This is a genomic window from Paenibacillus sp. FSL R5-0486 (assembly GCF_037975155.1).
Taxonomy (GTDB): Bacteria; Bacillota; Bacilli; order Paenibacillales; family Paenibacillaceae; genus Paenibacillus; species Paenibacillus amylolyticus.
Window position 1 is genome coordinate 7,151,254 of record NZ_CP150237.1, and the last position, 57,671, is coordinate 7,208,924.

The following is a 57,671-nucleotide window of genomic DNA, read 5'->3' on the forward strand; positions in this document are numbered from 1 at the left end:
AGCGCCAAAATCATATACAAGAATGGCGATACGCTGTTATCTCCAGTTTTCGGAGCATCGTCCAACTCGTTGCTATCGTTCTTAAGCTGATCGTTACCATTGCCTGGTTCAGGCGTTACGGTACCTGGTTCAGGCGTTACGGTGCCTGGTTCAGGCGTTACAGTGCCTGGTTCAGGTGTTACGGTGCCTGGTTCAGGCGTTACCGTGCCTGGTTCAGGCGTTACCGTGCCTGGTTCAGGCGTTACCGTGCCTGGTTCAGGCGTTACAGTGCCCGGTTCAGGCGTTACGGTCCCTGGACCAGGCGTTACGGTGCCCGGATCTGGCGTTACGGTGCCTGGACCAGGCGTTACGGTGCCCGAATCTGGCGTTACCGTGCCTGGATCTGGCGTTACCGTGCCCGGATCTGGCGTTACGGTGCCTGGACCAGGCGTTACGGTGCCGCCTCCATTGTTACCATTGCCGCCACCAGAACTAATTGGCTTCATTGGCACATCGTACCTGACAATGTCAAAATCGACTGAAATAGTACCACTTGTGTGCGTTTCGTATCCGTCCTTCGTTACGATCAGATAGTAATCCGCTTCAGGAAACACCATGTACGCATAGAAGCCATCTGCATCACTACTCTGCTCCGGGCTCTCGTTGTCGTACGGCGGGAAATTTGGAACCTTTGGAAGCGTTACTTTCGTACCCGGAATGCGGCCGTTATCTCTATTCCGCTGCGTATCCGCATAATACAGTGTAACTTTGGCTCCATCAATTTTCTTGCCAGTGACGGCATCTCCTGTCGTTTCATCATAGACGGTACCGTAAGGGTCGACTAACTCCTCTGAAATATTCAGCTCTCCGTTAGCTTTAACGTCAAGTTGCGCTACTTTGAGGAGCAATTCCTCACCTGTCTCAGCTTGATAGCGAACTTCCATTGTGTACTTCTGCTCGCTTAGCCCTTCCACAGAGAAAGTTCCATTCGACGCCATAGGAAATGCTTTAGGTTGGCCGTTTTCCTTAACATAGATGCCATCCTTGTCTTTCAAATAGATATGCATCTGGCTAGTCAACAAATCGTTGAATAGCACTGTTGTTCCATCCAATTGTTTGAACAGAATGATCCCCACGGCCGTAATGTCCGCTGGAACAGTCTCGTCCGTTACACTGCTGTTCACATTTGCTTTCTGCGTAAACTCAACAGGTACATCCTTACCGCCTACCCGATACATCTTCGTATATCTGATCGTATAGTCGGTATCCGCTACGGCTGGGATTGAATATTCACCCTTCTCATTCGTCTGCGTCTGAATCTCTTCGCCTGTCTTCAGATCGGTTACCGTAATCGGTGCATTCGGAATGACTTCTCCTGTTTTATTGTTACGCAACACGCCTTCCAGATACGGTCGGGTATTGGCAAAATGTGCTTCAGATAATTTTTTCTCTGGAATAGTGCCCATGTGAATGAGACTTTCTGGATCAGTCACATAGCCATCTTGCGTATAATCATCTTGGGTCACTTTGTACTGAAGATTGGTTGGAAGCCCTTGGACAATGAGCGTCTGGCCATCTGTAAGCTCAAAGCTCTCACCGCTCTTGATCATACCCTTGCTGCCGTCTGATTTCTCATAGACGTAGGATTCGTCCGATCCCTCGCCGGTGAAGGCAACCGTGTACTTAAACAGCTTCTTCTTGTCTTCATCTTTGCCTTTAACTGTGTTGCTGATTAATAGGCCGCCCTTCAAGACTCGCACGTTCGTGAATGGGGCATCTTCATCAATGCCTTTCATGACTCCGGTATAGTACCGTTCCTCAGGAGTAGTCATGTATTCATCGGTTGTATAATCTTGTTGGGTAACTGTGTATTTCAGATTCTTAGGCAGACCCAAAATATCCAGTGCCTCTCCATCCTTAAGGCGGAATTTACCGCCGGACTTGATCGAACCTGTGCTGCCGTCCGTCTTCAAGTAAGAGTAACTTTCCTCTTTGCCTGTATCCTCAAAGTTGACGGTGTACTCGAACTCCTTCGTTTTATCGCCGCCGTTGCCCATGACCGTATTGCTGATGGTCAGCTTGTTAACGATCCGTTCATTGATGAAGTCCGCTTTGTGATCACCTTTATTCACGATTGAGCCAGACAGCTCTCTCGTACCCGGTATCGTCGTATAACCGTCAACGGATGTATAATCAGCCTCGTTTACGGTATAGACCAGATCCGCAGGCAAGGCTGGGAACGTCACAGATTCCCCGTGCTTAAGGGTAATCTTGCCTCCGCTCTTGATCGTGCCAAACGTATCATCCGACTTCTTATAGGTATACTCTCTGTCCTTACCTTCGCCGGTGATGGTCACGGTGTACTCGAACTCTTTGTCCGGATCACTGCCGTTGCCTTCCACCTTATTGGTAATAGTCAGCTTGCCTTGTGCCGGTGTAGGCACGATCAGCGGATTATCAGAGGTTAATTTCACCCCGTCTACCCAGATGGGCTTCCCTGGCGTATTCCCTACATATACTTGGTATACTCTTGTAGTTGGCAGCCAAGTATTGGTGTCAATATAGGTTTCTTTCAGCTCATAATACCCTGGATCAGGGAATAGCAGATTAAGTTTCCCTCCGCTATCGGTTTTTCCTTTGGTGATTATAGTTCCGCCGTCTTTCTTATAGAGTGTGAACTCTACGTCTTTTAGCGGATTGCCATTGGGATCTACCTTTTTCAGAGGTAACAGAGCATTGGAACTTGAACTGCCGGCCACGTCCGAACTGTCCAGCGTGCTTTCGCTTCTGGCACTGACAGATTTCAGATTGTCATCGCCCTCCAGTTTTACCTCGTTGCCCATTGTGTCTCCAGCTTTCGCTGTAGATGGATCAACTTCTGTTTGGTACACAAACTGGTAAAGCTGATTAGGGTCGTCCATTTTAAATGTTAGAACCGTAGTGCCACCTGCGCCTGGTACAGCTTCTACTTGAACTTCAGCATTCGGGTCGCTGAGGTCCAGTGCTGCGCCCTCTCGTTCAAGAGTCCCGCTTGCGGTCAATTTAGCAGGATAGACTGCCATACTAGGTGATGTCAGCACAAGCTTTCCGTTTTCTTCATAACGCAAATTCATGCCTGCACCCAGGGTATCCTGCAAATAAACACCCTGCTTCATGTTAAATGGCGGGCTATAGTTCACCGTCCATTCCAGCACTCCTGGAACTGGCTTAGTTACCGACTTTCCAAGGGTCTGAATAGGTACAATAACTTTGCGCTGTTCGGTGACAACCTTCTCCACTCCACCCCATGTCATATGAAGGTCGGCTTTGTTATACAGCACCTGTTTGTCCGTGCCGTTGATGGTGTATTCCTCTAAATACTTCTGTAGAGCATCGTTGGAAGGTCTTGCTTTCACCAGAATGATATAAGGACTTTCCAACTTGGAGAAGGTGAAAGTACCCTCGTTTCCAATGTGTGAAAAATGGACTACATGAGAACTAGTACCTGGTTCAATTAGAGTTCTAGCATCGTTTCTAACACCATATTCTGTTCCTGCACCATTGTCCGAAAATCCTTTCCAAAGCTCAAAATCCTTAGTTTCAGAGAAAGGAACGAATTCCCAGCCTTCGGGAAGTGTATCCACTAGCTTAATATTACTAATGACTCGATTACCGCCATCCTTAGCCATTTCTTCTGTGTTATATCCAGGCATATTAACCCCTAAACGGAATGTGACCGTCTTGGTTGTCCTGTCATAGCCAGAAATTGTCCATGCTTCATTGTTATCATTTCTAATGTAACTGCTAACGTTATTCGGCGTCACATTGTCAAAAGTACCATCTACTTTTAATGGCCTCGAAGCAAAGAGCATATCCTTGTTCAACATATGCATGTGTAGGTTGGCGCTGTTATCTGCTTTTTTTACGGTTTCGCCATCAATGAGCAAAGCCCGATTCGAAACAGTTTTCCCTGCGTTAATATCCTGTCTGAAGAGAATGTTCGGGTTGGTCTCAAGTGCACGGAAGCTGAAGGATGCCGCTTCTTCGGTGTATCCGGTCACCTTGATCAAATCCGCCACCACTTTACCGTCCACGGTTAATGGAATAGCTTTCATCGTCAATCCGGTTGCATTCGACTTCAGAGTTCCCGCTTTGTACTGCTTCCAAAGCTGCGCAGAAGTGATATTTGCTTTAATTTTCGCAATTGTCTCCGCACTCACCTCGCTGGTTTCATCTACAGCGTTGTCCAAGACGTTCAAGTCACCGCCATGCACAAGGACATCGTATACTACCGCGTTAGGTAAGGCATACTGTGGTGCTAGATTAACGGTCCACGTGATACTGCCCAGGTTATAATCCTCGGTTGATACTGCGCCTGTTTTTGTAAACGTGTGTGCGCCAATGCTGACGACTGCCTCATCTGTCACCGCAATAGGTCTTTTACCCGTCATTACATCGTTGTTCTGTATAACACCTGGTGTATCCAAATTCCAGTTGGCACGAGGGTCAATTTGGAAGCTGGAACCACTTATTGCCTTGCTTTTAATCAACAATTCGACTTTTCCGTTAATATCCCCGAAGGAATACACGCCGTTTGAATCTGGTGTAATTGGCGTTTCTTCAGATACAGCGCCATCTACCCATGTCTGCCATGCAGCCGATTTAAATTCCAGCCCAGCCGGTAATACATTTGTAATGGTAAAGTCCTTTAACCCTTTTTTATTATATTGGTTAACCGCGATCTTCCATGTAATGGTTTCATTCGCATGGTCATACGAAGCGCTGGCTTGAATCCAGTCGGGAGCAAAGGAAATCTCCAAACCTGAATGGACCAATAGATCATTGTCTTTTCTCAGTTCCACTCTGCCATTCATAACCCGGTGGCTGCGACCGAGATTAGCTGGCGGATTCCGATACTCGTAATAATAAGCTTCCTTTGAAATCCATGTTTTATATTCAACCTTTGGATCTAGACCTGTTCCCTGTGGAAAAATGTAAGTCAGCGATCCGTCTGGACCAACGACTGGAGTTACATTTTGGTCATTTACTTTAAATGATTCCTCCATATAGGTGCCGCGGGCATTTCCAGAGCTGGTATTATACCAAAATGTCTTTCCGTCTAGTGGCAATTTGATTGTTTTATCAAACTGATCAAACGCAGATACGGTTGACTGCCAGGTAACAGCTCCCTCAACAAATTGTGCTGGTTGAATTCCGCGATAGCTATACTGATCCCATTTGATCATTCCAGGCGAGCTTAAAGTAATATTATACTCTGCTGTAACATCTGGGTTCTCTAGCTGATATGCACCACCAAAGATGTTGATCGGCTTTTTATCGCCATACGCTAGTCCCGTTATATCTGCATTGGCAGTAGATTCAAAGCTGAAGGCGATACCTCGTCCAACACCATTGAAAAAATTATCTTCACCGTTAAATACAATCTTGATGCTATTTGGAGTGAAATAGGCGGTACCCAGCTGTTTTGTACCTGATTCCGTCTGTGCATTCAAGGTTTTAGTAGCTGTTGGCAGCACCACTTCCTTGAAGTAATCTTCTCTTTTCAGCTCGATCCAGTCACCCTTTTGGATGTATTTCTCAGGATCTGCATTAGTTGGATTTGGGTCATCACCATTCACTGGTACCTTGAGACCTTCCGATTTGAGCGTAAAGGGCTGTCTACCCTGAATAATACCGTTCGGATTAATAACAGCATTCCCCTGTGTCACTTCCAGCGGAAAAGTTGAATTAGATTCCATAAATACCGCTGTTTTGTCCGTTGGGACTGCCGCCATCGCTACGAAATTATTCGGTTTGTCGTTCACTGCCTCTGGTACCGAAAGCGGTTCCTCTTGCACTGCCTCAGGTTCCGAAAGCGGTTCGTCGTTCACTGCCTCAGGTACCGAAAGTGGTTCGTCGGCACTCGGTGAGTCAGATTCAATGACCGCTTCCATTCCGGAATCGGTTGGCACACTCTCCGCATATGCGGCGGTGGAGTATATCACTGTCTGCAAGACGAGCAACATTGCCAGAAATAAAGACAATAACGGTTTACCTATATTGCGTTTTTGTTTCAAACGAAAATCTCCTCCACTTCTAAAATTTTTGCAGCAACCAGAAACTTTTTCCCTTTCCTTTGGCCATTCCATCCTTACAACAGAAACTGATAAAATTCATCAAGTTCATATGGCTTGCCTTACCATTTTACTTTAGAGCCCTTACCAAATTCTGAACACTAAACGGTAACCAAACCATAGAGCCAATTCAGACATAGATTTCTCCATAGAATCGTGGATTTTAAGCATAAAAAAACATCCTAAATTGGGATATGGCATTCTCCTGGATAAACCCTTTTCACCAATTAAAGAACTACTTGATGAGAGGGTTTATCCGTAGAGGAATGCTCATTCGCCCGATAGGATGTGTTTCTCTGTTTTAATATAAAGTTTGAATAAGTTCTACATTATGAAGCTTTTGCTGCAACAACCTTTTCAATCAATGCTTTTGCATCGTTAGTTGTAAGACCATGTTTAGGTTGAAGTGATTTTTGATCAGTTCCAGCAAAAATACCTTTGTCAATCAGTTTTGCCATAGGTTTAATTGCATAGGCTGACACGGATTTACCATCTTCGAAACTAGCAATAATCGTAGCAGCGTCTTTATCAGTCGCTTGATCTTTTACCAATTTAGCAAGAATGGTAGCAGCTTCTTCACGTGTGATATCCCGATCAGGATAGAAGTTTCCACCATAACCTTGAATGAATCCAGCATGCATAGCTTCAGCAATCGCATCTGCATATGCAGCATTAGCCGCAACATCCTTGAATGCAGGTGCTGTAGCTACTTCGTTAAGTTTCAACATGTCAACCAGAGCACTTACAAATTCAGCACGAGAAATGACTTCTGTTGTTACAGGTGTTTCTGTTGGCTCGGTAGATGCAGCCAGGTTTGTGATACGTCCTTCATTTTTAGCTTCGATGCTACCGCCTTTATACGTGTCTACGATGTATTGGTAGAATACATCCAGATCGATAGGACCTGCCAGGGATGATTTAGCATCCAGCAGCACTTTATAGTTATCTCCACCTGCAGCCATAAAGTTGTTAACTACAGCCGTATATGTTTTTGCAGGATCAATCGTTGTTCCATCTTCCAGACTGAGACCTGTAACGCGTTCTGCGACCGGCTTATCGAAATCTGCAGTGTATTTCAAACCAGAGATTTGGAGTGTTTTGGTATTAGGTGTACCGTCAGCATTGGTACCCCATTGCTGCTGCAACAAGGTTTTAACCTGTTCGCCAGTCAGCTCAAGTTTTACTAGAGTATTACCAAACGGTTGGATTTTGGCAAGATCAGCAAAGGTCACATCGCCTTGTGGCAGATCCGCACGAATACCGCCTGGATTCATAAATGCAAAGTCAGCAGCACTGGCCTTATCCCCAAAGTCTGCTTCACGCATTGAATCTGCAATGAGGTTGCCTAGAGGGGCTTCGTTATTATAAGCATCTGTACGGGTAACAGAACCGTCCGTTGTACCTACTGGCTTCGTCAGCTCAGGATGCTTGTCTAATGATTTTTTAATAATAGCTAAAGATTCAGGGTCTTCTTTTATTCCCTCTTGGAAAGTCGTTGTAACAGTCGCTGATTTTTCAGTTACATCCCCGGTGGCAGGGTCAATCATCAGCTTGATATCTTCAAACGCCGTACCATAGGAATAAGCTTGAACGATCAACTTTCCATTCACTTCACCGTTAGCCAAAGCATGATTGTCACCTGCAACGATAACGTCAACAGGGGAGTCCGCTGGTAAAGCTTTTGCCAGATCAGCTGCTTCTCCAGTGGTTACGCCTTCTTTGGTTGTTGCTGGATCATGTGCCAAAACAATGATCGTTTCTACACCTTGGTCTTGCAATTCTTTAGCATATTTATTAACGGCTTCCACTTCTTCTTCTGCGCTTAAGAAACGTACGCCAGCTGTCCCAGATGGAGATACTTTGGCAGGTGTTGATTTCGTCACTAGTCCGATAAATCCAATTTTGACTCCGCCCACTTCTTTAATCACATACGGCTTAATCAATGTTTTTCCTGTGGCAGTTTCAATCACGTTTGCATTGACGTAATCAAATTTTGCACCGGCATGCGTTACCTTACCTTCTTTTGGATCAAGGCCACCAAAGATCTGTGCCTTTAAAGCAGCGACACCTTGGTCGAATTCGTGATTCCCTAAGGACCCTACATCGAAGCCCATCATATTCATCCATTCCATGGTAGGCTCGTCACGATCCAAAGATGAGGCTGGAGCAGATGCACCAACAGAGTCTCCATTATGGAAGAGTAGGGAGTGTTCATATTTGGCTTGAGCTTCTTTGAGATAGGTTGCTAGAATTGGAGCCGTTCCTGCCTTCTTATCACCCACGATTGATGTGGTATCTAACTGACCGTGGAAATCATTGATTCCAATCAAGTGTACTTCTACATCGTTACCTGCGGCAGAGACAGAACCTGCTGCGCCCAATAGTTGCGTGAGTAATAGTGCAGCGGTAGCTACACGCAGTGTGCTTTTACCCAAAACTTTTTTCCAAAACATGAATGAAAAAACCCCTCTCCAATTTTAGATCCTGAGATATTTTACCATAGTTCAATTCATAAAAATCATTAAATATATAAAATGGGTGTAAAAAGTTGAGAGATTGATAGAGGAGATGAATACCTATATCTCGATCTGCACCAAAATTAGTGTTTAGCTTCAATTTATTCAAGCGAATAATAGGTTTTTTTCTAGCTCAGGAGACGAGAAGTTATAACGCATTGGTTGTAAGTAATAGATTCAAAATTTCATATAGAAAAATATGGCTTTTATATTTTTTGTTGCTATAATGGAAAATAAAGTATGTATTTTTACTTGATGATATAACTCCTCTACTAAAAAACACTTAGCTTCCATCTCCTAAAACACACACATCCCATTACATAATATGTATCAAAGATTTTCACACTTCTATTAAAGGAGGTGACCGTTGGGAGCATTTTAGATCTTAGTTCCCGTTTTACACCAGATGGGGACGTGTTACCTCACCGCTCCTGACTGAATACAACGCAGAAACATGCAATAGCTGTAAGGATTTGTTGTTCTATGCATTTAACTTTAACCATTATAAGAAAAATAGGAGCGTGTCCAATGAACAAACGACTTTTTCCCAGATCTTTTCGAGTTCTTATGGCTTGCTTGTTGATTCTTGCATTTGCCGTACCAGCAACAGCTTCTGCTGGCTATCTTGGAGATAAACTCACGATCGGCCAAAGCATGGCAAAGGGTGACTATCTCACCTCCCAAGATGGCAGGTTCTCAGCCATCTGGCAAAATGACGGGAACTTTGTTATCTATCAAAACGGTTCTTCTCTCTGGAGTAGCGGAACTAGTAACAGTGGGGCTCTTTCGTTCAATTTTGAATCACAGTACGGGAAACCTGTCATGTATAAATATGGCATGAAATATCAAGACGTTTACCAATATGGTTATCGATATGGTTTCAACCCGGCTACAGGTAAATTCGAATATTACACCGGTTGGGGATGGGATAAAGTTTTGATGATTGATACTTCTGTACAGGTAGCTGCCTGGTCTCCCAATACCACCTCATGGATTCCAGGTCATCACGGGAGCAGCTTACCTGCTAACACAACAGGTGATACACTGGTCATGCAAAGTGATGGGAATTTAGTTCTCTATAACACAACCCTGACCAATAGCAATTATCCGAACAGTTGGATTCCTGTCTGGGCTTCCAATACGGGCGGGCGTTAAAATCAGATAGAGAGCTGCATGATGCGCGGCTCTTTTTTTGTTTATCAGAAGGATATCATTGATATTGTTCATATTGCTGTTGAATAGACAGCGAAGGCTGTAATCCAAGTTCATGAAGCAGTAATTGCGTATATTGCTCATAGTGTTTATGTAGTGATTTTCGATCTCCCATGGCTCCCAATATACTTAACAACAGCAATGTTGACTCTTCCTCAAACTCATTGCGGGATACAATTCTTCTGGCAATGCGTGCTGCTTCATTATATTGATTCCGTTCCAGCAACCAGCTTGCAAGACGCTTGGCATAGGAAACGTACACAATTAACAATCTCTCACGTTCCCCTGTCGCCCAATCAAAAGATTTACCCTCAAACAACTCGCCTACGAACTGTTTCTCTAACGCTATGGCCGCTTTTTCATTAGTTATATTGAATTCGAATAACTCCAACATGGTCTGTTCGAATCGAATAAAATCAACATCCGCTTGATCTAAATCTACCCGATATTGTTCTTGTGCTGATAGGATCATCTCCTTGAACCCATGCTCGGATAACACCTTTCTAAGCTGATAGACAATCGTATTCAAGTACACTTCCGCCTGCTTGAGAGGCCTCCCTGGGAAGAGATCCTCCAGGATTCGGGATTTGGCTACACTTCGACCCTGATGAACAAGCAGATAGGCAAATAGCTCCATGCTTTTTTTGGATTTCCATTTTACTGCACCCGCTTGCTTGCTGCTAGCCTCGAAGCAACTCAGTCCATGAACCGTCAGCCGATTAGGCGCAATGTCGTCAGCAAGATTAGAAGAAGATCTCCGTCTGCTGGCCGCCCTAGTGAGCGTCTGAGCCAGTCGCATTCTGGAAATCGGCTTAACCATGTAGTCCAACGGATAAACATCGTAAGCGTGAATCGCATATTCTGCATGCGAAGTGGTAAACACAATGTCAAGATCATTACAAACTGAGATCAAGCTGCGTGCAAGCTCTAATCCATTGTCCGTAGCGATCTGGATGTCCAGGAATGCGAGATCCACTTCCCAGTTCTTAACGAAATCGAGTGCCTCTGCCGCATTCTGAAAGCTTCCGACAATCTCCACATCTTGTATATTCGACAGCATTCGCTTCATTGCCAACAGCATGGCAGGCTCATCATCAACGATGAGAACTTTCATCTCTCTGTTCCGCCTCTCAAGGTGAAGTGAAATACGCTTCCTTGTCGCACCGTGCTTTCTGCCCACATATCTCCACCACTTAGTTGTACGAACTGTCGACTTACGAGCAGTCCAAGCCCTGCCCCTTTTTCACCTAATGTACCCGCCATGGAGTTGAGTTGCTTCTCGTTAAATAGCTGACGTACTCGCTCCTCTTCCATACCTACTCCGTTATCACGAACGGACACGATCACCATGTCTCCCGACAACTGAGCGTACACTTCGATTAAACCACCCAATTCGGAAAATTTGATGGCGTTGGTTAATAAGTTACGAATAATTAAACCAACTGTTTCCCGGTCTGCATATACATGGGTGCCTATAGCAATCTTATTCATCACGCTGATATGTTTACTCTCACTTTTAATGTGTAACATATGACAACAGTCCTCAACAACCTCCGAAAGCTCCAGTAACTCTGGACGAAGTGTCATGTCTTCAACCTGACTGCGAAACCACTCCAACAAGTTATTAGCCATTCCAAGTGTATTACGAATCTGGTCACCAAGCTGCTCAATGATCTCCTGATGATCCGCAGCGAAGGATTGCCTGTCCGCCTCCAGTAACTCCACGAGTTGAAACTGTAGCGCTAGCGGACTGCGAATATCATGAGATATAATTGTAACCAGTTGATCCTTCAACTGGTTCAACTGTGCCATCTGCTCCAGATGCCGTTGTTTCTCTGTAATATCAAAAATAAGAGAAATATTACCCTGTGCCTTACCCAGTGTATATAATGGATATACGTTTACACTATATATTTTTCTTTCTCCATCCAGCCACTTATCAATCTCTACACTGCCCGGTTGCATAGACTTGCTCAGCTTATACCATTCTGGCCAGGACGCTAGGATTTCCGATATATTCCGACCCGAAATATTGGTATAGCCCAACTCTGAGAACCATTGTGAAGCTCGATTATTGCTATCGATGACCTTTCCCGAACCATTCACAATCACAATACTCTCCTGCAACGTATCAAGCACAATATTCCTGGCAATCGGAACGGTAGAGAAGAACTTAATCCTCAGAATAATCACCAGCATAATTGTCCCTGTAGATCCGCAGTAAACTGTTAATGGAAGTAACCATGATGACCACTCAGGCTTCACAAATTTGATAATCTCCAGGACAAACGGTAATGTAGCCAGAAGGAGAACCCACATTCCCGGCTTACGATAATCACTCCTAATATTCCTTACATACTGAAATAAATAGTAGAGGCATATAACCACTGCACTATAGCAAATGAGGCTGAATGCTCTGGAATAGAGGGTTTTTGTTGTGACTAGGTGGCCATTATAAAGCTCAATCGTCAGATATATAATATGAAGGTTTGGGTCAAGCCACATAAGCAACGACCACGATACAAATACGGCAAACAATAGGATCTTCCATTGGGTCTTCAGCGGCTTGTCTCGACCGACTAAGTGATAAACGAATAAGATCAAGAAAGGGACCATTACATTTTGGGTCGTATTCTGAATATTGCGAAAAATGAATTTAGTCATTACTACATCGCTATGTCTCTCCAGAATGATACTGCTTGAGTACATCATTCGGCATACGATCAAACCTACGAGGTAGATTACTCCGCGCTCTCGTCTAAACCCGTACACAGTGAGTAAGATGATACCCGTCATGATCAATGAAACAATCATCAGGATAAGTTCTACAGTGGAATTCATACATCAGGTCCCTTTATATTTAAATTAAGAAAATAGACACCTTATTCCTTTTCTATCCATAATAGTAGAGAGAATTATGGATTACAAGCATATCTCCTATCAGGCTTCAACAAAAACTGACCCCTGTTGTCATCTAATGACATCAGGGGTCAGTCCTTTATTGCTTAATGTATAGATTTCCAAAGTCGCAAGAGTACAACCGCTGCTTCGGCTCTTGTTGTTCGTCCCTCCGGAACAAATCGATTACCCGCTTGCCCTTTCAGAAGTCCGTGCTCCTGAGCAGCTTCGACATATGCCTTGGCCCATGTTGGAATGCTTGTATTATCAGAGAAATAAGAGCTAGCCGTACGATCAGCATTCCACTTCATGGCCTTGGAGACCATCGTAGCCATCTCTGCACGGCTTACCGTTTGCTTCGGCCGTAATGTTCCATCGGGATATCCTTGCAGAATTCCCTTGGCTACAGCTGTCTGGATCGTCAGGTGTGCCCATGCCGGGATGCTCTCTGCATCGTTGAAAGACACCTCACTTGATTCGTTACGTATCGGGATCTGAAGTGTCCGCATCAGCATAACGGCGAACTCCGTTCTTGTTACGTTGCCTCTTGGTACAAAGGTGTAGGTATCTATCCCCTCCACAATACCCAATTCTGCTGCCTCGCAAATTTCGGATGTTGCCCAGTGATTCTCGATATCCGTGAACCGACATACCGGAGCTGATGGCGCATTATTCTCATCATGGGTAATACGGGTAACCGTTACGGTATACGTGCTGATCGTTCCATCCTCGGCTTGAACCGTAAGTGTAATTACATTGACACCCATCTCCAGAGGGACGGTCGCCATCTCATTTATACGTTCTCCCTGCAGCTTAACAACCGCCTTGGAATGGACTGAAGTTACTTCCAACTCCACCTGCTCAGCATCTGTCTCTACTGTATAATCCATAGTCCCGGATTTAAAATTAGGAGATAATTCCAATGCCTTTCCGGAATTATAAACATTTATTTTAGCTAAAGCTGCCTGGTTAGATGGAGATGAGGTTACTGCAGGCGGAGCAGACGAATTACCCCCTTGATCTATTGGATTCGGTGCTGGTACCGGCATTGTGTTATCCAGTAGAAAAGGATTGGAAATCGCATCCGTAACATTCCCTACGTTGTCTGTTGCGCGAATGTGTAAGTACCAGTTGCCATTCCCGCTAGTCTGACTCAAGTTATCACTGTTGCTGAAGGGCAACCAGCCACCTGTCGGAACGACGGTACTTTGCGTCCACACATATTGCAGTGAAGCAGTATCTATTCCGCTTTGTATGTCGCTGACCTTCACTTGGCTTGCTGCGGTTTTCGCCGCGGCAACACGACCATTCGTACCGAACTGCACTTCTGGAGACGTTGAATCGATTGCTACAGTAATGGTATACGTTTGACCCGGAAGCAAATAGGGCTTCACGTGAACAGGAATGACCGTATCCGTGGTTGCTCCCGAGATATCTATCGTCTTGGTGTTGCCGTCCGGCAGTAGCTCATTGTTTACGTACATAACTGTCTGGTCCGTGCTTGCCATTGTCGGCGTTACATCTACACTGGACAGCGATTGACCGTCGTAATAATACGTGTAGTCCATGACTGAAGGATCAAAGGATTCCGTGAAATTCCCTTCCTGTAGCTTAAGATCTCTCAGATTGGCATTCCCAGGTACATTCATTTGTCCATCCTGATTATATCCCCAAGTAACTAGGGTACCATCTGACTTTAAGGCAAGCGAATGTAAATGACCTGCAGCGACCGCCACTACTCCTTCTAAGTCGGTTGGTACATCGGTTTCACCACTAATATTTTCCCCCCAGGCGACCACCGTGCCATCTGACTTTAGCGCTAGTGAATGAGCTTCTCCTGCAGCGATCGCCACTACTCCGTCTAAGCCTACGGGCACATTGGTTTGACCACCATTATTACCTCCCCAGGCAACCACCGTGCCATCTGACTTTAGCGCTAGTGAGTGAGATGCTCCTGCAGCAACCGCCACTACTCCGTCTAGGCCTACAGGCACATTAGTTTGACCAACATTATCGCCTCCCAAGGCGACCACCGTGCCATCTGACTTCAGTGCAAGCGAATGGAGGTTACCAGCAGCAATCGCCACTACTCCGTCTACAACCACGGGTACATTCGTTTGACCGTTGGCATTGTTCCCCCAGCCGATCAACGTGTTGTCTGACTTCAGCGCAAGTGAATGGTTGCTTCCTGTGGCGATTGCCACCACATCATTCAAGCCCGCTGGAACGTTTAGTTGACCAACGCTATTGCTCCCCCAGCCAACCACCGTGCCATCTGACTTTAATGCAAGTGTATGGAAATACCCAATATCTATTGCCACAACTTCGCTTAAGCCTAATGGAACGTTTAGTTGACCAAAGTCGTTTCTCCCCCAGGCCACCAACGTCCCATCTGACTTTAACGCCATTGAAGCAAGACCGCCTGCGTCTATTTTCTCTACTTTAACAGGTGAAGCAGGACCTGCAGCATAAGCCGATCGAACATCAAATGGAACGATTGTGCTGAACAACAATACGAAGCATATAACAAGATAATCCATCTTTCTCCAATTAAACGATAACAATATGTATTCTCTCCTTCATCCCTTTGATTCAGGCAACGCCAGAGCATACCTTTTGATCAGATCCGAGAGTCATCACCCTCTATGGATATTAACAGAGCGCTATGAAAGAATAATGAAAGAAATAGAATGGTGTTCTTACTGTTTTTTATATTAGACTAATACTTAACATATAGAGGATGTGATTGTTTGACAGGTATCATAGGTGTTTTAGTCATGATAATAGGATTAATTATGGCAATTTGGCCTTATTTTGCTTGGTATGTACGACTGGGATGGAAGTTTAAAGATGCGGAGCCAAGTGATTTAGCACTAAGTGCCGGACGGATCTCAGGCATTGTCTTGGTGATTGTCGGTTTTATACTGATCGTTTCAAGTTGCTCCACGGGAAGCGGAGCGGACAGCAAATGGGCAGAACAATTCAAAGAGAAACTTGATGCAGGGCAAGTAAAAGAAATCAGTATCGGTATGATTAATCCCACCATATTAAGCGAGGAAGAAAAAAATACGGTTATCCATATGATACAAGATGCAGAACTTAGACCTTTTGATGCAGGTGATGTGTTTGGATCGAACAATGCTGGAAAAATTACATTTACAGACGAAACGAGCCTAGACATCGTTATTTTCGGACCTTCTGGAGGAATCGAATTGCATCCGAAGGCTGCTGAGAAGGAATATGAGATCATGAGTGAAGAGTTAAAAAATTGGTTTCACACCAATTATAGTGATCAGTAGTTTAAGAAAAATTTTGCAATTGCCCTCCAAGCAAAAAGGGTCTGGAAGCTTACTTCCAGACCCTTTTTCCATATTAAGGCTTCCAGTTCTTATTTCGTTTGTTAACTTCAATTGCAATGAACTCTGGCAAATAATTAGGAGTACAACCCTTTGATACCATTTCATCTTTATAAAGACCTGTATTTTCACCAAGTTTAATACAACGCGCACGATACTTTTGATCATAAATGCCTATCCAGCCTGCAATGAAATTCATAGCCCACTGAACTTCCGGCTCTTCCTGCGTAATACTAGCTTCAATTGCAGATAGTAAGTCCTCGGTGTTATCAGGAGGCGTTTGTCCGGTCCATCTCAATCGCGCTTGATAATACCAGAAAGCTCGCCTTTGAAGAGCAGAAGGACTTTTTTCCCATGATTCCATCAATGCAATGGTCTTCTTGTCTTTGGTGAGCTGACTAGCCATTAACCAATCCATTAAGTTATTTCGCTCATCAAAAGTGTGAGTCTGCATATCCTTATCAAACTTATTGAGCAATTCTTGTGAGAGAAGTTTTTTATCCATAATTAAAATAGCTAATAGTCTGGGCAAAAACGCTTCGGTCGACCAAAGTTCCATAGCTAGTTCGTGATCTTTTTTAATATCCTTTGCGATTTTTCGTAATTCGCCTAGCTTAGTTTTACTATTGATCTGTTGTAGAATGTTCCCTGCTTTTGAAGAGTATTTTATTTCTATACTTTTATCCTTATTCATTTGATACCACAGCTCCTTTATGGTGAAAGTCTTTGAAGAGCGAAAGGGCTATTTCCCATGACTCCATCAACCGCAGTAAGATAAGCTTATTTTCATATATTGACAAATAAATGTGTTAGACTACTAAAAGAAGAATTACCGATCTATACTAAAGAATGCTACACACTGGATACAGGCAGTTCTTACGATAAACGTAGTTTGAAAGGAAACCCCATGAATAGTTCCTTGAAGCAACGAATGAAATCATTATTAGCACCAGTGTTTCCCGGTGGAATCATAACCATTCTGATATTTTCCCTTGAATACTTCCAATTCGAACTTGTTGAAAAATTTCTGCTTTTTGCGGCTTTTGTCATTGTACCTCTTGTGATTTTACTTTTGAACCATGATGAAAAGAATAAACATCAACAAATGATTTATGCTGCTATGAAATGGCTTCAATTTCCCGCTGCGCTTCTTACCCTGGCCTCGGTAATGAGTAGTAAGATGTGGGGGTTAGAAAGCACGGTAATACCGGGGATTCTGTCCCTTGGGTGGCTACTGTTCACACTGCTGCTTGGCATCTATGGCTTGACCACGATTGTGATCTCTAAAGGAAAAGCAGCTGAAATAGCGATTGGTGCGGGGCTCGTTTATTTTTTTATCGGGGGCATTTGGTTTACCTTATATCAATATCAATTGAACCTGTTCCAAGCTAATCCTTCAACGCACGCGTTAAGCTCGCTCCACTTTCATTTTTCATCTGCGATCGTTCCGATTTTTATTGGTGCACTGGGACGCATCATGACGAAGAAAAGCTGGTATCCTTGGATCGTTGCCATCGATATCATCGGACCAATCTTGATTGCTATTGGTATGATTTTCTCCAAGCCAATTGAATACGTCGGTGTCACTTTGTTCGCCTGTAATATTGTGGTTTACACCGCTTATCTCCTTACTTACTTGAGGAAAAATGCTTTGGATAATAAGGAAGCCTTCTTTTTAGGCCTTTCTTGTCTAGCCTTTTACACGGTTGTTGTCATTTCCATCTTCTATCCGTTACTGAAAAATATGTACTCCTTAACCATACTCGATTTCATTCCCATATACGGATCTCTGCATGCGTTTGGTTTTGTCTTATGTGGACTGATTGGTTGGGTGTATATGGTGGACTTCATTAAGGAAAAGGCTAACCAATCGGCTTCATAGGAGTAGTTTAGTCAGGTTCGTGCTATAATAGTGATCACATAAATAACATTCATCATTCTGCCGAGATGGCGATGATTAAGGAGATTGAATTTTGACGAACAACCATGATATTGGAGCAGTTAACGAACTACCGGAGAACTTTGAAGAGCTCAAACGAGCGGCTAACCGGACGTCAAGCTGGAGAGAAAGACTGAATGCGGTGAACGAATTGGGGAACTGGAATACAGCCCCTACCATTAAATTGCTGCAGCATGTTTTGAAAAATGATCAAGTGTTTCAAGTGCGCGAAGCCGCATATCACAAGCTCAAGCAGTTGGATGAAGATGTACAAATGCCTGCCAAAAACAAAGGTGAGCTGTTTAAAGGTACTAACAAAATTTTGCTACGGATTAAAAAAAGCCTTCCTGAAGGTCACACATTCGAGCAATTCAAGGAAAAACTGCAAAAGACACGTCTGGATATTTATGATACTTACGAGGGCGACAAAGATGCTGAGTTCGATTCCTGGCTCCATGGAATTTGGGAGACACTAGGTAGAAAATAGCCGACGTTCACCGTATAATAGCTGAGTATCAAGCCACTCCATCAATGGAGTGGCTTCTTTATTTTTTCAGCGTCACCTCCATCAGATGTGGGGGTATTTTCTCTCTAAAAAAGTCACCACTGTCAAACTGATCTGACAAAAAAACGCCCTGTCTACTGATTCTTAAAAATCAGTAAACAAAGCGCAAAGTTAGAGCCTTTTTGAACAACCTCTATACCATTTACTCTGGTATATAAGGAAGATCCAGTGTCTTCGGAACGTTGATGACATGCTTTTCTGTATAAGTGCGGATACCTTCCACGCCGTATTCACGGCCAATACCGGATTGCTTAACCCCACCGAAAGGGAACCGAACGTCGAGCCCCTGCACAGCAGCTGTATTGATCATAGTCGTTCCAGCTTCGAGTTGACGTGCAACGGAGATGGCATCCTCTTCTTTCCCCCACACAGAACTCGTCAATCCATATATACTTTCATTGTGTAGATGAATAACCTGCTCTTCATCGTCAAATGGCAGAATCGGAACCGTAGGACCAAACTGTTCCTCCACTACAATCGGATCATGAACATCGCAACCTAAGACAAGCGTAGGTTGTAGGTAGTAACCTTGTTCAAACAGCTTCTGATCAAGAATTTGACCGAGAGGGATGACCTCAGCCCCACGCTTTTGCGCATCTTCAACCAAACCAAGCACATAATTTTTCTGCTTCAGGTTATTAAGTGGACCTACTGTCGTATTTGAATCAAATGGGTCACCAATTCGAATCCAGCGATTAGCCGCCTCTATATATTTTTCCACAAACTCATCATAAATAGAACGGTGTACATACACACGTTTGGCGATCATACAGATCTGGCCTGCTGTCAAGAAATTAGAAATGACAATCCGGCGCATTGCTCGCTCATCATGAACATCAAAACTTTCCAAGAAGATAGCCGCATCATTACCACCAAGCTCAAGCGTCATATCCTTAATCGTTTCCGAAGCCGCTTTAATAATATGCTTAGCTGTTGCGGTTCCACCTGTAAAGACGATTTTAGTAACAAGAGGATTACTAGTCAGTTCAACGCCCACATCCGCATCACCATGAACGACATTGATTACACCAGCCGGAAACTCACTCGCAATAATCTCTGCCACTTTCGCTGCCGCCAGTGGTGCATATGGACTTGGTTTAAGCACAATGGTGTTACCCGCAAGTAAGGCAGGAGCGATCTTAATCGTAGATAAAGCAATGGGATAGTTCCATGGACTAATCGCTGCCACCACACCAATTGGATCATAGGAAAGAATCGTTTTACCATTCTCATGCTCTTTGATCTCTTCCTGTAGAGCCGATTTGGCTTCATTACAAGCAAACTCCATCCACATTAACGAAACATAAATTTCGCCGTGTGCATCATACAGGGGCTTGCCATGCTCTCTAGACAGCAAATGTACAATTTCATTCTCAGCTGCTCTAATCTTCTCGATCGCCTTGCGCATCATAATAATGCGTTCATCAATGGGGGTCTGCTTCCATGTTTTAAAAGCCCCTGCCGCCGCTTCAATCGCTTCAACCGCTTGTTCTTTCGTAGTGACAGGGAAATAACCTACGATCTCAGTTGGGTTTGTTGGATTCTCTTTTGCTACCTGCGAAAGGGATTTTACATTCTGACCATTAATGAACGCTTCAACTATAATTGTCTCTTGGTCTGCTTGAATTGTCATTTTGAATCCCCTCCGTTATTTAGATGGATTAATTCCAAACTTCTTCTGCAATTTCCTTCACATAACGAAGTTTACGCCATTGTTGTTCTTCCGTTAAAATATTGCCTTCTTCTGTAGAAGAGAAGCCACATTGCGGGCTCAAACAAAGTTGCTCAAGTGGTACATAGGTTGCCGCCTCTGCAATCCGAGCTTTAATTTGTTCTTTATCCTCTAACTCGCCTGTTTTCGATGTGAGTAAACCAAGCACGATTTTCAAATCTTTTCGATTCACATACTTTAATGGCTCGAAACCACCTGAGCGCTCATCATCAAACTCTAAAAATAATCCATCTACGTTTAAGCCTCCAAAGATAACTTCAGAAGCGTAATCATAACCACCCGTTGAGAAATAGTTCGATTTATAGTTACCACGACAAATATGCATCGTCACAACTAAATCTGCTGGTTTATGAGACAAGGATTCATTAATCATGCGCTGCATCGTTTTCAACTCTTCCGCCGGTTCCAGACCTTTAGCACGTAGCTTATCGTGACCAGCGTCTGAGAATAGGTCTGCCCAAGCTGTATCATCTAATTGCAGATATCGACATCCCGCATCATAGAAGGCTTGAATTGCTTTTTGATACGCCGCAATCGTATCCTGAAGGAATTGCTCTCGGTCCGTATAGATATTAGCGTCATTTTCCAATCGATATAGAAGCATGTTAGGACTTGGAATGGTCTGTTTCGCGACAGCGTCACCTGCATGCTTTTTCAAAAACTCAAAATCCTGAACAAAGGGATGACTCGAGAAATCAACTTTACCAACAACACGAATCCCACCCTTGCGAGTTTGCATGTTATGGAATTTCGGTCCGTCTATTTGCTCATACAACTCTACGCCATCCAAGCCGCCCAGAAAATCAAAATGCCACCAGCTTCTACGGAATTCACCATCCGTAACTGCCAATACGCCATTTTCCTTTTGCTTTTCAATAATTCGAATAATCTCTTTATCTTCCACAGCTCTTAATTGCTCATATGTGATGTTGCCTAATTTATATTGTTCACGTGCCTGACTTAAATCTGCAGGACGTAGAAAGCTACCTACATGATCATTACGAAATGGTATCATAACTATTTCTCCTTCTAACTTTTTATTCTAATGAGTATAGCATGGTGGAAAGGAATGCCTGTTATATGAAAAAAGCATGGCTAGTCATAGCTTTTAACAATAGCTAAAAGACTTTAATACGCAAAAATCCACAACTTCATAGGGTAGTGGATGTGATTTTACCTTTTATCAATATCATTTCAGGCTTAACATACACCTTCCTATCTCTGCCATTATAATTATTTTCTAGTATAATAACGGGATACAACAATAATTTTAAAATAGAAGGAGAGTTGTTATGGAATATCATGTATCCATACATGGGAATGATCAAGGAAAAGGAACAGCGGATCAACCCCTTCGTACCATATCACGCGCCGCGGCTCATGCCATGGCCGGTGATACAGTTATTGTTCATGCGGGAGTATACAGAGAATGGGTTAACCCGGCTAATGGAGGAACAGCGGAGCATAGAATCGTATATCGATCCGCAGGAGACGGGGAAGTCGTGATTACAGGAGCTGAACGGATTACCAACTGGAAGTCCGAAGGAAACCATGTCTGGAGCACAGAAGTGCTCAATTCCCTCTTTTCCGTTCGCAATCCCTATGAGGTAGAGCTCAGTGGAGACTGGTTGTTTGACGGGCCCTTCCCAATTCATCTCGGCGATGTCTATTTGGATGGCAAATCATTGTATGAATGCGATAATATTGAAAGCGTTCACAACCCTGAAGTTTGGTCCGAAGCCAAGTATCCCAAGGATTCATTGTTAAAATGGTATGCCGAGGTTGATTCTACAACAACAAAAATCTGGGCCAACTTTGGTGGAAAAGATCCTTGTACGGAAAATGTAGAAATTAATGTACGTCCTTATTGCTTCTGGCCTGTGAAACCGGGAATTAACTACATCACTGTAAGCGGCTTCACTCTGCGTCAAGCCTCCCCCCAATGGGCACCGCCTACAGACTACCAGGAAGGTTTGATTGGACCTCACTGGAGCAAGGGCTGGATTATTGAAAACAATATAATCAGTGAATCCAAATGCGTTGGTATTAGCCTGGGTACCGAAATCGGTACAGGGCACACCAAGTCTTTGGAGAAGCATAGTAAAGGTGGTACTCAACGCGAGCAGGAGGTTATTTTACAAGCATTACGCTCCGGCTGGCATAAAGATAACATCGGCAGTCACACAGTTCGAGGTAATGTGATTCATGATTGTGAACAGGCAGGTATTGTGGGTCATATGGGAGCAGCCTTCAGCCACATTTATCAGAACCGTATTTATAATATTCACCACAAACGACTCAGACATGGTGCCGAAGTAGCGGGAATTAAACTGCATGCTTCCCTGGATACTCAAATTAGCGAAAATATAATGTATAGCTGTTACCGTGCGCTTTGGTTGGACTGGCAGGCACAGGGCACTCGCATCAGCCGTAATGTATTTTTTGACAATCTTTCGGAGGACCTCTTCGTTGAGGTTTGCCATGGTCCATATATGGTCGATCATAACCTATTTCTCTCTCCGATGAATTTCAGGAATATGGCCCAGGGCGGGGCATTTGCTCATAATTTGTTTGCAGGCCGATTTGTAGTTCGTTCCGAAATTACTCGTATTACGCCATATCATTTCCCTCACGAGACGGCCATGGCGGGATACTCCAATATCACTGGGGGCGATGACAGGTACTACAACAATATCTTTATAGGTGACAATGATCCTAATAAGGAGCCTGTGCCCATCACCTTCTTTGAGCATATTCCCCTTAAACCAAGGGATGAAGTTGGAGAGGACGGGAAGACGGTCATGGATGGTATCCCGGACAACTCCAGATGTTATCTGCATGCTGTGGGACTTGGCGGCTACGATCAACATCCGGATGTGAAAGATAAGAAATGGTGGGAATACACCAAAGAGGAGCTTATGGAGCTTGGCGATGCCGCAAAGGATTTCTTTATAGGCAATGCCGTACTTCCGGTAGCTATGGGTGGCAATGTATTTCTTAACGATGCGGTTTCAAGCCGTCACGAATCCCAAGCGAAGATATATACACAAAAGGGTATGAACGTTGAGATTGATCCTGCGCTAGGTAAGGTGCACATTCAGATCAATGAGCCCGAACTTCTTCGGGGAACCTCTGCAATGTTAGTTACCACGGATCTGCTTGGAAAGACTTATCACGCCAACATGAAGTATGAGGAGCCGGACAGTAGTCCATATCATTTTGACTCCGATTTCTTCGGAACAAAGAGACCCGATGCAGATGTAACACCTGGTCCGTTTGAATTAACCGAAACGGGTACTCTTGATTTTGAAATTTAAGTTTATGATTGAGGGTCCAGTCATTTCAGGTGATTGGATCTTTATCATGTGTAAAGCCTCTATTCCGCTAATCGGGATAAAGCCATATTTTCATCAAAAGCCTTTCGCCCTAATTGTGGCAGGGTTCACCTGTTAACTCAAAAAGTCCATATCAATATAAGGTGTGTTATTTAATAAATTTTCATAGTAAAAGCGTCGGGCTTGCTCATACCATTCAGTCCAATCAGGAGCGTTAAAGTCTCTGCTTCTATAGAGCGCAGCTAAAACTCTAGCTTGCCTTAAATTTATAAATAGTGGAACTTTGTTTAACTGGCTTTGGCTTACAGTGTATTCCTTGCAATAGCCATTTAAGAAGTTGCAATAGTAGCGTTTTGCAATCTCCTTCCTCACATCTCCAGACACAACCCAAGGAATTGGGATTTCATAAAATAATGGTGTAGCAATATCAGAAACAAACCAGCTATATTCCACCTCATCATAGTCAATAATAAAGGCTTTATCCCCATCATTAAGATAATTGCCAGGGCTGATATCCCCATGAATAAGACCATATGTATTTTTTTCCTTGGGCAGGGCACTAATTTCATTAATTAAACGATCATAGTTACTGTGTAATTCTAACGGACAATACTTCTTAAAAGATTCTAATAGAGTATTACCACTCCATTCATGGCGTGGGTTTTGGGTCGAGTAATTAAGCGATAACTTATGTATTTTCCCGACCATTTGTCCAATATTTTCATAAAACGTATTGCTCTCCTCAGCGATTACTGCATTTCTGCCTGGTGCTTTCTCAAAAGCTGTCACAATAAAGGACCCGTCAATGATATGAATAAGATCCCCTGATGAAGATTGAATAGGCCTTGCTACTTTCATTCCGCGATCAGCCAGAAACATGATGAAATCTAGTTCCGCTCTTGTTAATAATTCATTTCGATGGGTGACATGCGTAATTCTTAAAATGACTTCTCTATTTTCAACGACGCCGGAATAAACGAAATTTTGAAACCCATTTAATTCGATAATGGAGTTCTCACGTATTCCAAAACATTGTGCGGACTCTTTCAATATATCTTTTGTGAATAGTAGTTTAATCTTTTTATCCATATAATTTCTCCCCTTTACTTCTATGGTAACAAGAGGTACCAAATGAGATATATGCAGAATTTGATTAGAATCAACTTTTACACAAAAAGTCACATCGGAAAACTCGATGTGACTTACAAATGAAGATATGTTTCTTGAGTGTATGATTCTTCAATACTTTCGTAGGAAAGACCTTCGCCCTAATTGTTTGAGAAATACAGTAGCTCCTCTCTCCTAAAGATCTGGGAAACAATAGACCCAGATGTATGTAGTACCAAAAATCCCTTTTAACGATTCTTTCGTTATTTATATTTCCTTATTCTGTAATATTTTTTGCAATGTTGAAATTTTAACCCTTCTTCAGATGAAGCGATCAACATTCCAAGCCTTCTTAATCGTGTTTCTTCTTTCTTGGCGCTCATTACCCACCAGATAGAATCTCTTTTATAGGATGGTGATAAATTAGTGAAGAATAACCAGGCTGTTTGATTTGCCTTGATTTGTTCTTCATATTCTTTGGCAAGTTCCACGTTTCTTTGTTCAGAGGAATAGCCTTGTGCATCGGTTCTGTTGTTAAAGACGTGCATTCCTTCTGGTCTCATCTTTCCAAGCTGTATTAGTGCTTTTACCTTCTTTACGTTCACAGCACTCCATACACTATTTACTTTGCGCGGAGTAAAGCGAATCTTATAGCTTTGTTTATCAATGGTTTTTCGTATACCGTCAATCCACCCAAAACAAAGAGCGGCATCTACTGATGCAGACCAAGTAAGGCTTGCACGCCCTGTACTTATCCCAAAATAGCCCACCCAAATTTCAATAGCTTCAGCATGATGTTCTTCTAACCAATCTTTAAACTCTTCTTGGTTTTTGAAAAAAACTACATCTCCCATTATTCCAGCCATTTTAATATCGCTTGGTTTGTTTCTTCCGGCTTTTCTTCCTGGATCCAATGACCGCAATCCAGATTAACCACTTCCACATTGGGCACGAACTTTGTCAGGTTTTCAGACTTCGCAACCACATCCCGGTCGCCGTAGATCATGAGGGTCGGCTGCTGGATGATTGGGTTCACTTTCGCCAATAAGCGCCAGTTGCGGTCAAGGTTCCTGTACCAATTTATGCTGCCCGTGAACCCTGATGTTTCAAAAGCGGAGACGTAAACGGCCAGCTCGCTTTCGCTCAATACGGGCTCACCGAGCGGTGTTTCTGCTCTGGCGAGATTGATCAACGCCATACCTGGCTCAGGTGCTCTGAGAGGCTCGTTCTTCCGGTACAGGTTGCGAAGGAACCTGTATGTATTGTCTTCGAATACGGCGTCCGCGACGCCTGGCTGTCGATTGAAGTGGACGAAATAGAAATCGCCGCCAAGTATTTCTTCCATGAACTCGATCCAGGGTTTTTCTCCGCGCTCTTGATAAGGCAAGCTCAGATTTATCACTTTATTGACGCGGTTTGGATGCAACAAGGTCAGTCCCCAAACGACGAATGCACCCCAGTCATGACCGACAAAGGTAGCATCCTCGTATCCATAGTGATCGAGAAGCGCGATGAGATCACCCGACAAGTGTTCAATGTCATAGTCTGTTACTTCGGTTGGACGGGATGAGTTGCCGTAACCCCTCTGGTTGGGGACGATGACATGGTAGCCTGCTGCGGCAAGTGCGTCCATCTGATGGCGCCAAGAATAGGCATGCTCTGGCCAGCCGTGGCAGAGTACAATAGGTTTTCCAGCGTTTTCTCGGCCTGCTTCAAACACTTCGAGTTCCACACTGTTGACTGAAATAAGGGTGGGCTTGGGAAAATCGGTTGGATTAAACATTGAATTAAAACCTCCTTCTTTTGATACATGTAGTATAATAGATAAAAGGTGACACCTTAGTGTCACCTTTATAAAATCATGTAAAAAAAGAGGGCAATTATGGACAAAGTGGAGAGACTCATTTCGATTATCATGATATTGCTGAGGAAAGAGATTGTTTCTACAACGGAATTCTCACAACTATTCAATGTCTCCAAAAGAACGATCCTTCGCGATATGGAAACATTGAGCTTATCGAACATCCCAATCTACTCTGTCAATGGCGTCAAAGGCGGCTACGGCATAATGGACGAATACAAGGTCGATAAACGCCTTCTAAGCAGCTCCGATTTACAGAATATATTGGCTGCGCTCGGCGGATTGGAACAACTCCTCCTTACTGAAGAAGTGGAAAGAACGATAAAAAAAATAGAGGCAATGGTTAGTCCATTGTCTCTGAATCGTTCCATTCAACTGTCGTTTTATGTTTGGGAAGGTCGGTCCGAGATTCTTGAAACCTTAAAGATATGTCAAGAATCCATTTCTAAAAAAAGGCTGGTTTCGTTTGATTATACAGATAAAGACGGGGCTGTAACGAATAGAATGGTCGAGCCCTATGAGCTGCATTTCAACGAATCGAGTTGGTACTTGAAAGGATTCTGTTTACATCGACAGGGATATCGAACATTCAAGTTATCGCGGATCGATCATATTACGATGGATGAACGTAGGTTTCATCCTAGAGACGATTGGTCAGAGCAAGGTCGCGTTGCAAGTTATCTACCGCAATTCGTCACGATTAAGGCATGGATATCGCCTAGCATAAAAGATCAAATCATCGAAAGGTATGGTCGAAGAAGTATTGAAGACCATAATGGTGGATCTTTATTAGCAACTATTTATGTCCCACAAAATCATATGGGATTTCAATTGTTAGCAAGCTTCGGCACTCATCTAAAAGTTGTAGAGCCCAAGTCCTATGTTGAAGACTTTCGAAATTATTTATATCAAATGATGGAGAATTATTCCTGATATATTTAGCATTAAAGCTTCAACCTTCAACTCAACTTTTCGCCCTATTTATGGTACGGTTCCCCCCGATTGATTTTCACAGCGCGATAAATCTGCTCCACCAATACCAGCCGCATAAGCTGATGCGGCAGGGTCATGCGCCCGAAGCTCAAGCGCTGCTTTGCGCGGCGCAACACCTCATCGGAGAGCCCGTGGCTTCCTCCGATGACAAACACGACATGGCTCGTCCCATACGTGCCGAGCTTGTCGATCTCCAATGCCAGCTCCTCGGAACTCCAGAGCTGGCCATCCAGTGCGAGCGCGACAACATGCGCCTCGCTCTTCACATGCGCGAGGATGCGTTCGCCCTCGCGCTCTTTTACCGCCCGAACCTCAGCTTCGCTCAGGGTATCGGGCGCCTTTTCGTCTGCGACCTCGATCATCTGAAACTTGATGTACGGGGCGAGCCGCTTGGCATATTCCTGAATGCCCAGCGTCAGATATTTTTCCTTCAATTTTCCTACGCCAATGATCTGAATAAACATGAAATTCATTCCTCCTAAATTGTCTTGCGAGATATTCTATAAGTAAGATGCTTCATCGCATCGTTCGTTCCAACTGTATTATACCTATACTACACATTTCTCCAAATTCTAACGAATCTCACACACCTTATTCAGCCCCATTTCGGCTACTTTAAAATCTAACGAATCTGAAACACGCTAACTCAGTCAACACGAGCGTTCCCCACCTCTTTCGAGGCCTTTTCTGTAATATAACGTGTCTACGATTCGTTAGATTTCAACCAGGCGGTATTTGCCTCATATAAGGCGTCTCGAGTTCGTTAGAGCTACTCGGCCAGTCTACACCCACGTCACTACCCACATCGCTGTTACCCAACGGCACTTTCCCCCATGCCTCAGCGGCTTCCATTTCTATTACCTACAACTTGCACCTTTACTACAACCTAGCCCACTCCCAACTCGGCACCTACCTACCTTAATCTTCTCTTACTCTCGCCTACTCCCACGTCACCCCCTACGACCTTTGCCGCAGTTCCACGCTACCTACTAACCACACCAATTCCCCACACAAAGACAAAAAGAGCGCTCATCACGCTCTCCTTGGCCTCTTGCTGTGATGTTCATACCGGATGGAAAGTCAGCCCGAAGCGCCACCTTAAGTCACGCCTCCGGCCATCTAAGTCCTACAGTACGCTAAACGACGAGGAATTCCGCATGTTGTTCGCACTCGGCGCATTTCGCAGGCGGGTCCCAGTCGGCAAATTCCGTCTCCTTCAGATCAACGATATCTGGAGCGTCCTCATACTCATCGACAAACATGTCGATGGCAATGTCCACGTGTTCTTTGCATACAACGTACATCCGTTAAGCATCCTTTCTGTAACCAGCTATGTTCCCGATTCACAACCGCGTATCCCATTACAGGATAGCCACTTCTCAGTTCTATCACACCTGCCGCCGAAAAGAAACCCCTACACGCCTAATGACAGCAAAAACATCCCTCCCACTTAACAGGATAAGGATGTTTGCCTTTTACTTATACCGTTTCTAGAAGTCCATCGTTCTACTTAAGGCCAAGAAATTTCGCCTTTAATTACCTGAGCGCTCGTCTCCAGATCGCCTGTATTCGTAAAGTCCGGATATGCTTTTTCCATGGCTGCAATCAGTTCTTTAGAATCTTTGGCTGTCTCTGCCTCTGCTTCAAATTTAGCAATATAATCACGGGTGAATGTAACACTCGATATATCCCCGGCACTGGTACCCAGGTAATGACCTGGAATCACTCGCTCTGGATTCAATGCAATAATTTGGTCTAGCAATTGGCGCCAGTAGTCACGGCTCTCTGGCGTTTGGTTATCTGCAATCCAAACGTGCGAATTTTCGTAGACAGGAACACCACCAAGAACAGTCTTAATGGAAGGAATCCACAGGAACGTATGGGACGGATCGGAACCATCTAGACCAATAATCTCTACGGCTTCTCCATCTACAGTCATTTGAGCACCGTCAAGGACGTCCGGAACAATCTGTGCAGTTGGTGCATTTTCTTTCAGAATCGGATTCCAATAGTCATTCTTCACTTGAATTGTTTCCTTGATTCCTTCCACCGTTGCTGGAGTTGCAACGATTTTTGCATCAGGGAACGCCTCACGAATTACCGCTAGACCGAAGTAATAGTCCGGGTCCTTGTGGCTGATATATACGGCGGTCAGTTTTTTACCCGTTTCTTTAATCATTTTGACCAATTGCTCGGCATCATTCTTTTGGAACTGCGCATCAACGAGCACGATTTCAGTTGGACCTTCAATCAGGTTTGATGAAACGCCAAAAATGCTGTTTTCCCCAGGATTATAGGTAGTCACTTTCAGCTCCACCGCTGGTGTGTTTGTTTCCTCGCTCTTTGTATTTCCAGCACTAGTAGCATTGGATGAAGAGTCTTCCGCATTTTCGGTTTTACTTGCTGTACCCGCACAAGCACTCAGAATTAACATGAAACATAGAACGAGCATAACGCCCATTGATGATTTTTTAATAAACATTTAATTGATCTCCCTCTCTTTATGTCGCTGCCATTCATCCATATCAATGCATCTAGCAGCCAATTCCGTTAATTTTTTAAACCATCCTATAGTCTGGTTATACAATTGCTTCGACTGAATCCCCCTTCAAATCGTTATATGTAACTAATACAGTTACAACTTCTATAATGTAATGATTATAGTTACAAATAACTACGAATGTCAAGTTATTATTCAAAAAATCTACTTCTAATAACTTTTCCGCTACTCACAAACTTTATAAAAACAACAAAAAAACCAACCAGAATTTTCTGATTGGTCCCCCATTTAACTTCCCCTAACCCTGTAATACGCTTTATTCCAAAGATTCAGACTCTTCATGTCCAATACTAATTTCACTTCAATCCCGACTGCGCCTTCGTCAACAGCTTCCCGCCTTGAAAAGCAATAACAGCATTGGCACCATTGCCAGCTGTACCTTTGTAGTTGTAAACCACCATATTCTCCGCTTCACTCAGTGCTTCACCTTCGCCGCCGAGGATCTCGATGACATCTCCCACCGACATGCCAACCTCAAGCTTCTCATACTGGGCAAAGGTAATCAGCACCCCATCGCCTTTCCCGGCCGATCCGTTGTTTCCCGATGTTACAGGCGTTTGACCACCAGCCTCACCTACCGCAATCACACTTGTACTCAACTCATTCAACTTGGTCTCAAGTGCTGCGATCTTTTGCTCCTGCTCAACGCTCTTGGCTCCCTGCTCCACCAGTTTCTTCTCAAGCCCTGCAATCTTCTCTTGCAGAGCACTTGTATCTACAGATGCTCCTGTCGTAGCTACCTCAGATCCACAGGCCGACAGCACAAACAGCGACAGCGCCAAGCTCGTTCCCCCAAGCATCTTTTTCTTCAAATGTTTCATTAGAAATACCCCTTCCATTCTGAATAAAATCAGATCGACAAACAGATGTTATTGCATCAGCGACCGTCTCCAACATATTGACAACAGTTTACCACAGCACAAGTCTTATGTATCTGCTCCTTTGGCTCCGGGTCTAACTGATCATGAGAATATAAAAATGGTTGATCTACTCATTTACTGTCGAATGAACAAGTCCACTCATAATAACTAAAAAAGAGTGGTCAGTTGATCTGATCACTCTTCTAGCATTCCCTATTTCAATCCACGCAACAGTATGGGCTCGTTAGGCTCCCCTTACTCCGGTTTATCCGTCAGCTTCACCGATACTTTCTCAGCTTTGCCATCCCGGTAGAAGGTCACTTCAATCGTGTCCCCAATCTTCTTCTCATCGTACAGATATTTCCGTAGATCCAGCGTGGAGGTAATTTTTTGCCCGTCAAATTCCGTAATGACGTCATTCAGCTTCATACCTGCTTCAGATGCCGGACCGGATGCTTCCAGCACAACCACACCGCTGTCCACATGAGATGGCAGCTTCAGATCCTTACGCTGCTCGTCATCCAGTGGTGCATAAGGGTTGCTCAGATCGACCGTGTACACGCCGAGGTATGGACGAGATACTTTACCGTTCAGTAGCAGGGAATCTACCGTTTTCATCACTTCGTTCATCGGAATCGCGAAGCCAAGACCTTCAACGCCCGTATCCGAGATCTTCATCGTGTTGATGCCGACCACTTTGCCGTTCAAATCGACCAAAGCACCGCCGCTATTACCTTCATTAATCGCCGCATCCGTCTGGATCACGTTTTGCTCCCAGTCGTACACTCCGTCCTGATTAATCGATACCGGTAGAATACGATCCGTGTAACTGACAATACCGGATGTCAGCGTACCGCCCAGACCGAGTGGGTTTCCGATTGCCAACACCGTTTGACCGCGCTGAAGTTTGCTGGAATCGCCAATTTCCGCGACTGCACCCAGCCCTTTATCTTCTGCAGATAGTACAGCAATGTCACTTACACGGTCTTTACCAACCAGCTTTGCCTTATGTGTCTCCCCATCTACGGTCACAATCTCCAGATCACTCGCACCCTCCACAACGTGGTGGTTGGTCATAATATATGCCTTGCCATCTTCCTTCTTGAAAATGACCCCTGAGCCCAGCGCCGAATCTTCCATCGATAGACTGCTACCCGTTTTATGGTTCACAATGCTCACCACGGAAGGACGAACGTGGGCTGCTGCCTGGATAATCCGATCGTATGGATCAGCTGCCTGCGCTGTCTGTGCACCGCCTCCACCACCATTACCTGTAGCATTAGCCAGCGGTAACGAAGCAGGCTGTGTGATGAAGCTAAACAGCATGACGGTCACGATGGAGCTGATCACCGAGCTAATCACAGCTACCTTCACTGTGGAACTAATTCCCGTACGCGATCTGCGCGGATTGCTCCAGCGGTCACGTCCACGTGCTCTGCCTCCAGGGCGGATGATCTGAAGTTTGCCTTTCTGTTCAGGTTCGGCGCGTCTTGATACTTTGGTTGAATAAAAATCGTCTCCAAACAATCCCATCGTGATCCTCTCCCCTTCGTTGTCACGCATCAAGACCCTGACTGCCGCCTAAGTTGTCGCATGGTTCAACGATGGAGTTCTCACATACACCACTCCGCCAACAGACGAACCTTCCGATCGCTGTTACTCACAAATTTTTTTGATCCCCTCTTCCAAGGTGAAAATTTGTTCCTAAAGGCGAACACTCTGTTTCTTCAGGTTTCTTCTGTCGTCTTCGTTACGTGAAGACTCCAACGGTTTCCCATGCTTTTTTGCAATTTTAAAAAATGGTCTTGCATATCGCCGCATCCCGGCATCAAATCAAGATACAGCGTCTATGTACAACAGAACGGACACGCCATTCTGTCAGTGACTCTATCAATCATGCTCTCGCATTCTATGACATGCCATTTCACACGCAAAACAGCCAAAATCACAATGCTCCTCATATACTAAACACGTCAAATCACAAAAAGTTGCATATTTACGAAAATTAAAGCAAATTTCCGCTATAACGCGCTTAACAATAAAGGTCCATAGTATCTATCACCACAAAATCCGGTCCGCTAAGCGCCATTTTGGCAAATTTGAAGAACTTTTTCACCCCTGCATAGTCACAGGTTCAGCATACACGTCTCATCACACAAATGTTAGCGGCAAAAAGAGGAATGTTTTCCATCAAGCCTGACTACAATAATAGTAAAAGACAATTCGAAGCTTAATAGAGGAGGATATATATGGATCGCACACGTACACTTACAGCCATGGATGAAGTTCATATGGCGGCCAAGCTGGCCGATCTCAAGGAAGAACACTATCGCAATACCCTTGCACTCAGCACCATCATTGAACTACTTATTGATAAAGGCATCCTAACCCGCGAGGAAGTCGAGCGCAAAGCCGCCGAACTGGACAGCTTTATGGCTCACCCACCCTATCCCATGGCGTAGGACGGTCGTAATACGTATCACAGAGTTTGAACTCATGATCCCGATAAAAGCATCCACGGCTCTCCATTGCGTCGCGCACCGACATTTTCGCCAAGTCCATCATATTATGATCTCGGCTAAGATGTGCCAGATACGTGCGCTTGATGCGTCCGTTCATCAGTTCACTAAGCGCTGCACCTGCTGCTTCGTTCGACAAATGCCCAATGTCGCTCAAAATCCGGCGCTTGGTGTTCCATGGATAACGTCCCATACGCAGTAATTCGACATCATGATTCGCCTCCAGCACCAGCACGTCAGAATCGGAAATCGCTTCACGAACCTTGTCGCTCATGTACCCAAGATCCGTTGCAACAGACAGCTTCTCCGTACCATCATCGAATGTGTACCCTACCGGCTCAGCCGCATCATGCGAGATCCCGAAGGATTCCACGCGCAGTGACCCAAAATCATGCTTTTCACCCGTCTCAAATACCCTCCGGTTTTCCTCTGGAATCGCCCCAACCGACTTCTCCAGTGCCGCCCACGTATTCAGATTCGCGTAGATTGGTAAATTATATTTCCGAGACATCGCGCCTAGTCCTTTAATGTGATCGGAATGTTCATGTGTAACCAGAATCCCGTCCAATTCTGCCCCAGAAATCTCCCTTTCCTGAAACAGTGCATCCAATCGCTTCGCACTAAGACCAGCGTCAATCATGAGAGAGGTACCCCCATGTTGTATGACTGTGGCATTACCTGTCGAACCGCTGGATAACACGGTAAAATATATCCCCATAACGCATTACTCCCCTGGTTTGTCTGTCTTGGGACTGAATACATCCCCACTGATGCCCTGCACGTACAACACTTCGCCACTTTCCAGCACGAACCGCCATGCCGGCATCGCTACCTGTATATCTGAATTGAACAACTGGCCGTAATAGCCCAGCTGAATATCTTTGACAATTGCATCATTTGGCAAAAAGTTCTCGATCAGCGTTCCCAGCGCCTTCGACGCCGGAAGCACCTGCTGATCGCTCTCCTCTGCGGTCGTAATCCGCACTGGAGTCTGACGGTAACCCGTTATTTTCTGGTCGCTGTAGAATAGCTCCAGACTCACATTGAAGAGCGGCCATTTGCCATCCACCAGTGGGTGAAGCACAAAAGCCCCATCCTCGGCCATCAGCTGATCCAGCCGGTATGTCCCGATCTGTGGAATCTCACGCTCTAATGCATCTTCCAGCTCACTCTGCGAGAAGATAAGCTTGCTATCTACAGGCTGTTCCAGTTCCATATCCACGCCAGCCTTGTCCTCTTCAATGAACTCATAGGACAACTTCGGCAGCTTTGGCGTTTCATTTGGAATCGGAGCCAGCACCTGAATGCCCTTCTCTTCCATCGCCTGCTGTGTATTATCTGCCAGTGAGGTGAAGTCCAGATTGGCTCCGGCCGTCTCTCGCGCATCCATCCAGATCTGGTATCCCAGCACCAGATTGAGCAGCAGAAAGGCATAGATCAACACATTTTTTGCCCGTCCCCAATCCAAAACATTCACCTCCGTCCATTTGATAAAAGCAACTAATATCACACTGGCCCACTCCGCGGTCAGAACAACCTTCCGATCGCTGTTATCCCCAGATTTCTTGATTCCCTTTTCCTAAGGGAGAAATCCGTCGATAAAGGCGAACGCTTCGCTTCTCCAGCTTTTTTCTGCCCTCTCCGTTATCGTGTGACCTTACACCTCGCTCGGATATCGAATGACTCCATTACCCTACAACCCATCAAGAAACGGTGGTTTCCTCCCCGTTTCCAAAGCGGATCACCCATACCGGAATCAGCTTAAGTCCGTCCTCAATTGAAGAAGGACGATACGCCGGGTAGACATCCACCACCTGGCGATTCTCACCTGCTACCTTTTTAATAAGAGCCTTCAGCTTGTCTCCGCCAGGCAACTTTACCGATTTCTTCGTCTCTGCACCTTCGTTCAGGTATTCCAGTGATCGCTCATAACTGGATACCGTCTCCTGCTGCATCTCCATACTGATCGTGCCAAAGCGGAACTGCATGGAATCCATAATCGGATAGCTACCATAATACTGTTGGAATTCAAGCTGCGTCTTGATGTCGGCGGTCTCCAGCATCATGCGCGAACGGCCTTTCCAGCCACCATGCTGATTCACAAAGTCAACCGCAGACAACGCATCCTTCGCGGGATCACTCTGTCCCGCAGGCGGTGCCGCCGGATCGGTGTAACTGATCCAGCGCTGTTCCTGTTTTACCTGCAGACTACGTTTACTATCCGTGTAAATCTCCGACCCATCTTTTTCCCGTATGTTCCGGGTCATGCTTGGATCGAAGAACAGACTGCGCTGCATCTGCTCAACCGTGAACTGTCCTGTTGGCACATCCGCCTCAATCGTCTCCAACGCTTCCGCAGGGATATAATATCCGCCATCCATCAACGTGTATGGCGTCCAGTTCGTACCGAAGTCAACATGCTGCTGCACGTCTTGTACTGTCAGGTCCGCCTGCGTTGCTTCGTATACCACGTCTCCCTTGGCGCTGAAGAACAGCGCATGGGCCTTCGTTTCATTTTTGGACGTATAGATCGAGATTCGGTTAATCGTCTCCCCTTGGAATAAGGAATCCGTCCCAAGCCTCATCACCCGCTGTAACAATGCTACGGGAATACCTTCTTTGAACGATAGCTCAAACCCAGGGTTCTCCTTGCGAATCTGATCCCAGTTTACCGATTGCACACTGCGGCGCTGAAAATCATCGAACGCCCGCCCCTGTAACCGTGAATAGATCAACTGATAGAACGTATTGCCAGGGTAAAAGACCGTATGTTTATCCTCACCCAGATGAATAATCATCTGATCAGGGAAGATCAATTCTTCAATATTGCGTTCCTGACCCATATTTTCCGTCTTCACATAATTCGTTTCTGACGTCACAATGGAATCCCCGCCTCCGGGCAAACGGTAGATCAGAAAATAACTCTGAACCAGACTGGCTACAACAAGGGCAGCAAGCACCAAGGATTTAATCCGTTCCTTCACGGTGCTCACCCCCTTTCTCACGCATCGGCAGTGTGAACGTTACTGTCGTTCCCACATCTACTTCAGACTCCAAAGAGATGCTTCCATCATGTGCCTTCACAATTTCCCGGGCAATGGACAGTCCTAGCCCTGTGCCTCCCATACTGCGGGAACGAGCCTTGTCCACCCGATAAAACCGCTCAAAAATGCGATCCAGATCGCGCTGTGGGATACCCATTCCGGTATCCGATACCGAGATGGCAAGTGCGTGTTCATCACTGCGTCTAGCCGCAATCGTAATGGTGCCGCCTTCCAATGTATATTTCAGCGCATTGGATACGACATTATCCAGCACCTGATCAATCTGGTCACGATCCAACGGAACAGCCGGAATATCATTCTCTACAGACAGCACAGGCTGAATATCCTTCTGATGCATCTGAAACGAGAATCGATCCGTCACTTCCTCCAGCATTTCCAGGATATCGGTTGGCTGTTTACGTAGCAAAGCCTCTTTGGAATCCAGCCGAGATAGATGCAGCAGATCCGTAACCAGTCGTATCATTCGCTCCGTCTCGTTCTGAATAACACCAACGAAACGACCGGCAAGCTGCGGATCTTCCAGTGCACCGTCATCCAGTGCTTCCGCGTAACTCTTGATCGTGGTCAGTGGTGTACGCAGTTCATGGGATACATTGGCTACGAATTCACGCCGGGATGCCTCAAGCTCTTCCTGCTCCGTAACATCCTGAAGTACGGCAATCGTTCCCGTGATCCCCCGTTCACGTCGATGAACTGGTGTAAACGTCATCCGAATGACCACAGGTTCTTCTTGTCCTGCGGGTGCAATCTGCAACAACGTTGAACCTGTGAAACCACTCGCGAGAGCTTCCGCATCCTCCGGATCAATACCGAGTAATATAGCGAAGTGTCTTCCTTCAATATCCGCAGGATGCATACCCAGAATGCTGCTGGCACGACGGTTTACGAGAATGACTTTACCGTACTCATCCGTAGCCACCACACCATCACTCATATTCGTCAGAATGGAAGTCAACTTCTCCTTCTCCTCTTCATTCAGTGAAAGTGCGTCCCGAAGCCTACTGGTCATATAGTTAAAAGCCCGACTGAGCTGACCAATCTCATCCGTGCCAAATACAGGTGTCTGCTGATCGAAGTTACCTTCTGCGACCGCTGTCGCTCTCCGAGTCACTTCCTTAATCGGCTGCGTTATCGTATGAGACAAGATCACGCCAAGTACCGCCGTTAGCACCAAGGCAATCAAAATGCCGGAGATAAAGATTTTGTTGATTCCCTCCATCGTGGAATACAGCTCGTTCATGGATGCCGCGATGTAGACCGCACCAATGATCTTGCCGCCGGACAGCACCGGCTTGGCGACGACCTTTTTGCGAACATTATCCTCGTCCACGATATATTCCTCATTATCCCGAATGCCTTGCAGCGCACGGCTGACGACGGTCTGGGTGTTTTTGCGACCCACATAGTCCGAATGTGAACTTAGCGAGGTCGTGAGTACCTTGCCGCTGGCATCCAGCACCTGAATCTCGGCACCGTTAATGTTGAACAGGTTGTTCACCAGCACACGCAGATTTTCCGTTTTGTCCTCGCCAGCCTCTGCTTCTCCACCAGCCATCGTCTCCCCCACGAGAACCGACAGCATCTCCGCACGCGCCTGCAAGTCTTCCGTAAAGTTGCTCGTTAGTGAGTTCTTCATCGCGCTCACAAAATAAACCCCGATCAATTGCATCGCAATCAGAATCAGCAGTACATAGATAATTATCAATTTCGCCTGAATCGTTCGGAAGAACGAAAATCGCGCGAATCGGCCCATTATATCCCCACGCTTTTGGCACTGCGCACGAGATAACCGAGCCCGCGGCGAGTCAGAATCGTTTCCGGTTTGCTCGGATTCTCCTCAATCTTCTCACGCAAACGACGGATCGTGACATCCACGGTACGTACATCACCGAAATATTCATATCCCCATACCGCTTGCAGCAGATGTTCCCGTGTCATAACCTTGCCGGAATGCTTCGCCATATAATAGAGAAGTTCGTATTCACGGTGGGTCAGATCAAGCGGTTCTCCGCCTTTATAAGCCGTATACATGTCCATATCAAACGCCAGATCAAATAGCCGCATGACCTGCTTCTCTTCGTCTTCGTGCGCTTCTGCCGTAATCGCAAGCTTTTGCCGTCTGCGCATCTGTGCCTTCACCCGTGCAAGCAACTCACGCGTACTGAATGGCTTCGTCACGTAATCATCCGCACCCAATTCTAGTCCGAGCACCTTGTCGATCTCGCCATCTTTGGCGGTAAGCATAATGATTGGCATCTCTAGATGAGCGCGCACCTCGCGACAGACATCCATACCGTCCTTGCCCGGGAGCATCAGATCCAGCAGCATCAGGTCCGGTTTCTCGGATAACGCCAATTCAACCGCACGAATGCCATCAAATGCACAGATGACCTCGTAACCCTCTTTTTCCAAATTAAACTTCAGAATATCCGCGATGGGCTGTTCATCGTCCACCACCAAAATCTTCCCCTGCATCGGCTAAGTTCACCCCTATATCCTGCTTAATCCGCGTTAGCGTTTATATCTCTCTTCTATGTTTAGCTTGTACCAGCCTGCTTGATTTGTTTCTCTAGTTTGTTGTTTATACTCTCTAGTTTAACATACCTGAAGCACCGTCACATCCCGATCAGGGGCTTGGAAGGTCTTTCATCTGAAAATTTTTTACAGCAGCAAAAAACAAGGCCAGCATTATAGCCAACCTTGCTCTACTTAAGCTCTATATTAGTTCAGATACGTTAACGGATTTTCTACCGTTCCATTCTTAATAATCTCAAAATGCAGATGTGTTCCAGTCGAACGACCCGTGTTGCCCATAACGCCGATACTCTCGCCTTTTTCAACCACTTGTCCAACCTTAACGCCAATGCTGTTCAAATGTCCATACAGTGTTTCGTATCCGTTACGGTGGTTAATAATGATGACATTACCATAACCACTTTTCTGTCCTGCAAAAGTAATTACACCCTCATCAGACGCTTTCACATCCCGGTTACCTACCAGATCGACCCCTTTATGTTGACGACCCCAACGCTGTCCAAAGCTGCTACTCATCGTTGCATTTGATACCGGCCAAGCAAATTCACCTGAGCCCTCACCAACAACTTTTGTTCCGCTAAGGACTACTTCAGTTACAGCTGCTTTAATCACTTCCTGACCAAGCCACTCTTCCTGAACCACTTCACCATTTTCTTTGGTTATACGATACTGCATGCTTTTCAAGCCGCTTTGTCCTGGGCGCACGACTTTTGTTGTACCTGCTTTCAACTCATCACTTTTGCGCACTTCCACTTGCGGTTTGATCTCAATTTGTTCAACAACCTGCTCAACCGATTTAACGGTTACCGCCGGTTTCGGAACGGTCAAGGTCAGTTCGTCTCCGATTTGAAGCGACGTTTCCTTGATGCCCGGATTATGCTTACGAATCTCGCTTTGTGTAATTTCATACTTGGCAGCGATCGAAGAGATTGTATCTCCTTCACGAACCACATAAGTTACAGGCGCGTCTTTACCAACGGTTAAAGCTTTAACCGCCTCGGACACATCCCATATTTTGTTTGGATCAGCCTTCACCACATCTGTCGCTACATCTTCCTTGATGCCTACCGACTTCAGGGTTGTGCTAGGTCCCTCCTCTTTCTTCGAGGAGTTAGCCGATACCGACTTCGTCTTAAGCGAACTTCGCACAGCCGATGCCGATATGTATTTGCTCTGCACTTGTTCCAGGATTGCATCAGCTGTTGCCTGATCCTTCACGATACCAATGACTTCACCGTCTACCTTGAGCTCCACACCTTTGGCGTAGGCTGTCAGCATGTCACCCAGTTTGTCTAGCGTCTCGTCACTGTTCACTTCAGGTTTGTACGCTCTTACCGTTTCGGTTGTGATGCCATCCGTGTTCAGCACCATCTCTGCATCCGGATATTTATGTTGATATTCCTCAGTTTTGTCTGTAAATAGTTGTTGTAATTGTGCCTCATCTGCAATGGTACCAATCTCGCTACCTTTAACCATTACTTTATAGTACGGTACGGTGTTTGCAGTAACATATTGTTTGCCTGCGAACCCGAGCGATGCTGCGATGAATACGCCACATGCTGCTGTAATGATCCATTTGCGCGAGGCCAGAACGCGCTTCTTATTCACACTGAAGGTGGACATGCTCATGTTGTTTTTGTCTTCGGCCGTCCGGTGTTCCCCGGATTGTTCGTGTACCCGGTCTTTGCCCGGTTGGCGTATGCCTCTGAAACCTTTCATGATTCTCTCCTTTTCAGCACTTCTCAGTTCGCATTTCTGTCAAGACATCACCCATCGTGTCTGTCCCATGCTCGTTGATACTTGTATTGGGTGTCCGCAAAATCAGGACTTTAGCTGCGCTCGTAAAAGTGTCAAAATTTTAACCTTTTATCACACCCGTATACTTTAACACAGGTTTTACACTCATTTCAACTCTACACGTCACACCGCAAAGCCATGCCCCGCTTGCTTTCCCTGAATTATCCATAAGATAGTACGGCTGGTCCATCACCCATTATGCCTCAACATCCGCTGTACTATGTACTTTTATTCGCAAATTAAGACTAGGTTCTAAGACCCAGTGAAATATGCTTTATTTTTCATAAAAATACATATAAAATCCCTCACCAGATCAACTCTGATAAGGGATTACGTAAACAACCTGTTTGTGGTTTATCTTAAACTGGATTTCAGCTCATGCCACAATAGAAATTAACTTTTATGTCTCTATTCTTTGACTGCAAGAATTACAAATCGCTTTTGCTATACTTCCCAGAATCCATTGTGCTCCATCTCCATATGAATATCCATTAATGGCTGACGGAACTGTTCCACTTTGAAATCAGGTACTTGCCACGGGATAGTCTTTAGATAATATACCAGTGCGCCTATATCATAGAAACGTTGTGCAGGGGTTGCTTCCCGTTGCTCCAGAATACGGAATCCAGACTGTTCCAGCTGAAGAACAGCACGATCCAGTTCCCATCCAGCGTAATCCGCTGGCATAGGAATGCCGAGCCGATCATTGATCTCCCTGCAATCTGACCAACCTACCTGTTGAGTTAGAAACATTCCCCCTACCGATAGAATCCGCCTAACTTCCCGCTCATCATACGACTCATGCCGATTAAGAATCAGATCGAATTCCCCATCTGTGAAAGGAAGTTGCGAATCATCAGTCACTGGAAGCACCTTCACACCGAGCGGCTGTAAACGTTCCTCTGCAATAGGTATATTGGGGAGATAGCCCTCGGTCGCACATGTGTATGGAGGAAGGGGACGGAGTCTGGACAGCATCTCTCCTCCACCAGTCCCCATGTCGAGCATTCGTTCTGTTTGATTCAATAATCGGCGCGCCATCGTTCCATATGACCAAGGCAATATTCCGCTCTGGAGTCGCCCACTCCCTGTTACATAGCTAAAATCCCAGCCACTAAACGGCTGGTCCGCCTCTTGCAGCCCTTGCTCGTATCGCTCTTTCGCCGCCTCGGCAAACTCTTTTACTGATGGTTCTGAATTAGAATGATATAAGTTCATGGTCAATACAACCTCCAATTAGTGTATTCGTAAACACAAGTCCATCGGTTCTCTTGAAAGCACCTATGAACGGAGGTCCACGAATTGGACTGGAGGTTTCTGCAATGTTGCCTGAACGTTTTTATATGTCGTGTTCTTTACCTTTATATTTCATACACTGTACCCTCCTACAGGCATTTCCAGAATTTATCTAAATAAATTATATTCAATCATCCTCGACAAGTCCATTACATTATGAATCAGGCGATACGTCTATGAGCACGCCTGTCTTCCCTGCCTGCCTATCATCCTATTCTGTTTGCAGTACTTCCATCAGGTTGTCGTACTCTTCACTGGTCAGGTACTTCGAGATCACCTGTTCAATCTCACGTAATTCCTGTTCCGTTAGGCCGCCTTCCATGGCACCTGAGATCTGCTGCATCTCTTTCTGCGGCAGCTTGTTCATGAGCAGGCTGAAGATTTTTTCTTTCTCCTCTGCTGGCAGCTTGTCCTTCGCTCCTGTAATGTCATCCGGTGATACAACAATGGCATCATTGCCTGAAGAAGCACCTCCGCTGGCCGCTCCGGTTCCATTGCCTGAAGCTGTACCATTACCCGTGCCCGTATCCGTCCCATTGCCTGCACTTGTGCCTGAATTTGATCCGCCAGTCGTATCTGTACCTGAGCCTACACCTGCGCCCTCGCCTGAGCCGCTCCCTTGGGACGCATTATTGCCTGCATCTACGCCAGATTGACCGCTCTCCGTCCCATTCCCCATAACGGAAACAGCATCTTCCGGAACCTGCTCTTCGTCCGCTCCTGTCGGCTGATCTGTCGTCCCATTTCCCGATTTATTCCCCTCGCTGGTTTTACCGCCCAAAGCACCTTGGAACATGGCGGTTAGCCCCATGGGTTGACCTTCCCACTGAATATTGAAACTCGCGAGTAGCGACTTCGCATATGACTGTACAATTAATCCGGTCGTGAGCAGTGTCAGTGAACTGACCAGCAACACGGTTAGCACGATTTTAACAAACCACACAAGCAACTTCATTCCGTTCTCTCCCTCCGATTATCCCACCCGTCTAGCATGCGCATGCTGGGGTCTGTGACTCTACTGTTAACCAGTATTGACGGAAATCTCGGGATTATATCCGAAAAACATACAAAAAACCTCCAGTCATCGCTATAAAAGCAACAACTGGAGGCTCAACATGCCTAAGTCGGCAGAGGATCCTATTTTATAATTCAAGAAACAATCTCTCTATTTCTTCGATTACTCGTAGATTGGAAGAACTTGATTCGTTTGCTCACGGTTACGACCAACGGAGAAGATTGCAATTGGAATGCCTGTCAGTTCGGAAACACGTTTTACATAATTCTGTGTGTTCACTGGCAGGTCTTCAAGTTTCTTCGCTCCAGTGATATCTTCGCTCCAACCTGGCATCTCTTCGTATACTGCTTCACATTCTGCCAGCATTTTGAGGCTTGCCGGATAGTGTGTGATGACCTCGCCGCGGAATTTGTATCCTGTGCAGATTTTTACGGTTTCCAGACCTGTCATTACGTCCAGAGAGTTCAGGGACAGACCTGTAATTCCACTTACACGACGCGCGTGGCGAACAACAACACTATCGAACCAACCTACACGACGTGGACGTCCAGTTACCGTACCGTACTCATGTCCAGTCTCACGGATTTGGTCACCGATTGCATCATGCAATTCCGTAGGGAATGGGCCATCTCCTACACGGGTTGTGTAAGCTTTTGCTACCCCAATGACTTGCTGAATACGAGCCGGGCCTACGCCAGAACCGATACATACGCCACCTGCGGACGGATTGGATGATGTAACAAAAGGATAAGTTCCTTGATCAAGGTCCAACATAACGCCTTGTGCGCCTTCAAACAATACTTTTTTGTCCTCATCAATATATTCGTTCAGAACAACCGATGTATCACGTACGTAAGGACGCAGAATTTCAGCATATCCGAGGTAATCTTGCAGAATCTCTTCCACATCAACAGGCTGGCCGCCGTAGACTTGCTCGATGACGCGGTTTTTTTCTTTGACCAGATGACGCAGTTTCAGTTCGAAATCTTCAGCATCCAGCAGGTCAACCATCCGAATACCAATACGAGCTGATTTGTCCATGTAACATGGGCCAATTCCTTTGCCAGTCGTACCGATTTTGTTCGGGCCTTTGCTCTCTTCTTCGAGTGCATCCAGTACCATGTGATATGGCAGGATGATATGTGCGCGCTCACTGATGGACAGGTTCTTCGTTGTAAAATCATTGTCATGAATATAGTTAATTTCTTCGATGAGTGCCTTCGGGTTGATAACCATTCCGTTACCAATAACACACGCTTTATCCGTGTAGAAAATCCCTGATGGAATCATCGTCAGTTTATATTTTTTGTTATCAATCAGAATTGTATGACCCGCATTGTTACCACCTTGATAACGAGCCACCACATCAGCGCTCTCCGCCAAATAATCCGTGATTTTACCTTTTCCTTCGTCTCCCCATTGCGTTCCCACTACAACTACCGTTGACATAGTTAACATTCCTCCGTGGGTGCCTTGCGCACCTTTGTATTGGTCTGTCCGTCCTCTATCCCGGCAGGCGTGTTACGCAATAAACCGACTGAGAAGCGTGCTAACGGACAGTAAAAATGTCCTTCCGTTACATTCAAGGGAAGGTTTGCGCTGCTTTAACGCAGCAGTATTAGTGTACCAGTACCCTTTTTCAAAGTCAAATCAAATGGCGAACAATTAGATATAGTACAACCGTAATGTTCGGGATTTACCCATTATTTCAACACAAAAAACCGGAGACTTCAGTCCAAGCTTACTTGACTGCTATCACCGGTTCAAGGATACCCATTTCAATGTGAATCTATATCTGGTATTTATAACACATGTTTGCGTTCAGTTGCTCTAATGGTTGATCTTCGGGACAGACGATTCTCGCTTCTTGATCGAAGTCGTCAGCACCTGCCCGTTACATCGCGAAGGCGTCATTGTGCGCCCTCTCGTAATTGACGAATTTATTAAAGTTTTTCAGGAAGACCAGTTCCACCGTACCTACCGGTCCGTTACGCTGTTTAGCGATAATGATCTCGATAATATTTTTCTTCTCGGTCTCCTGGTTATAGTAGTCATCCCGGTACAGGAACGCTACGATGTCGGCATCTTGCTCGATCGAACCCGATTCCCGCAAGTCACTCATCATCGGACGTTTGTCCTGACGTTGCTCTACACCCCGGCTCAGCTGGGACAAGGCAATAACCGGAACTTCCAGTTCCCGGCCAATCTGTTTCAGTGTACGTGAAATCTCGGATACCTCTTGTTGACGGTTCTCCCCTGCTTTACCACGACCACTAATCAGTTGAAGATAGTCAATCAGGATCATGCCGAGGCCTTTCTCTTTCTTCAGGCGACGGCATTTGGCACGAATATCCGCTACGGTAATCCCTGGCGTATCATCTATAAAGATGTTGGCTTCTGACAAAGCTGCAATACCCATCGTCAGCTTCTGCCAGTCTTCATCACCCTTGAAATCACCCATACGCATCACGCTGGCATCCAGGTTGGCTTCCGCACAGATCATACGTTGCACCAGCTGGGCGGCTGACATCTCCAGACTGAAGATGGCTACCGTCTCCTGGGCCCGAATGGCTACGTTCTGAGCGATATTCAGGGCGAAGGCCGTCTTACCTACGGAAGGACGGGCCGCTACAATGATCAAGTCACTGCGCTGGAATCCGGCAGTCATCTTGTCCAGATCGATAAACCCGGACGGAATACCTGTTGTTGTACCCTTATTCTGATGAAGTGTTTCCACACGATCGAATACTTCCATCAGTACGTCCTGTATGGCTATAAAACCACTACTGGAGCGACGGTTGGAGATCTCCAGAATGCGACGTTCAGCTTCTCCGAGCATCGCTGCAACATCTTCTCCGCCTGTATATCCTTCGCTCACGATCTGTGTTGCCGTACGAATCAGGCGACGCAGCATCGATTTCTCTTCGATAATCTGAGCGTAATAGTCTACGTTCGCGGCTGTAGGTACACCATGGGCTAGCTTAGCCAGATAACTAACGCCCCCGATGTCCTCCAACTCACCTTTATCCTTCAGAAGCGAAGTCAGTGTAACAAGGTCAATCGGTTGATTTCCCTCACCAAGCTGGATCATCGCTTCAAAGATTAATTGATGGGGTTTATCATAGAAATCCTCGGTTTGCACCCGTTCCATCGCTGTAATCAGGGCCTCGCCCTGCAACAGGATTGCACCCAGCACGGCCTGTTCGGCTTCCAGGTTCTGCGGGGGAATCCGGTCGAATAACATTTCTCCGCCCATCTTACTCTTCCGTTACCTGTACCTTCAAGGTTGCCTTCACTTCAGGGTGAACCTTGACAGTTACTTGTGTTACGCCGAGTGTACGAATAGGCTCGTCCAGCTCAATTTTGCGTTTGTCTACTTTCAGACCCTTTTTAGACAAAGCTTCTGCGATCTGTTTGCTCGTAATGGCGCCAAACAGACGACCACCTTCGCCGGACTTGGCTTTCAGTTCAGTCACTTCTGTTTCCAGCTTTTTCGCAAGTGCTTCCGCTTCTGCTTTCTCTTCCTGTTTGAGTCTTTCTTCAGCCGCCTTCTGGTTGTCCAGTGTCTTCATGTTGCCGTCTGTTGCCAGACGTGCGATTCCCCGTGGCAATAGGAAGTTCTGTGCGTAACCCTCAGATACTTCTTTCACTTGCCCTTTCTTGCCTTGACCCTTCATATCTTTTATAAAAATGACTTTCATTCGAACAGCCCCTCTTCCTTTTCGATTTCAGCCAGTACGTTCGTCAGCCGTTTTTCTGCCTCTCCAAGCGTTCCTTCAAGCTGCACGGCAGCATTTGTCAAATGTCCGCCACCGCCCAGTCGTTCCATGACAACCTGAACATTCATGCGCCCCAGCGATCTCGCGCTGATGCCAATCAGTCCATCCGGACGCTCACTAATCACAAATGAAGCGACCACGTCAGTCATGTTCAGCAATGTGTCCGCCACCTGGGCGATCATCATCTGTGAAATCTTGCTGCCAGGGTCTGTGACCGCCAGCGCAATGTTTCCATATACCATTTTAGCATGCTTTATGATTTCTGCCTTAGCAATATATTCTGACAGATCCTCTTTCATCAACCGCTGGATCATAATGGTGTCCGCACCGCTACGGCGCAAGAAGCCTGCCGCTTCGAACGTTCTGGACCCCGTGTGCAGTGCAAAATGCTTCGTATCCACCGTAATCCCGGCAAGTAGAGCCGTAGCTTCTAGCGGAGTGAATTGTACCTTATCATGAATGTATTGCAAGAGTTCGGTTACCAATTCGGCAGCAGAGGACGCATAAGGCTCCAGATAGATCAACACTGCGTCATTGATGAACTCTTCGCCCCGGCGATGGTGATCCACAACGACGACACGGGTAGCAGACTGTACCAGTTTCGGCTCCATGGTCATGGAAGCCTTATGAGTATCCACCACCACCAACAACGTGTGCTCGGTCATCATCTGGGTTGCCTGTTCCGGTGATACAAATGCTTTGGACAACTTCTCGTCCTTGTTCACTTGCTCCATCATGCGTTCAATCGATGGATTAATTCCATCCAGAACAATCCGTGCTTCCACATTGTACAGACTGGCCGCTTTCCACACTCCGATGGATGCGCCGATCGCGTCCATATCCGGAATTTTGTGCCCCATGATGAGCACCCGATCGCTCTCCTGCATCAGATCACGTAGCGCGTGCGCAATAACGCGGGCTCTTACCCGTGTCCGTTTCTCCACTGCATTAGACTTACCGCCATAGAAAGACAGGCGTTGTCCGGACTTCACGGCAGCCTGATCACCACCACGTCCAAGTGCCATGTCCAGACTGGACTGTGCCAGTTCTCCCATCTCGCTGATGCTATCCGATCCAAACGCCAGTCCAACACTGAGTGTCATTGGCACTTTGAGGTCAGCAGTCATCTCCCGAACTTCATCCAAAATGACAAATCGGCTCTGCTCCAGTTCCTGCAAAGACTTATGATTCAGCATCAACAGATAACGATCAGAAGACAGACGGCGCAGGTACACTTCGTACCGCTTGGCCCAAGACGTAATTTCGCTGGTCACACGGGCAATCAGCGCTGTACGCTGTTGATCGTCCATGCCTTGGGCAGCTTCGTCCAGATTATCCAGAACGAGAATTCCCAATGCAAGGCGTTCATTTTCATATTTATCACGAAGAATGGCTAACTCCGTAATCTCGTATACATATACATACCGCTCCTGCGGGTTATGAATAACTCCATAATGCCGATCATCCAACTGGAATTCGTCATGGAACTCCTTGGATGAATGTTCCTTCGTCCCATCCTTCTTCTCTTTAGGCTGAGGAAGTTTGGGAAACAAATTAAGTAGCGGATTACCCACCATTGTCTTCTCCTGGAACATCTCCGCGACAAAGCGGTTATGCCACTCTACCGTACGATCTTCGCTGTACAGCACAATTCCGAATGGAAGCATGCTGACCGCTTCCCCCTCCATCCGTTTGATCCGAATAGATAGGCCATTAATGTAGTCGTTAAGCTCACGGCGGAACGCGAGCTCCGCCTTAATCATGACGATTCCCAGCGCCGAAGCCAGTATCAGACTAATCAAACCAAGCGTCCAGTTATAAATGGTAACGAACATAACGAGCAACAGCAGCAGTATGAACGCCCATACGGTATAGTAGCCGTGCCAGCGTTTCTTCAGAAATTTAGGCATGACTCATCACCCTATCGTTTTGATTTCGATATTGCCTCACGAAGCGGGAACGCCAGATCGATAATTCCGATAATCCGAAGCGGACCAATGAAGAAGACCGCTGCCGCCAGGAAATATGGTATAACCGGATTCCATTTCTTTGTATGTGAGAGAAAGAAGAAGAAACCGATCGCTTGAATCATGAAGCCCAGATTAATTAACGGCGACAGATTCATGGCAATCATGGTCCAGTATGTTCCATCACTTTGTCTGGAGATCACTTCGATCAAGAGAGCAAGGAAATAATACCAGATCAATGCACGCGGCATACGCCATTCTCTCGCTGGTGGAAGCTTCGATACCACCACACCCATCACGTTCAGAATTGGACGAGCTATGGCGTGTGTAATAAAGGCCATTACCATCGATGTGACAACGAGAGCAAACGGAATCATAAGCTGTGTTTGTTTGGCAACATCCTCGGTCATCTCAGGTGTCCATGCAAAACCGTTGATCATCTGATTCGATGTATTGGTTAACGGTTCAATGGTCAATTTGACCACATCTTCAATATAACTGGACAGGTCGAATTGGAAAATGACACTACCGACCAAGAGCAACAACAAGTATTCTGCCAACATCATGCCACTTCCCGCCATCAGGGCGAACAGGGCCGATTTGCGTGTTTTATACGCGTGACCCATAACGATTGCAGGCAGGGTGAAGATGAGCAGTAGTAACAGATAGATGGGGTGGAATACGACCAAAATAACGGCTACTGGCACGAGATGCCATATAAATGATTTTAAAGATAATGAAGCATACAAAATAACTCCCGGAATCATCATGAAAAATATGGCAAGTACCGATAAAGGAGTTAACAGCGAAAGTAGCAAGAGCAGATAGACTGCGCTCCAAACAGCTGATTTAAAGCTAAATTTCAACAAATTCACCTCTTACGCATATGATCTTCTAGCGCGGAAATATCCTGGTACCAGTCTTCAAGCTGGTGACCTTCCTGTTTATGCTTTTTCAACTTCTCAACTAGCAGTGCATCCAGATCCTTGAAAGGAATACCGAGCCTGCGGCCCAATATGTAACTACTCATAATCAAACTGGCAAGACTGTCCCCGATTCGAGTTGTACTGCCTTCCCATAACGCCTTGAATAATCGGGATACCTGATCAAGCACTTCGGTTTTCAGCCATTCAATCACTTTAGCGCGTTTGGCTACATCCAGTTCTTTAGGCATATTGGCGAAAGTCACTCTCCCCCGAAAAAGCTTTATTCTCGATTATAGCATAAAAAGAGGGCCCGCAAAATTACCCCAAAAAACGGAGAAGTTCTCCGAAACTGATGTCAGGTACTTATGCGGAGTCCTCCGTACATCCTATCGACTATATATTTGTAAAAAACTTCGAATGCGCCCCTGATTCAGGACTTCTTAAGTTTAACATGATACTGGACGGCTGTGATTATCCCTAATGAAACAATAATGTTTAAATTCGTAACAGCCTTACTTAGCCTTGATCGATTCTTTGGCTACAATGCCCTCGCAGTACTCAATAATCTGACTCCGTCTGACAATACCAATGAACCGATCCATATCATCGACCACAGGAACAAAGTTCTGAACTTTAGCCAGATTAATAAGGTCCTCCATGTTGGCGTTAATGGATACAGGTTTAATATCCAAGCGAAGGGGAACATCCTTGAGCAAGAACTTTGAAGCGTTTTCAAATGAAATCTTTCCCTCGGCATTCTTCATATACCACAGTAAATCGCCTTCGGTAACCGTACCAATATATTTGCCCTCTTTATTCAAAATGGGTACCGCCGTAAAACGATGATATTCCATCCGTTCCAACGTTTGCCGCAGTGTAGAATCCGACGTCACGCACGTAACCTCTTGTTTGGGTAGCAAAAAAAATGCGATGTTCATACCCTTGTGTATCCTCCTTGTGAATTTCTTCGTTCAACTTATCTCGCTCAACTTATATTATACGGATCAGAACGCAGGATGTTCCAAAAGGATAATAGTTCTCAATACAAAGAAAAAAAACAGCAGCCCGCGAATAAACGTACTGCTGATTGTGGTCTACAACACATCATTGGTATGGAATTGGTTATTCAATCTTTTGCCGGTCAGGGATCATGACTTCACCGGCTGGGGTAGATTGATCCATCCAGTTGTTAATCAGCTCTTTGGCATATTGGACATCTTTCTCGTCAGCCTGACCATAATAGATACCGTCTTTTTTCATCCCCTCACCCAGAATGGTGAAGCTTGAAATCTGTGGTTTCTCCTGAGTAAGCACTTGTTTAGCCAGATCAATAATGAAAGAAGCTCGCATATCCGTCTGGAAGCTGTCTCCCATGATCTGAATCAATTCCGGAATTTTGGCGATTTGATTCAAATTCAGCATCTCATTCGCCATCGCGTTCAGGAAAATCTGCTGCCGCTTGGTACGATTAAAATCGCTATCCTCACGGTATCTTACATAATACAGCGCTTCCTGCCCGTCATAGATCGGCTTACCACCTTCAATCGTGAATTGCACATGATCCGGATTCTTGTTCACAATGTCCTCATCGATTGGCAGTTTTACACCACCAAGCGCATCAACCACTTTTTTGATTCCGTCGAAGTTGATTGTTGCATAATAACCCACATCAGCATCAAGGAATTTCTCCACCGTATTGATGGACATATTCTCCCCACCAAAAGCATAGGCATGCGCCAGCTTATCATAATCATCTTCGCCGTCCTTGTTGGCATCCCGTCCTACAATCTGCACATACGTATCACGTGGAATGGATACCAACAGCACACGGGATTCCTTCGGACGTACTACAGCATAGATGACGGTATCGGAACGTCCACGCGTTTTCTCATAGGCGCGTTTATCCGAACCGAGCAGTAACACGGAGAATGGTTCCTTACGGTATACCGTTGGATCAGGCGTGTTGTTGCCTTCTTGCGGTACATAAGAGCGGGATAACTGATCTTCTACCGATCCGGCGAGAAACAGATCAAATGCCGCTACAGCCAGTTGCTGACGGAACAAATACCCTCCGATTAACAAAACAACAAGTGAAACGAGCGTTATATATAGGCCTTTTCTTCTTTTTTTCTTCTTATCCTTAGTTCTGCTTTTCATCCATCGATTCCTTCTTCACTATCGAAATGATACTGCCTACTATATAAGTTTCATCTAATATTTACACTAATAACGGAGAGGTCAGAAAAAACCTGAAGAAGCGTAGCGCTCACCTTTATCAACGGATTTTTACCTTTTGAATAAGGTAATTTTAAAAAAATCTGGGGATAACAGCGATCGGAAGGTTATTCTGAACTCGCAGTGATGAAGTGTAACGATTCGTTCAACTTATATAATACCAATTAAACGTCTGAGATGTCTTGTGACTCGGTGTTCACTGAAGTTTTCTCTCTCTTGAATCAAGACACCGCTTACGCTCGTTCTATTGTAATCATTGCGAGAGCAAGAAAAGTTACAATCCGGTTAAATTGAAAAGAACAGCGACTCCTTTTTAGCTACAAAAGGTACACTGTTCTCTTCATTTCTAACGTTATCGAATCAGTTTGTGGATATACTTTCCACATGTTGGCTCTTCTCTTTTCGACGCAGACGTCCCGTTATAAGCGCAGCTACCAGCGTAAGTACACTGAATACCACCGCAGACCAGAAAAGGCCATTATAACCCTGCCCTGTCGTTTGATGCACTGCCTGGAGCAACACATCACGGATGCCTTCATCAGGAATCTGGGACAGGCCCTCTGTCAGACTGGAGACATCACTCCCTGCTGCTCCACCCGATGCATATTGCTCCAGCATCTCCGGAGGCACCTGAATTCCTTTGTCAGCGAATCCTGCCTGAATGTTGGACCCCAGATTAATGAAAGAACGTGCCAGGAATCCAGCGAAAATCGTAGGTGCAATAGCCATCGCCATCTGGCGGAATAACGAACTGGTCGCTACCGCGATGCCCTTGTTGTTATCCCCCGCCTGTTCCGTGACAAGTACGTTAACTGGCGCACCAAGCATCATACCGAAACCGATACCTACGAATGTACTCGCGATGACAAATTGCCAGATATGCTCCACCCATAGCGGGAACAGCAGGAATCCAATGGCAGATAACAGCCCCGCAACCGATAACGTCCAGATTGGCCCTTTGCGGTCAACGAGGTATCCACCTCCACCTGCCCCGATGCCGGATGCCAACGCGAGTGGAGTAAACCAGTACCCGGAAGCTGTATTGGATACGCCGAGATATTGCTCAACAAATCCGGGAATAAAGATCACCGAGGCCAGAATGGCTCCCGAGAAAAAGGCAATCAACAGCGTCCAGCGAAAGGACGCAATGCCCAGAAGCTGTGTCGACACAACAGGTTCACGTTCAGATCCTTCCAGCCTTTTTTCCATAAAGTAAAAGAGCACCAGAATGATCACACCTGCCAAGAAAAAGCCGTAGAACATCGGTGATCCCAGGCTTTGAAGCATGTTCACACCGTCCAGATTGCTGAAGCTATACATTAAACTGAGTACACCCAACGTTAGGACAGCAATACCGCTCCAGTCCACTGCTGCACGATTCAGTTCCTGCTCTTCCTGAATAAATCGAATACCTGCTATGAATAGCAGAATGGCGATAGGCACGTTAATCAGGAATAACCAATGCCAGTTGCCAGTCAGATCCAGTATAAAAGCACCGACATTGGGTCCCAAGATAGCGGCAACACCATTCATCCCTCCCAGCAGACCCAAGGCTGTACCTTGTCGCTCCGCCGGGAACTTGCTTAATACGTATGAGCTGGCAATGATAAAAATCCCACCACCGCCCAAAGCTTGAATAACACGAGCAATCAGGAAAAAGGTAAACGATGTGCTCAGCGCGACAAGCAGGGACCCGATCCCAAACAACGCCACTTCAATCAAAAATAGCTTCTTGCGACCATAACGGTCCGACAGTTTGCCTGCAATAGGTACACTCACCGCAAGCCCAAGCGTGTAAAGCGTAATCGTCCATGCTCCCCATGTTGGCGACACACCAAATGATGCATTTAAGGTGGTCAGTGAAGAGGTGATGATCCCGTTATCCAGCGCAGCCATAAATACCCCTATGGCAAACAGGACTAGCGGCCATTTCATTTGTTTTTGCATCACAAGTTACCTCCCGATCAGATCGTAAATTCAGTATCGTACAGTTGGTTTGGTACATATATATTAAACCGAGTAGAATAATAATGACTCACTGGTCATTTTAAAACAAAAGAAAACCATATGTCAATTTAATAATATGGTTATATGGATCAATTTACCTCAGATTCGATAAAATAGAGCTACCACATGTTCAGTCGAACCTGCGGACACCCCTCATATCTTATCTAACGTACTAACGCTTGCGTAATGCTCAATAATCTGGTCTGACTCGGTTTCCCGAAAACCCATAGTTGAATAACTTCCGAGTCTCCACAAAACGCCCTTCACGAGTATCTGTTCCAAATACAACTGATATCAGTCTTTTGCCATCACGTTCAGCTGTCCCCACAAAATGATATCCGGAATCTTCATCATACCCGGTCTTTAATCCGTCATTCCCATCATAAGCATACGGTCCACCAATAGAGGACAACATCCAGTTCGTGTTACTCATGTACATCCCTTTTTGGTGCATTGATACTTGCATTTGACTGGAGATTCTTAAAATCTCGGGATGGTTATTCAGCAGATATCGCGCAAGCTTGCATGCATCTATAGCCGTCATTAAGGTCTGCCCTTGTATATCCATCGGACGGTTAGGACCAAGCAACTTTTCACTGAGGCCCGTTGAATTCGTGAATTGTGTATCCTCAGACAGCCCAATCTGAGTTGCTTTCTGATTCATTTGTTGCACAAACTTCTGCTCTGTACCACTGATATGTTCAGCCAGAGCAACCGCTGCATCATTGGCTGAATAGACAGCTACGATCTCGAACAACTCTTGAACGGTGAATTGCTCTCCTTGTTTCAGGGTCAGTTGACTGCCCCCCACTGAGCTGGCATACAGACTCACATTAACAAGATCATTCCAGCCTATATCACCATTGATCACGGCTTCCATTACTAACAGTTCTGTCATCAACTTACTGACGCCTGCCGGAGCAATCTCTTCGGAGCCGTTAAAATCCATTAAGATCTGTTCAGAGTTCATATCCATTAATACCGCAGATTCAGCTTTAATTCCCGGTTTGCCTACCAGCATGTCCGGTTTCACACCCAAATATATAATAAGCAAGAGAGCCAGCAGCATACCTGCCCGTTTCCACCATTTTTTCATAAGATGATCACCTCTTACCTATATAGACGAAGTAAAGAGGCATTTTGTCTGCACTTTTTTGAAAAAAAGTTAAATTTTTTTTATTTTTTGGTTACAAAAAAAACATGAACCCCATACACCCATGCCAGAGTGTACAGAATCCATGTTTTTAAAGACACTTTTTATTCATTTTTCCAGGAGAATTCTTCATTAATAATCTAGCAACCGGCTTCTTAAAGGACCCCAATCCTTACAGCTGCTAATTTAAGAATGTGTTACTGAGCTACAACTGCTTTGTCTGCATTAACTTGCAGGTCGCTCAGGTAAACGCCTGTTCCATCACCAATCGCATAGTTCATTACACGTTTGTTAACGGGTGCTACAACTGCACGATACAGTGTAGGGAATACAGGAACTTCATCTACCATGTATTGCTGCCATTGATTGTAGATCTCTTTACGCTTGTCTACATCAAATGCTTCAGCAGAGATACCTTGTGCCAGCAATTTGTCATTCTCTTCGCTGGAGAATCTGGAGAAGTTGTAGAGTGCATCGCGGCCATACAGACCAGATGGATCTACGTCAATACCAACGCCCCATGCTGCTTGATACACATCAATTTTCGGATCATCTTTACCTGTGTTACCTACACGGTCATAGAAGCTGTTGAACTCAACCATTTCCAGGTTTACTTTCAAACCAATAGCTGCCCATGATTGAACATAATAACGAGCCAATGGTTCAGCTGTGTCGCCACCAGTCATGGATACAAAGTTGATTTCGAGTGGTGTTCCATCCGGATTCGTACGGAATTCACCATCCAGTTTGTAACCAGCTTCGTCGAGCAATGCTTTCGCTGCTTCTGGATCATATGTTACACCCGGATTGTTGGAATCATGGAATTCTGGGTGAGACGGTGGAATCAAGGTTGTTGCGTTCCAACGCAGGCCATTATAGAAACGTTTACCAACTTGATCGTTATCTACAGCCATCCACATTGCTTTACGCAATTTTTTGTCGCCCATTTTTGCTTCGGCATTGCTTACAACTTTTCCGTTCTCTTCATCCCACGTACCCAGTTTGAAACCGATGTACGTATAAGCACGATCGATTGCGCCCAGGAATTCTACGTTGGACAGGTTAGCATTATCTTTGTATTGATCTGTCGGGAATGCATCCACGAGGTCTACCCCGCCAGATTTCAGTTCTTGAACAACCGTTGTCGGGTTGATAACTTTCAGAGTCACTTTGTCCAGTTTCGGAGCCCCACGCCAGTAGTCTTCGTTCTTAACATAAGTTACAGACTCACCCGGAGTGATTACATCCACTTTAAATGGACCAAAACCAATTGGTTTTTCACGTACTTCTTTGGAAGAAGACATTTTTGCTACATCCATATCGCCGAAGATATGTTTAGCCAGTGGATACGTCCATACGCCACCTGTCAGCAGGGACGGAGTGGATTCTTTATACGTAATGCTGATTTGTTTGTCGCTCAGCACTTTAATACCAGAGATTGTTTTTGCTTTTCCAGCATGGAATTCTTCCATACCTACTATGCTAGTAAAGTTGGAGTCATAACGTGGACCATCATACGCTTTGTTACCAATAACTTCATAAGCAAATTGCAGATCTTCAGCCGTTACCGGCTTGCCATCATGCCAGTTTACGTTGTCACGAATGGTCAGTGTGAACGTTTTGCCATCTTCAGATGTCTCATATGTTGCTGCACCATCATTGGTGTACACATAGTCTTTGTCCCATGTAAGTAATGGCTCATCGAACCATTGCAGTACCTGAACATCCGGGTTACCGGAATAGAAGTTATAGTTCAGTGTACCTTCAAAAGCAGTATCCGATACAAGTCCGAATGTAATCGATCCACCCTCGATCGCAGTACCCTCATTCGTTTTGACATTGTTGAAGTCATCAATGGAGTAAACGCCCTCTTCATTAGCAGGTTTTTCCTCCGCTTTTCCCTCTTCTGTGTTGGAAGCTGGAGCTGGAGTAGCTGCTTCTTTCTCAGAGCACGCTGCGAGCACCAATACAAAGACCAACATCATCGTGAAAAATAGTCCCCGTGAAAATAATCCCTTTTTCATGAACCTTTCCTCCCTTTTTTTAACCTCTTCTTTGTCTTGCATCAGTCGCACGCTTTAGGGCTTGACCGACATTATTTATACTCAACATCAATACCAGAATCAGTACCGATGCGGGTAGCCATATCCACCATCTGGACTCCAGGGTTTGCGGATTACGTGCATAACTTACGAGTGTTCCAAGACTAGGCGTACTTTCGGGAAAACCAAACCCTAGGAAAGACAGCCCGGATTCGAGGCCAATGTTGGCAGCGAGATTCAATGTCATCGTTACGATGATAATGGAACTCAGATTCGGAAGAACCTGTGAGAGCATAATCTTCAGATGAG

General features: G+C 45.5%; 43 protein-coding genes (2 of these 43 only partly in view). 7 read left to right on the forward strand and 36 right to left on the reverse strand.

What is annotated here, in order from left to right; genetic code table 11:
• Positions 1–6,035 carry the 5' portion of a carboxypeptidase regulatory-like domain-containing protein gene (locus MKY01_RS31585; protein ID WP_339284901.1) on the reverse strand. Its footprint begins 64 nt before the window's first position, so the window shows 6,035 of its 6,099 coding nt (coding positions 1–6,035); it begins with the start codon at positions 6,033–6,035; its stop codon lies beyond the left edge, outside the window.
• A 386-nt stretch (positions 6,036–6,421) separates the two neighbouring features.
• The gene (locus MKY01_RS31590) at positions 6,422–8,545 is read right to left on the reverse strand and encodes a 5'-nucleotidase C-terminal domain-containing protein (protein ID WP_339284903.1); all 2,124 of its coding nucleotides are present in this window, start codon (positions 8,543–8,545) and stop codon (positions 6,422–6,424) included.
• A 591-nt stretch (positions 8,546–9,136) separates the two neighbouring features.
• On the opposite strand from MKY01_RS31590, the gene MKY01_RS31595 reads away from it, so the two are divergent.
• Positions 9,137–9,763: a hypothetical protein gene (locus MKY01_RS31595; protein WP_076252121.1), complete on the forward strand. Its 627-nt coding sequence runs from the start codon at positions 9,137–9,139 to the stop codon at positions 9,761–9,763.
• 55 nt (positions 9,764–9,818) lie between these two features.
• Here the strand turns inward: MKY01_RS31595 and MKY01_RS31600 are convergent, their stop codons facing one another.
• From MKY01_RS31600 to MKY01_RS31610, 3 genes are all read right to left on the reverse strand, one after another.
• Positions 9,819–10,934 carry a response regulator gene (locus MKY01_RS31600; protein WP_282319786.1) on the reverse strand — a complete coding sequence of 372 codons (1,116 nt, stop codon included), beginning with the start codon at positions 10,932–10,934 and terminating at the stop codon, positions 9,819–9,821.
• Positions 10,931–12,661, reverse strand: a complete 1,731-nt coding sequence (locus MKY01_RS31605; RefSeq protein WP_339284905.1) for an ATP-binding protein — start codon at positions 12,659–12,661, stop codon at positions 10,931–10,933. Before MKY01_RS31605 ends, MKY01_RS31600 begins: the two co-directional genes overlap by 4 nt.
• Positions 12,662–12,825: 164 nt before the next feature.
• On the reverse strand, positions 12,826–15,282 hold the full coding sequence (locus tag MKY01_RS31610; RefSeq protein ID WP_127547488.1) for an S-layer homology domain-containing protein: 2,457 nt from the start codon (positions 15,280–15,282) through the stop codon (positions 12,826–12,828).
• 186 nt (positions 15,283–15,468) lie between these two features.
• On the opposite strand from MKY01_RS31610, the gene MKY01_RS31615 reads away from it, so the two are divergent.
• A complete protein-coding gene (locus tag MKY01_RS31615) occupies positions 15,469–16,017 on the forward strand; it encodes a DUF6199 family natural product biosynthesis protein (protein ID WP_127547490.1) in 549 nt (182 codons plus the stop codon).
• A gap of 73 nt (positions 16,018–16,090) precedes the next feature.
• On the opposite strand, the gene MKY01_RS31620 is transcribed toward MKY01_RS31615, so the two are convergent.
• Positions 16,091–16,768 (reverse strand): DNA alkylation repair protein, encoded by a 678-nt coding sequence (locus MKY01_RS31620; RefSeq protein ID WP_127547492.1) that lies wholly within the window; start codon positions 16,766–16,768, stop codon positions 16,091–16,093.
• Between the two features lie 213 nt (positions 16,769–16,981).
• Here MKY01_RS31620 and MKY01_RS31625 point away from each other — a divergent pair, with 213 nt between their 5' ends.
• Both MKY01_RS31625 and MKY01_RS31630 read left to right on the forward strand, forming a co-directional pair.
• The gene (locus MKY01_RS31625) at positions 16,982–17,956 is read left to right on the forward strand and encodes a YndJ family transporter (RefSeq protein ID WP_282319783.1); all 975 of its coding nucleotides are present in this window, start codon (positions 16,982–16,984) and stop codon (positions 17,954–17,956) included.
• 91 nt (positions 17,957–18,047) lie between these two features.
• Entirely contained in the window at positions 18,048–18,500 is a 453-nt protein-coding gene (locus MKY01_RS31630) for a HEAT repeat domain-containing protein (protein WP_076329306.1), read from the forward strand.
• Between the two features lie 220 nt (positions 18,501–18,720).
• On the opposite strand, the gene MKY01_RS31635 is transcribed toward MKY01_RS31630, so the two are convergent.
• Together MKY01_RS31635 and MKY01_RS31640 are read right to left on the reverse strand one after the other, a co-directional pair.
• Positions 18,721–20,211: an aldehyde dehydrogenase family protein gene (locus tag MKY01_RS31635; RefSeq protein WP_282319782.1), complete on the reverse strand. Its 1,491-nt coding sequence runs from the start codon at positions 20,209–20,211 to the stop codon at positions 18,721–18,723.
• Positions 20,212–20,239: 28 nt separating this feature from the next.
• Entirely contained in the window at positions 20,240–21,325 is a 1,086-nt protein-coding gene (locus MKY01_RS31640; protein WP_282319781.1) for a 5-methyltetrahydropteroyltriglutamate--homocysteine S-methyltransferase, read from the reverse strand.
• A gap of 277 nt (positions 21,326–21,602) precedes the next feature.
• Here MKY01_RS31640 and MKY01_RS31645 point away from each other — a divergent pair, with 277 nt between their 5' ends.
• Complete coding sequence (locus tag MKY01_RS31645; RefSeq protein WP_339284910.1) at positions 21,603–23,627, forward strand: right-handed parallel beta-helix repeat-containing protein; 2,025 nt, start codon at positions 21,603–21,605, stop codon at positions 23,625–23,627.
• A gap of 132 nt (positions 23,628–23,759) precedes the next feature.
• Here the strand turns inward: MKY01_RS31645 and MKY01_RS31650 are convergent, their stop codons facing one another.
• The 3 genes from MKY01_RS31650 to MKY01_RS31660 all read right to left on the reverse strand — a co-directional run bounded on the left by MKY01_RS31650 (position 23,760) and on the right by MKY01_RS31660 (position 26,535).
• On the reverse strand, positions 23,760–24,734 hold the full coding sequence (locus MKY01_RS31650; protein WP_127547504.1) for a phosphotransferase: 975 nt from the start codon (positions 24,732–24,734) through the stop codon (positions 23,760–23,762).
• A gap of 281 nt (positions 24,735–25,015) precedes the next feature.
• Positions 25,016–25,666, reverse strand: coding sequence for a YdeI/OmpD-associated family protein (locus MKY01_RS31655; RefSeq protein ID WP_255319789.1), 651 nt, complete (start codon positions 25,664–25,666; stop codon positions 25,016–25,018).
• A complete protein-coding gene (locus MKY01_RS31660; protein ID WP_127547506.1) occupies positions 25,606–26,535 on the reverse strand; it encodes an alpha/beta hydrolase in 930 nt (309 codons plus the stop codon). The genes MKY01_RS31655 and MKY01_RS31660 overlap by 61 nt, the downstream gene beginning before the upstream one ends.
• Positions 26,536–26,634: 99 nt before the next feature.
• Here MKY01_RS31660 and MKY01_RS31665 point away from each other — a divergent pair, with 99 nt between their 5' ends.
• Positions 26,635–27,546, forward strand: a complete 912-nt coding sequence (locus MKY01_RS31665) for a YafY family protein (protein ID WP_127547508.1) — start codon at positions 26,635–26,637, stop codon at positions 27,544–27,546.
• Positions 27,547–27,590: 44 nt separating this feature from the next.
• Here MKY01_RS31665 and rlmH read toward each other — a convergent pair whose 3' ends face one another.
• The 5 genes from rlmH to MKY01_RS31690 all read right to left on the reverse strand — a co-directional run bounded on the left by rlmH (position 27,591) and on the right by MKY01_RS31690 (position 32,559).
• Positions 27,591–28,070 (reverse strand): 23S rRNA (pseudouridine(1915)-N(3))-methyltransferase RlmH, encoded by a 480-nt coding sequence (rlmH, locus tag MKY01_RS31670; RefSeq protein WP_017691463.1) that lies wholly within the window; start codon positions 28,068–28,070, stop codon positions 27,591–27,593.
• A gap of 672 nt (positions 28,071–28,742) precedes the next feature.
• Complete coding sequence (locus MKY01_RS31675; protein ID WP_017691462.1) at positions 28,743–28,910, reverse strand: CxxH/CxxC protein; 168 nt, start codon at positions 28,908–28,910, stop codon at positions 28,743–28,745.
• Between the two features lie 206 nt (positions 28,911–29,116).
• Positions 29,117–30,088 carry an MBL fold metallo-hydrolase gene (locus MKY01_RS31680; RefSeq protein WP_339284914.1) on the reverse strand — a complete coding sequence of 324 codons (972 nt, stop codon included), beginning with the start codon at positions 30,086–30,088 and terminating at the stop codon, positions 29,117–29,119.
• 374 nt (positions 30,089–30,462) lie between these two features.
• Positions 30,463–30,987 carry a hypothetical protein gene (locus MKY01_RS31685; RefSeq protein ID WP_051449799.1) on the reverse strand — a complete coding sequence of 175 codons (525 nt, stop codon included), beginning with the start codon at positions 30,985–30,987 and terminating at the stop codon, positions 30,463–30,465.
• Between the two features lie 294 nt (positions 30,988–31,281).
• The gene (locus MKY01_RS31690; protein ID WP_036611896.1) at positions 31,282–32,559 is read right to left on the reverse strand and encodes a trypsin-like peptidase domain-containing protein; all 1,278 of its coding nucleotides are present in this window, start codon (positions 32,557–32,559) and stop codon (positions 31,282–31,284) included.
• Positions 32,560–33,275: 716 nt separating this feature from the next.
• Here MKY01_RS31690 and MKY01_RS31695 point away from each other — a divergent pair.
• Entirely contained in the window at positions 33,276–33,488 is a 213-nt protein-coding gene (locus tag MKY01_RS31695; RefSeq protein WP_036611899.1) for a hypothetical protein, read from the forward strand.
• Here the strand turns inward: MKY01_RS31695 and MKY01_RS31700 are convergent.
• The 20 genes from MKY01_RS31700 to MKY01_RS31795 form a co-directional block, all read right to left on the reverse strand.
• Positions 33,457–34,263, reverse strand: coding sequence for an MBL fold metallo-hydrolase (locus MKY01_RS31700; RefSeq protein WP_036611902.1), 807 nt, complete (start codon positions 34,261–34,263; stop codon positions 33,457–33,459). The two genes, MKY01_RS31695 and MKY01_RS31700, sit on opposite strands and share 32 nt — an antisense overlap.
• A 6-nt stretch (positions 34,264–34,269) precedes the next feature.
• Positions 34,270–35,013 carry a two-component system regulatory protein YycI gene (gene yycI, locus MKY01_RS31705; RefSeq protein WP_036612041.1) on the reverse strand — a complete coding sequence of 248 codons (744 nt, stop codon included), beginning with the start codon at positions 35,011–35,013 and terminating at the stop codon, positions 34,270–34,272.
• 235 nt (positions 35,014–35,248) lie between these two features.
• Positions 35,249–36,529, reverse strand: a complete 1,281-nt coding sequence (gene yycH / locus MKY01_RS31710; protein ID WP_339284916.1) for a two-component system activity regulator YycH — start codon at positions 36,527–36,529, stop codon at positions 35,249–35,251.
• Positions 36,513–38,363 (reverse strand): cell wall metabolism sensor histidine kinase WalK, encoded by a 1,851-nt coding sequence (gene walK, locus MKY01_RS31715; protein WP_036671863.1) that lies wholly within the window; start codon positions 38,361–38,363, stop codon positions 36,513–36,515. Before walK ends, yycH begins: the two co-directional genes overlap by 17 nt.
• Positions 38,363–39,085 carry a response regulator YycF gene (yycF, locus tag MKY01_RS31720; RefSeq protein ID WP_017691453.1) on the reverse strand — a complete coding sequence of 241 codons (723 nt, stop codon included), beginning with the start codon at positions 39,083–39,085 and terminating at the stop codon, positions 38,363–38,365. Before yycF ends, walK begins: the two co-directional genes overlap by 1 nt.
• 246 nt (positions 39,086–39,331) lie before the next feature.
• Positions 39,332–40,864 (reverse strand): peptidoglycan DD-metalloendopeptidase family protein, encoded by a 1,533-nt coding sequence (locus MKY01_RS31725; RefSeq protein ID WP_339284918.1) that lies wholly within the window; start codon positions 40,862–40,864, stop codon positions 39,332–39,334.
• A gap of 522 nt (positions 40,865–41,386) precedes the next feature.
• Positions 41,387–42,160: a class I SAM-dependent methyltransferase gene (locus tag MKY01_RS31730; RefSeq protein ID WP_339284920.1), complete on the reverse strand. Its 774-nt coding sequence runs from the start codon at positions 42,158–42,160 to the stop codon at positions 41,387–41,389.
• Between the two features lie 289 nt (positions 42,161–42,449).
• Positions 42,450–43,193: a hypothetical protein gene (locus tag MKY01_RS31735; RefSeq protein WP_339284922.1), complete on the reverse strand. Its 744-nt coding sequence runs from the start codon at positions 43,191–43,193 to the stop codon at positions 42,450–42,452.
• A gap of 222 nt (positions 43,194–43,415) precedes the next feature.
• On the reverse strand, positions 43,416–44,702 hold the full coding sequence (locus MKY01_RS31740; RefSeq protein WP_036671866.1) for an adenylosuccinate synthase: 1,287 nt from the start codon (positions 44,700–44,702) through the stop codon (positions 43,416–43,418).
• Positions 44,703–45,147: 445 nt separating this feature from the next.
• On the reverse strand, positions 45,148–46,509 hold the full coding sequence (gene dnaB / locus MKY01_RS31745; protein ID WP_036611922.1) for a replicative DNA helicase: 1,362 nt from the start codon (positions 46,507–46,509) through the stop codon (positions 45,148–45,150).
• 1 nt (position 46,510) lies between these two features.
• Positions 46,511–46,954, reverse strand: coding sequence for a 50S ribosomal protein L9 (gene rplI / locus MKY01_RS31750; RefSeq protein ID WP_339284924.1), 444 nt, complete (start codon positions 46,952–46,954; stop codon positions 46,511–46,513).
• Complete coding sequence (locus MKY01_RS31755; protein WP_036611927.1) at positions 46,951–48,942, reverse strand: DHH family phosphoesterase; 1,992 nt, start codon at positions 48,940–48,942, stop codon at positions 46,951–46,953. Before MKY01_RS31755 ends, rplI begins: the two co-directional genes overlap by 4 nt.
• Before the next feature lie 11 nt (positions 48,943–48,953).
• On the reverse strand, positions 48,954–49,865 hold the full coding sequence (locus MKY01_RS31760) for a DUF2232 domain-containing protein (RefSeq protein ID WP_036612044.1): 912 nt from the start codon (positions 49,863–49,865) through the stop codon (positions 48,954–48,956).
• 5 nt (positions 49,866–49,870) lie between these two features.
• The gene (locus MKY01_RS31765) at positions 49,871–50,173 is read right to left on the reverse strand and encodes a MazG-like family protein (RefSeq protein WP_017691445.1); all 303 of its coding nucleotides are present in this window, start codon (positions 50,171–50,173) and stop codon (positions 49,871–49,873) included.
• Positions 50,174–50,437: 264 nt separating this feature from the next.
• Positions 50,438–50,863 (reverse strand): CBS domain-containing protein, encoded by a 426-nt coding sequence (locus MKY01_RS31770; protein WP_017691444.1) that lies wholly within the window; start codon positions 50,861–50,863, stop codon positions 50,438–50,440.
• 184 nt (positions 50,864–51,047) lie between these two features.
• Positions 51,048–52,082 (reverse strand): LCP family protein, encoded by a 1,035-nt coding sequence (locus MKY01_RS31775; RefSeq protein ID WP_036671869.1) that lies wholly within the window; start codon positions 52,080–52,082, stop codon positions 51,048–51,050.
• A gap of 438 nt (positions 52,083–52,520) precedes the next feature.
• On the reverse strand, positions 52,521–54,107 hold the full coding sequence (locus tag MKY01_RS31780; protein WP_339284925.1) for an MFS transporter: 1,587 nt from the start codon (positions 54,105–54,107) through the stop codon (positions 52,521–52,523).
• A gap of 250 nt (positions 54,108–54,357) precedes the next feature.
• Entirely contained in the window at positions 54,358–55,263 is a 906-nt protein-coding gene (locus tag MKY01_RS31785) for a D-alanyl-D-alanine carboxypeptidase family protein (protein ID WP_076252182.1), read from the reverse strand.
• Between the two features lie 254 nt (positions 55,264–55,517).
• Positions 55,518–57,344: an oligopeptide ABC transporter substrate-binding protein gene (locus MKY01_RS31790; RefSeq protein WP_339284927.1), complete on the reverse strand. Its 1,827-nt coding sequence runs from the start codon at positions 57,342–57,344 to the stop codon at positions 55,518–55,520.
• 19 nt (positions 57,345–57,363) lie between these two features.
• A protein-coding gene (locus MKY01_RS31795; RefSeq protein ID WP_036611941.1) for an ABC transporter permease crosses the window boundary here: on the reverse strand, positions 57,364–57,671 show its 3' portion. Its footprint extends 598 nt past the window's final position; only the last 308 of its 906 coding nucleotides appear in the window; its start codon lies off the right edge, out of view; its stop codon occupies positions 57,364–57,366.

Coding starts and splice junctions, on each gene's coding strand:
- MKY01_RS31590 (WP_339284903.1), bottom strand. CDS start 8,545: ATGTTTTGGAAAAAAGTTTTGGGTAAAAGCACACTGCGTGTAGCTACC.
- MKY01_RS31595 (WP_076252121.1), top strand. CDS start 9,137: ATGAACAAACGACTTTTTCCCAGATCTTTTCGAGTTCTTATGGCTTGC.
- MKY01_RS31600 (WP_282319786.1), bottom strand. CDS start 10,934: ATGAAAGTTCTCATCGTTGATGATGAGCCTGCCATGCTGTTGGCAATG.
- MKY01_RS31605 (WP_339284905.1), bottom strand. CDS start 12,661: ATGAATTCCACTGTAGAACTTATCCTGATGATTGTTTCATTGATCATG.
- MKY01_RS31620 (WP_127547492.1), bottom strand. CDS start 16,768: ATGAATAAGGATAAAAGTATAGAAATAAAATACTCTTCAAAAGCAGGG.
- MKY01_RS31625 (WP_282319783.1), top strand. CDS start 16,982: ATGAATAGTTCCTTGAAGCAACGAATGAAATCATTATTAGCACCAGTG.
- MKY01_RS31635 (WP_282319782.1), bottom strand. CDS start 20,211: ATGACAATTCAAGCAGACCAAGAGACAATTATAGTTGAAGCGTTCATT.
- MKY01_RS31640 (WP_282319781.1), bottom strand. CDS start 21,325: ATGATACCATTTCGTAATGATCATGTAGGTAGCTTTCTACGTCCTGCA.
- MKY01_RS31645 (WP_339284910.1), top strand. CDS start 21,603: ATGGAATATCATGTATCCATACATGGGAATGATCAAGGAAAAGGAACA.
- MKY01_RS31650 (WP_127547504.1), bottom strand. CDS start 24,734: ATGGATAAAAAGATTAAACTACTATTCACAAAAGATATATTGAAAGAG.
- MKY01_RS31660 (WP_127547506.1), bottom strand. CDS start 26,535: ATGTTTAATCCAACCGATTTTCCCAAGCCCACCCTTATTTCAGTCAAC.
- MKY01_RS31665 (WP_127547508.1), top strand. CDS start 26,635: ATGGACAAAGTGGAGAGACTCATTTCGATTATCATGATATTGCTGAGG.
- rlmH (WP_017691463.1), bottom strand. CDS start 28,070: ATGTTTATTCAGATCATTGGCGTAGGAAAATTGAAGGAAAAATATCTG.
- MKY01_RS31675 (WP_017691462.1), bottom strand. CDS start 28,910: ATGTACGTTGTATGCAAAGAACACGTGGACATTGCCATCGACATGTTT.
- MKY01_RS31680 (WP_339284914.1), bottom strand. CDS start 30,088: ATGTTTATTAAAAAATCATCAATGGGCGTTATGCTCGTTCTATGTTTC.
- MKY01_RS31685 (WP_051449799.1), bottom strand. CDS start 30,987: ATGAAACATTTGAAGAAAAAGATGCTTGGGGGAACGAGCTTGGCGCTG.
- MKY01_RS31690 (WP_036611896.1), bottom strand. CDS start 32,559: ATGGGATTGTTTGGAGACGATTTTTATTCAACCAAAGTATCAAGACGC.
- MKY01_RS31695 (WP_036611899.1), top strand. CDS start 33,276: ATGGATCGCACACGTACACTTACAGCCATGGATGAAGTTCATATGGCG.
- MKY01_RS31700 (WP_036611902.1), bottom strand. CDS start 34,263: ATGGGGATATATTTTACCGTGTTATCCAGCGGTTCGACAGGTAATGCC.
- walK (WP_036671863.1), bottom strand. CDS start 38,363: ATGGGCCGATTCGCGCGATTTTCGTTCTTCCGAACGATTCAGGCGAAA.
- yycF (WP_017691453.1), bottom strand. CDS start 39,085: ATGCAGGGGAAGATTTTGGTGGTGGACGATGAACAGCCCATCGCGGAT.
- MKY01_RS31725 (WP_339284918.1), bottom strand. CDS start 40,864: ATGAAAGGTTTCAGAGGCATACGCCAACCGGGCAAAGACCGGGTACAC.
- MKY01_RS31730 (WP_339284920.1), bottom strand. CDS start 42,160: ATGAACTTATATCATTCTAATTCAGAACCATCAGTAAAAGAGTTTGCC.
- MKY01_RS31735 (WP_339284922.1), bottom strand. CDS start 43,193: ATGAAGTTGCTTGTGTGGTTTGTTAAAATCGTGCTAACCGTGTTGCTG.
- MKY01_RS31740 (WP_036671866.1), bottom strand. CDS start 44,702: ATGTCAACGGTAGTTGTAGTGGGAACGCAATGGGGAGACGAAGGAAAA.
- dnaB (WP_036611922.1), bottom strand. CDS start 46,509: ATGGGCGGAGAAATGTTATTCGACCGGATTCCCCCGCAGAACCTGGAA.
- rplI (WP_339284924.1), bottom strand. CDS start 46,954: ATGAAAGTCATTTTTATAAAAGATATGAAGGGTCAAGGCAAGAAAGGG.
- MKY01_RS31755 (WP_036611927.1), bottom strand. CDS start 48,942: ATGCCTAAATTTCTGAAGAAACGCTGGCACGGCTACTATACCGTATGG.
- MKY01_RS31765 (WP_017691445.1), bottom strand. CDS start 50,173: ATGCCTAAAGAACTGGATGTAGCCAAACGCGCTAAAGTGATTGAATGG.
- MKY01_RS31770 (WP_017691444.1), bottom strand. CDS start 50,863: ATGAACATCGCATTTTTTTTGCTACCCAAACAAGAGGTTACGTGCGTG.
- MKY01_RS31775 (WP_036671869.1), bottom strand. CDS start 52,082: ATGAAAAGCAGAACTAAGGATAAGAAGAAAAAAAGAAGAAAAGGCCTA.
- MKY01_RS31780 (WP_339284925.1), bottom strand. CDS start 54,107: ATGCAAAAACAAATGAAATGGCCGCTAGTCCTGTTTGCCATAGGGGTA.
- MKY01_RS31785 (WP_076252182.1), bottom strand. CDS start 55,263: ATGAAAAAATGGTGGAAACGGGCAGGTATGCTGCTGGCTCTCTTGCTT.
- MKY01_RS31790 (WP_339284927.1), bottom strand. CDS start 57,344: ATGAAAAAGGGATTATTTTCACGGGGACTATTTTTCACGATGATGTTG.